Origin of the sequence: Desulfobacter sp. (assembly GCA_028768545.1) — a bacterium.
Classification (GTDB): domain Bacteria; phylum Desulfobacterota; class Desulfobacteria; order Desulfobacterales; family Desulfobacteraceae; genus Desulfobacter.
On record CP054838.1, the window covers coordinates 1 to 57,671 of the forward strand.

The 57,671-nt window shown below is 47.0% G+C and carries 57 protein-coding genes and 5 pseudogenes (1 of these 62 running past the window's edge); 21 read left to right on the forward strand and 41 right to left on the reverse strand.

The window, feature by feature from the left end; genetic code table 11:
- Window positions 1–63: 63 nt before the first annotated feature.
- Window positions 64–1,275 (forward strand): IS256 family transposase, encoded by a 1,212-nt coding sequence (locus HUN05_00005; GenBank protein ID WDP83754.1) that lies wholly within the window; start codon window positions 64–66, stop codon window positions 1,273–1,275.
- Between the two features lie 9 nt (window positions 1,276–1,284).
- On the forward strand, window positions 1,285–1,821 hold the full coding sequence (locus HUN05_00010) for an IS630 family transposase (GenBank protein ID WDP87841.1): 537 nt from the start codon (window positions 1,285–1,287) through the stop codon (window positions 1,819–1,821).
- A 233-nt stretch (window positions 1,822–2,054) separates the two neighbouring features.
- On the opposite strand, the gene HUN05_00015 is transcribed toward HUN05_00010, so the two are convergent.
- The 3 genes from HUN05_00015 to dbpA form a co-directional block, all read right to left on the reverse strand.
- A complete protein-coding gene (locus HUN05_00015) occupies window positions 2,055–3,143 on the reverse strand; it encodes a strictosidine synthase family protein (GenBank protein ID WDP83755.1) in 1,089 nt (362 codons plus the stop codon).
- Window positions 3,144–3,208: 65 nt separating this feature from the next.
- Complete coding sequence (rsgA, locus tag HUN05_00020) at window positions 3,209–4,153, reverse strand: ribosome small subunit-dependent GTPase A (GenBank protein WDP87842.1); 945 nt, start codon at window positions 4,151–4,153, stop codon at window positions 3,209–3,211.
- The gene (dbpA, locus tag HUN05_00025) at window positions 4,146–5,519 is read right to left on the reverse strand and encodes an ATP-dependent RNA helicase DbpA (protein ID WDP83756.1); all 1,374 of its coding nucleotides are present in this window, start codon (window positions 5,517–5,519) and stop codon (window positions 4,146–4,148) included. The genes rsgA and dbpA overlap by 8 nt, the downstream gene beginning before the upstream one ends.
- 197 nt (window positions 5,520–5,716) lie before the next feature.
- On the opposite strand from dbpA, the gene HUN05_00030 reads away from it, so the two are divergent.
- A complete protein-coding gene (locus HUN05_00030) occupies window positions 5,717–6,163 on the forward strand; it encodes a DUF1499 domain-containing protein (GenBank protein ID WDP83757.1) in 447 nt (148 codons plus the stop codon).
- 13 nt (window positions 6,164–6,176) lie between these two features.
- On the opposite strand, the gene HUN05_00035 is transcribed toward HUN05_00030, so the two are convergent.
- Together HUN05_00035 and HUN05_00040 are read right to left on the reverse strand one after the other, a co-directional pair.
- On the reverse strand, window positions 6,177–6,635 hold the full coding sequence (locus HUN05_00035) for a response regulator transcription factor (protein WDP87843.1): 459 nt from the start codon (window positions 6,633–6,635) through the stop codon (window positions 6,177–6,179).
- A pseudogene (locus HUN05_00040) lies at window positions 6,579–7,076 on the reverse strand (hypothetical protein). Before HUN05_00040 ends, HUN05_00035 begins: the two are co-directional and overlap by 57 nt.
- A 561-nt stretch (window positions 7,077–7,637) precedes the next feature.
- Here HUN05_00040 and HUN05_00045 point away from each other — a divergent pair.
- The 3 genes from HUN05_00045 to HUN05_00055 all read left to right on the forward strand — a co-directional run bounded on the left by HUN05_00045 (window position 7,638) and on the right by HUN05_00055 (window position 9,942).
- Window positions 7,638–8,270 (forward strand): DUF3786 domain-containing protein, encoded by a 633-nt coding sequence (locus HUN05_00045; protein ID WDP83758.1) that lies wholly within the window; start codon window positions 7,638–7,640, stop codon window positions 8,268–8,270.
- A gap of 4 nt (window positions 8,271–8,274) precedes the next feature.
- Window positions 8,275–9,078 (forward strand): DUF3786 domain-containing protein, encoded by an 804-nt coding sequence (locus HUN05_00050; protein WDP83759.1) that lies wholly within the window; start codon window positions 8,275–8,277, stop codon window positions 9,076–9,078.
- 201 nt (window positions 9,079–9,279) lie between these two features.
- Window positions 9,280–9,942, forward strand: coding sequence for a 4Fe-4S dicluster domain-containing protein (locus HUN05_00055; protein WDP83760.1), 663 nt, complete (start codon window positions 9,280–9,282; stop codon window positions 9,940–9,942).
- Window positions 9,943–10,073: 131 nt separating this feature from the next.
- On the opposite strand, the pseudogene HUN05_00060 reads toward HUN05_00055, so the two are convergent.
- Window positions 10,074–11,200 (reverse strand): annotated as a pseudogene (locus tag HUN05_00060) (Ldh family oxidoreductase).
- A gap of 460 nt (window positions 11,201–11,660) precedes the next feature.
- Between HUN05_00060 and HUN05_00065 the strand changes: the two are divergent.
- From HUN05_00065 to HUN05_00090, 6 genes and pseudogenes are all read left to right on the forward strand, one after another.
- Entirely contained in the window at window positions 11,661–13,538 is a 1,878-nt protein-coding gene (locus HUN05_00065; protein WDP83761.1) for a cache domain-containing protein, read from the forward strand.
- 42 nt (window positions 13,539–13,580) lie between these two features.
- Window positions 13,581–14,843: a response regulator gene (locus HUN05_00070; GenBank protein ID WDP83762.1), complete on the forward strand. Its 1,263-nt coding sequence runs from the start codon at window positions 13,581–13,583 to the stop codon at window positions 14,841–14,843.
- Between the two features lie 151 nt (window positions 14,844–14,994).
- Window positions 14,995–16,164, forward strand: coding sequence for an IS4 family transposase (locus HUN05_00075; GenBank protein ID WDP87844.1), 1,170 nt, complete (start codon window positions 14,995–14,997; stop codon window positions 16,162–16,164).
- Window positions 16,165–16,178: 14 nt separating this feature from the next.
- Window positions 16,179–17,591 (forward strand): annotated as a pseudogene (locus HUN05_00080) (sigma-54-dependent Fis family transcriptional regulator).
- A gap of 207 nt (window positions 17,592–17,798) precedes the next feature.
- Complete coding sequence (locus HUN05_00085) at window positions 17,799–18,245, forward strand: hypothetical protein (protein ID WDP83763.1); 447 nt, start codon at window positions 17,799–17,801, stop codon at window positions 18,243–18,245.
- A 22-nt stretch (window positions 18,246–18,267) separates the two neighbouring features.
- Window positions 18,268–20,271: a Cache 3/Cache 2 fusion domain-containing protein gene (locus tag HUN05_00090; protein ID WDP83764.1), complete on the forward strand. Its 2,004-nt coding sequence runs from the start codon at window positions 18,268–18,270 to the stop codon at window positions 20,269–20,271.
- Window positions 20,272–20,513: 242 nt separating this feature from the next.
- Here the strand turns inward: HUN05_00090 and HUN05_00095 are convergent, their stop codons facing one another.
- From HUN05_00095 to glpK, 10 genes and pseudogenes are all read right to left on the reverse strand, one after another.
- On the reverse strand, window positions 20,514–22,262 hold the full coding sequence (locus HUN05_00095; GenBank protein ID WDP83765.1) for a carbohydrate ABC transporter substrate-binding protein: 1,749 nt from the start codon (window positions 22,260–22,262) through the stop codon (window positions 20,514–20,516).
- Between the two features lie 114 nt (window positions 22,263–22,376).
- Complete coding sequence (locus tag HUN05_00100) at window positions 22,377–22,655, reverse strand: DUF2160 domain-containing protein (protein WDP83766.1); 279 nt, start codon at window positions 22,653–22,655, stop codon at window positions 22,377–22,379.
- 9 nt (window positions 22,656–22,664) lie between these two features.
- Window positions 22,665–23,462 carry a carbohydrate ABC transporter permease gene (locus HUN05_00105; GenBank protein WDP83767.1) on the reverse strand — a complete coding sequence of 266 codons (798 nt, stop codon included), beginning with the start codon at window positions 23,460–23,462 and terminating at the stop codon, window positions 22,665–22,667.
- Entirely contained in the window at window positions 23,459–24,331 is an 873-nt protein-coding gene (locus HUN05_00110; GenBank protein ID WDP83768.1) for a sugar ABC transporter permease, read from the reverse strand. Before HUN05_00110 ends, HUN05_00105 begins: the two co-directional genes overlap by 4 nt.
- Before the next feature lie 10 nt (window positions 24,332–24,341).
- Window positions 24,342–25,154, reverse strand: coding sequence for an ABC transporter ATP-binding protein (locus HUN05_00115; GenBank protein WDP83769.1), 813 nt, complete (start codon window positions 25,152–25,154; stop codon window positions 24,342–24,344).
- The gene (locus tag HUN05_00120) at window positions 25,111–25,635 is read right to left on the reverse strand and encodes an IS630 family transposase (protein WDP83770.1); all 525 of its coding nucleotides are present in this window, start codon (window positions 25,633–25,635) and stop codon (window positions 25,111–25,113) included. Before HUN05_00120 ends, HUN05_00115 begins: the two co-directional genes overlap by 44 nt.
- Entirely contained in the window at window positions 25,632–25,943 is a 312-nt protein-coding gene (locus HUN05_00125) for a hypothetical protein (GenBank protein WDP83771.1), read from the reverse strand. Before HUN05_00125 ends, HUN05_00120 begins: the two co-directional genes overlap by 4 nt.
- A gap of 57 nt (window positions 25,944–26,000) precedes the next feature.
- Window positions 26,001–26,330 (reverse strand): annotated as a pseudogene (locus HUN05_00130) (ABC transporter ATP-binding protein).
- Between the two features lie 66 nt (window positions 26,331–26,396).
- A complete protein-coding gene (locus HUN05_00135; protein ID WDP83772.1) occupies window positions 26,397–27,440 on the reverse strand; it encodes an ABC transporter ATP-binding protein in 1,044 nt (347 codons plus the stop codon).
- A 52-nt stretch (window positions 27,441–27,492) separates the two neighbouring features.
- Window positions 27,493–29,009: pseudogene (glpK, locus tag HUN05_00140) on the reverse strand (glycerol kinase GlpK).
- A gap of 489 nt (window positions 29,010–29,498) precedes the next feature.
- On the opposite strand from glpK, the gene HUN05_00145 reads away from it, so the two are divergent.
- The 6 genes from HUN05_00145 to HUN05_00170 all read left to right on the forward strand — a co-directional run bounded on the left by HUN05_00145 (window position 29,499) and on the right by HUN05_00170 (window position 33,718).
- Window positions 29,499–29,966, forward strand: coding sequence for a type III secretion system chaperone (locus HUN05_00145; GenBank protein ID WDP83773.1), 468 nt, complete (start codon window positions 29,499–29,501; stop codon window positions 29,964–29,966).
- A 60-nt stretch (window positions 29,967–30,026) separates the two neighbouring features.
- Window positions 30,027–30,647 carry a hypothetical protein gene (locus HUN05_00150; protein ID WDP83774.1) on the forward strand — a complete coding sequence of 207 codons (621 nt, stop codon included), beginning with the start codon at window positions 30,027–30,029 and terminating at the stop codon, window positions 30,645–30,647.
- Between the two features lie 26 nt (window positions 30,648–30,673).
- Window positions 30,674–31,555 (forward strand): hypothetical protein, encoded by an 882-nt coding sequence (locus HUN05_00155; protein WDP83775.1) that lies wholly within the window; start codon window positions 30,674–30,676, stop codon window positions 31,553–31,555.
- Window positions 31,556–31,643: 88 nt separating this feature from the next.
- Entirely contained in the window at window positions 31,644–31,823 is a 180-nt protein-coding gene (locus tag HUN05_00160; protein WDP83776.1) for a hypothetical protein, read from the forward strand.
- A 352-nt stretch (window positions 31,824–32,175) separates the two neighbouring features.
- Window positions 32,176–32,847 (forward strand): hemolysin III family protein, encoded by a 672-nt coding sequence (locus HUN05_00165; protein WDP83777.1) that lies wholly within the window; start codon window positions 32,176–32,178, stop codon window positions 32,845–32,847.
- The gene (locus HUN05_00170; protein ID WDP83778.1) at window positions 32,840–33,718 is read left to right on the forward strand and encodes an alpha/beta fold hydrolase; all 879 of its coding nucleotides are present in this window, start codon (window positions 32,840–32,842) and stop codon (window positions 33,716–33,718) included. The genes HUN05_00165 and HUN05_00170 overlap by 8 nt, the downstream gene beginning before the upstream one ends.
- A 100-nt stretch (window positions 33,719–33,818) precedes the next feature.
- Here HUN05_00170 and HUN05_00175 read toward each other — a convergent pair whose 3' ends face one another.
- Window positions 33,819–34,544, reverse strand: coding sequence for a transporter substrate-binding domain-containing protein (locus HUN05_00175; protein WDP83779.1), 726 nt, complete (start codon window positions 34,542–34,544; stop codon window positions 33,819–33,821).
- A gap of 400 nt (window positions 34,545–34,944) precedes the next feature.
- Between HUN05_00175 and queD the strand changes: the two genes are divergently transcribed.
- Window positions 34,945–35,325: a 6-carboxytetrahydropterin synthase QueD gene (gene queD / locus HUN05_00180; protein WDP83780.1), complete on the forward strand. Its 381-nt coding sequence runs from the start codon at window positions 34,945–34,947 to the stop codon at window positions 35,323–35,325.
- A 309-nt stretch (window positions 35,326–35,634) separates the two neighbouring features.
- Here the strand turns inward: queD and HUN05_00185 are convergent, their stop codons facing one another.
- From HUN05_00185 to HUN05_00195, 3 genes are all read right to left on the reverse strand, one after another.
- The gene (locus HUN05_00185) at window positions 35,635–36,468 is read right to left on the reverse strand and encodes an MBL fold metallo-hydrolase (protein WDP83781.1); all 834 of its coding nucleotides are present in this window, start codon (window positions 36,466–36,468) and stop codon (window positions 35,635–35,637) included.
- A 269-nt stretch (window positions 36,469–36,737) separates the two neighbouring features.
- Entirely contained in the window at window positions 36,738–37,622 is an 885-nt protein-coding gene (locus HUN05_00190; GenBank protein WDP83782.1) for an SGNH/GDSL hydrolase family protein, read from the reverse strand.
- Window positions 37,623–37,676: 54 nt separating this feature from the next.
- Window positions 37,677–38,681: a bile acid:sodium symporter family protein gene (locus tag HUN05_00195; protein ID WDP83783.1), complete on the reverse strand. Its 1,005-nt coding sequence runs from the start codon at window positions 38,679–38,681 to the stop codon at window positions 37,677–37,679.
- Between the two features lie 56 nt (window positions 38,682–38,737).
- Here HUN05_00195 and HUN05_00200 point away from each other — a divergent pair, with 56 nt between their 5' ends.
- Window positions 38,738–39,949, forward strand: coding sequence for an IS256 family transposase (locus HUN05_00200; protein ID WDP83784.1), 1,212 nt, complete (start codon window positions 38,738–38,740; stop codon window positions 39,947–39,949).
- 56 nt (window positions 39,950–40,005) lie between these two features.
- Here HUN05_00200 and HUN05_00205 read toward each other — a convergent pair whose 3' ends face one another.
- The 21 genes from HUN05_00205 to HUN05_00305 form a co-directional block, all read right to left on the reverse strand.
- The gene (locus HUN05_00205; GenBank protein WDP83785.1) at window positions 40,006–40,434 is read right to left on the reverse strand and encodes a hypothetical protein; all 429 of its coding nucleotides are present in this window, start codon (window positions 40,432–40,434) and stop codon (window positions 40,006–40,008) included.
- A gap of 383 nt (window positions 40,435–40,817) precedes the next feature.
- Window positions 40,818–41,270, reverse strand: coding sequence for a DUF302 domain-containing protein (locus HUN05_00210; protein ID WDP83786.1), 453 nt, complete (start codon window positions 41,268–41,270; stop codon window positions 40,818–40,820).
- Between the two features lie 59 nt (window positions 41,271–41,329).
- On the reverse strand, window positions 41,330–43,654 hold the full coding sequence (locus HUN05_00215) for a U32 family peptidase (GenBank protein ID WDP87845.1): 2,325 nt from the start codon (window positions 43,652–43,654) through the stop codon (window positions 41,330–41,332).
- Between the two features lie 181 nt (window positions 43,655–43,835).
- Window positions 43,836–44,528: a hypothetical protein gene (locus tag HUN05_00220; GenBank protein ID WDP83787.1), complete on the reverse strand. Its 693-nt coding sequence runs from the start codon at window positions 44,526–44,528 to the stop codon at window positions 43,836–43,838.
- Complete coding sequence (locus HUN05_00225; protein ID WDP83749.1) at window positions 44,521–45,066, reverse strand: hypothetical protein; 546 nt, start codon at window positions 45,064–45,066, stop codon at window positions 44,521–44,523. The genes HUN05_00220 and HUN05_00225 overlap by 8 nt, the downstream gene beginning before the upstream one ends.
- Window positions 45,020–45,265 carry a DUF2132 domain-containing protein gene (locus HUN05_00230; GenBank protein ID WDP83788.1) on the reverse strand — a complete coding sequence of 82 codons (246 nt, stop codon included), beginning with the start codon at window positions 45,263–45,265 and terminating at the stop codon, window positions 45,020–45,022. Before HUN05_00230 ends, HUN05_00225 begins: the two co-directional genes overlap by 47 nt.
- Before the next feature lie 13 nt (window positions 45,266–45,278).
- Complete coding sequence (locus HUN05_00235) at window positions 45,279–45,908, reverse strand: flavodoxin family protein (protein ID WDP87846.1); 630 nt, start codon at window positions 45,906–45,908, stop codon at window positions 45,279–45,281.
- Window positions 45,909–45,958: 50 nt separating this feature from the next.
- Window positions 45,959–47,188, reverse strand: coding sequence for a phosphoserine phosphatase SerB (serB, locus tag HUN05_00240; protein WDP83789.1), 1,230 nt, complete (start codon window positions 47,186–47,188; stop codon window positions 45,959–45,961).
- A 96-nt stretch (window positions 47,189–47,284) separates the two neighbouring features.
- Window positions 47,285–48,148, reverse strand: coding sequence for a DUF89 family protein (locus HUN05_00245; GenBank protein ID WDP83790.1), 864 nt, complete (start codon window positions 48,146–48,148; stop codon window positions 47,285–47,287).
- A complete protein-coding gene (locus HUN05_00250) occupies window positions 48,145–49,443 on the reverse strand; it encodes a CCA tRNA nucleotidyltransferase (GenBank protein ID WDP87847.1) in 1,299 nt (432 codons plus the stop codon). The genes HUN05_00245 and HUN05_00250 overlap by 4 nt, the downstream gene beginning before the upstream one ends.
- Window positions 49,444–49,472: 29 nt before the next feature.
- Window positions 49,473–50,090: a UbiX family flavin prenyltransferase gene (locus tag HUN05_00255; protein ID WDP83791.1), complete on the reverse strand. Its 618-nt coding sequence runs from the start codon at window positions 50,088–50,090 to the stop codon at window positions 49,473–49,475.
- A complete protein-coding gene (locus HUN05_00260; protein ID WDP87848.1) occupies window positions 50,087–50,914 on the reverse strand; it encodes a UbiA family prenyltransferase in 828 nt (275 codons plus the stop codon). Before HUN05_00260 ends, HUN05_00255 begins: the two co-directional genes overlap by 4 nt.
- Window positions 50,915–50,999: 85 nt before the next feature.
- Entirely contained in the window at window positions 51,000–52,013 is a 1,014-nt protein-coding gene (gene amrS, locus HUN05_00265) for an AmmeMemoRadiSam system radical SAM enzyme (GenBank protein WDP83792.1), read from the reverse strand.
- On the reverse strand, window positions 52,010–52,783 hold the full coding sequence (locus tag HUN05_00270) for a class I SAM-dependent methyltransferase (protein WDP83793.1): 774 nt from the start codon (window positions 52,781–52,783) through the stop codon (window positions 52,010–52,012). Before HUN05_00270 ends, amrS begins: the two co-directional genes overlap by 4 nt.
- Window positions 52,784–52,785: 2 nt before the next feature.
- Complete coding sequence (locus HUN05_00275) at window positions 52,786–53,550, reverse strand: AAA family ATPase (GenBank protein WDP83794.1); 765 nt, start codon at window positions 53,548–53,550, stop codon at window positions 52,786–52,788.
- Window positions 53,551–53,687: 137 nt separating this feature from the next.
- Window positions 53,688–54,245: a response regulator gene (locus HUN05_00280; protein ID WDP83795.1), complete on the reverse strand. Its 558-nt coding sequence runs from the start codon at window positions 54,243–54,245 to the stop codon at window positions 53,688–53,690.
- A 50-nt stretch (window positions 54,246–54,295) separates the two neighbouring features.
- Window positions 54,296–54,769 (reverse strand): PilZ domain-containing protein, encoded by a 474-nt coding sequence (locus HUN05_00285; GenBank protein WDP83796.1) that lies wholly within the window; start codon window positions 54,767–54,769, stop codon window positions 54,296–54,298.
- 33 nt (window positions 54,770–54,802) lie between these two features.
- On the reverse strand, window positions 54,803–55,033 hold the full coding sequence (locus tag HUN05_00290; protein WDP87849.1) for a hypothetical protein: 231 nt from the start codon (window positions 55,031–55,033) through the stop codon (window positions 54,803–54,805).
- Complete coding sequence (locus HUN05_00295) at window positions 55,014–56,174, reverse strand: hypothetical protein (GenBank protein ID WDP83797.1); 1,161 nt, start codon at window positions 56,172–56,174, stop codon at window positions 55,014–55,016. The genes HUN05_00290 and HUN05_00295 overlap by 20 nt, the downstream gene beginning before the upstream one ends.
- A gap of 56 nt (window positions 56,175–56,230) precedes the next feature.
- Window positions 56,231–56,413, reverse strand: a complete 183-nt coding sequence (locus HUN05_00300) for a hypothetical protein (GenBank protein WDP83798.1) — start codon at window positions 56,411–56,413, stop codon at window positions 56,231–56,233.
- A 73-nt stretch (window positions 56,414–56,486) separates the two neighbouring features.
- Window positions 56,487–57,368, reverse strand: a complete 882-nt coding sequence (locus HUN05_00305; GenBank protein WDP83799.1) for a GAF domain-containing protein — start codon at window positions 57,366–57,368, stop codon at window positions 56,487–56,489.
- 182 nt (window positions 57,369–57,550) lie between these two features.
- Between HUN05_00305 and HUN05_00310 the strand changes: the two genes are divergently transcribed.
- Window positions 57,551–57,671 carry the start of a helix-turn-helix transcriptional regulator gene (locus tag HUN05_00310; protein WDP83800.1) on the forward strand. Its footprint extends 677 nt past the window's final position, so the window shows 121 of its 798 coding nt (coding positions 1–121); it begins with the start codon at window positions 57,551–57,553; its stop codon lies beyond the right edge, outside the window.

Below are 57,671 nucleotides of genomic sequence, written 5' to 3' on the forward strand. Positions count from 1 at the left end.
CGTTCAAAATTCTGTGTCAGTTGAATGAAAGCTGATATACTCAGCTAAATAAGGAGAACTGACATGACCGAAGAAAACACCGAATTTGATTTTCAAAAAGCCCTTAAAGGCATCCAGGAAGGTAAACCCTTCACAGGTAAGGGCGGCGTCCTTACATCATTAATCAAAAATCTTGCTGAAGCTGCTCTTGAAGGAGAGTTGGAGTCCCATCTCGGGCAGGAAGTTTCTGCCAACCGCCGTAATGGAAAAAGCAAAAAGACCATTAAATCCCTGGATGATAAATTTGAGCTAAAAACCCCGCGTGACAGGGCCGGAACCTTCTCTCCACAGATCGTCAAAAAACATCAGACAACGCTCAGCGATGAAATTGAAAGAAAGATAATAGCCCTTTACGGCCTGGGCATGAGTTATAATGATATGGCTTCCCATTTACAGGAAATCTATGGACTTGAGATTTCAAATGCCACTCTGAGCACCATTACCGATAAAATCATCCATACCGTCAAAGAATGGCAGGCCAGGCCGTTGGAAAATGTGTACCCAATCGTATGGCTTGATGCCATACATTATAAAGTACGAGAAAACGGAAAGGTCGGCAGCAAGGCCGTTTACACAATTCTTGGGGTGAATATCGAGGGCCGCAAAGAGGTTCTTGGGCTGTACATATCCGAGAATGAGGGTGCGAACTTCTGGCTGCAGGTGTTAACAGACCTTTCAAACCGAGGGGTAAAAGATATCCTGATTGCCTGTGTTGATGGTCTAAAAGGTTTTCCCGAGGCCATTGAGACCATATTCCCGGACACAGAAGTTCAACTCTGCGTAGTCCACCAGATCCGAAATTCATTGAAATACGTTGGTTCCAAAAATAAAAAAGAATTTATGGCAGATCTAAAACGTGTTTATAAAGCGGTCAATAAGGATCTGGCCGAAGAAGAACTGGATATCTTGGAAAATAAATGGAATGACAAATACCCGATTGTGATAAAATCCTGGCGGAACAACTGGGAACGCCTCAGTCATTTCTTTAAATATCCAGAAGAGATTCGACGGATAATATACACCACAAATACCATTGAGGCTGTGCATCGACAGTTTCGAAAACTGACCAAAACAAAGGGATCATTCCCGAACCAGGACAGCCTGTTAAAGCTGCTTTACATGGGGATCCAGAACGCCAGTAAAAAATGGACAATGCCGATTCAAAATTGGTCACTGACAATTTCCCAGTTGGCAATTTTCTTTGAAGGCCGGCTGGATAAAGAGCTGGGAATTTGATAGGGATTTATTTACAGATGGAAAAGATGGTTCCAGGAACTCCACTCCAGCAAAAGAAAGGCATATCTTCGTCTTCGTGAACGTTATGTACGTCGTTGCAAAACGTTTGTTTATGTTGATGAAAGCGGCTTTTCGCCTTATACAACCCGTCGCTATGGATATGCTCTCAAAGGGCAGCGTGTTCATGGTTTGATTGCAGGAACAAAGCACCCTCGAACGTCTTTGATTGCTGCCCGCATCGAATATAGTTTTGAAGAACCATTTTTGTTTCAGGGAACATGCAATGCGGATATCTTTAATGCTTGGATCGAACACCAGTTGAGTCCACATCTGAACGATAATCATGTCGTTGTGATGGATAACGCATCCTTCCACAAGGGCGAAGAAACCAAATATTTGATAGAAAGAACTGGTGCAGCTCTTTTGTTTTTGCCCCCGTATTCACCGGATCTCAATCCGATTGAACACGATTTTGCGGCCCTAAAAACCATCCGTGAATACAATGAAAACGAAACGATTGATGAAATTATCAGGATGTATAAATAATTATCGGCATTGCTATACATTGGTGATGATTGCCATGATGTTCTCAATTGTTAAAGGGTTTGGCAAAGATTTAAAAAACAAATAATTTTTATTTAAAAAGACAATTAAAACGGGTGTGAGACCGGAAAAACCCATTCCGGTTTCACACCCGCTTTTTTATTTTCCCCGCCCCCTTTGATGACTTCACCCCCTGGGTAAAAAAATACGATTGATTAGTCTGTCAGCCATTATGTCTAATCAATTCTAATCAATTTTGATTCAACCTTGTCAGCCAATCTGTATTTTCCGATTCGATCGTTGTGCAGACTGCCCAGGTAAAGATACCCCTGATGTTCCCGGGCAGACGTGATCTCTTTGAGGTGTTCGCCTGTGGGATCGTGCAGGCATTGGGTGATCTTCCCCTGTTCATCCAATGCCAGAACCAGCCCATAGGGTGTGGGCTTGGGCCACAGGGCTTTGGGCAATTTGGATATAAGGGCTTTTAAAAAAGGAAAGGGATGAGTCTGGTCCACAATTTTATTGCGAACCGTAAAAAGGGCCAGCCAGAATCTTCCCTTATGATTACTGGAAATATTGTCTGGAAATCCCGGCAGATTATCAATAAATATTTCATGGGTACCGGATTTGGGTCCTTTTAACCAATAACGAACAATCCTGTAGCGGTAGGTCTCATTAATCAGAACAAAATCTTCCTGCTCGGACAGGGCCACGCCATTGGCAAAATAAAGGGATTTTAACAAAACCTTTACCCGGCCTGTGGCAGGATCGTAGCTGAGGAACCTGCCGTGGGGTTTTGATTCTAAAAGATCATAAAGATACTCATCCGGTCCAAATTTGGCACTTGCATCCGTAAAATAGATGATCCCGTCACTGCCAATGTCCAAGGCATCGGTAAACTTAAAATCCAGGTCGTCTGCCGATCTTGCCAGAACCGTAATTTTTCCCTGGGGATTAATGGAGAGCAGTCCCTGATAGCCATCGCAGACAATCAGGTTGTCATTTAGATCAAATTTCATACCCAAAGGACGACCTTTGGTATCTGCAAAGGGTTTAAGCCGGCCATCGGGCAGAAGGCAGATAATTTTCCCATCCTGGGTTCCCCCGTAGACACGGCCTTGTCTATCCACGGCCACCTCTTCAGGCCCGTTAATCTCTCCCAAAGCCAAAAGCTGGGCCGTTTGCAAAAGCCCGGCTGACGCCTGCAAACGGGTAAAGTCCCGGGGCTCGGGCGGGAAATACGCTGCCGGATCAATTGGAGCGGGTTGAAGAAAAAAAATAATAATTGCCAAAATGACAAGCGTGGCGGCAAATGCCTTTTTCATGGCTCAAACCTCCTTTGTAAAATCGGGATGGCCTTTTTTCACCTGCTGCCCTTCAATACCATGGCCTATCTTCGGGTTTTGAACCGGGCATCCCCGGCCTCAAGCTGGTCAAGGATACCAATATAGGTCTCATAGCGTTCCCGGGTGATTATTTTGCTCTCAACCCGTTCGAGCACGGCGCAGCCAGGTTCGCTGCGGTGGCGGCAGTCCCCGAAACGGCAGCGGCTTTCCATGGCCTCTTCAAACCCCGGAAAATACCCTGCAAGGTCCTGGGTTGAGATATCCACCAGTCCGAATTCGTTAAACCCAGGGGTGTCCACAAGTTCTCCCCCGCCCGGCAGTGAATGAAGGGTCGAGACCGTGGTGGAGTTGCACCCTCTTTTGCCGGCCTCATAGAGTTGGCCGACCTTGAGATCCAGAGTCGGGCAGATGGCATTGAGCAGGCTGCTTTTGCCCACCCCGGTAATACCCACAAAAAAACTGCGAAACCCCTGTCCCAAAAACAAGGTCAAGGCGTCAAGCCCCTCTCCTGTCTCTGCGCTGACAACAAAAATATCCACAATCCCTGAATAAACAGCCCTAATTTCAGCAACAAAGGATTCAGCCGCTTCAAGATCCTTCTTGTTGATCACCAGCACTGGTAAAAGGTCGGCCTCTCTTGCAGCCACAATGGCCTGGTCAATATATCCGGGGGTCGGCAACGGCAGGGGGGAGACCACCACACCGAGAACGTCCAGGTTGGCCCCGATGGTCCGGACACTGCCCCTGGAATCCCTTCGGCAAAGTGTTGTTTTACGCGGCAGCCGGGTAAGACGCTGGCTATGGACCACCACCGAGTCTCCCACAACATGGCCCTCACGCCGTTTCACCTTGATTTTTTGCCTTTCCCCCGATGCAAACAAGACATCCACGGCAACCCCATGATGGGCAACGATCAGGCCTTTTTGACCCGGAACAGAACCCGGTGGATTTTTTTTCTTAATATTCAACCGTAAATCTCCATTACTCATGTCTGTGGACAATAAAATGCCTTCCTTTGATCTTATTTTTGGAAAGCGATTTTTCAGCCGTATCGGCCATGGTGCGTTCAATGGCAACGTAGGAATAATAATCAAAACAATTGATCTTGCCCACGCTGCCCCCGTCGATTCCCCCATCCTTGGTCAGCGCCCCCAGGATATCTCCAGGCCGAAGCTTGACCTTGCGCCCGCCGTTGATGGAAAAGGTCACCATGGGAATGGCACTCTCCTGATCTGAAGGTTCAAGCATTTGAATATCAGAAACCTCAAAATCAGTACCCATCAGACGGTTGATCTCTTCGAGCCTGAAACGCTCCTGGGGTGCCATCAGGGAAAAAGCCATGCCCTCTTTCCCGGCCCGGCCGGTCCGGCCGATGCGATGGATATACACCTCGGGTTCAAAGGGAAGATCAAAATTAATGACCGCACTAAGCTCCGAAATATCAAGTCCCCTGGCAGCCACGTCCGTGGCCACTAAAATAGGGGTACTGCCATTGGAAAAACGAACCAGTATTTCGGTTCGATCCTTTTGTTCAAGGTCTCCGTGAATGGCCAGAGAGCAAAATCCTTTTGCCTTAAGAAAGGTTGAAAGAGACTTGCACTGCAGTTTGGTATTACAGAAAACCAGTGCCGAAGCCGGCTGATATGCCTCTAAAATCTGGGCTGTAGCCGCGGGCTTCCACTCAGGGCCGGACTCATAAAAATATTGGCGAATAACGTTGTCTTCATGCTCAGTATCCACCTTCACCTGAAGGGCGGTTTTCTGAAACCGTGTACTTAAATCAAGGATCGGCTCTGGAAAAGTCGCTGAAAAAAGGAGGGTCTGACGAGTTTGGGGAACATAGGCCATGATCGCTTCAATGCTGTCGCTAAAGCCGATATCCAGCATTCGATCGGCCTCATCCAGAACAAGGGTTTTGACATGATCAAGATTCATTGTCCCGCGCTTTAAATGCTGTTCAATGCGCCCGGGAGTCCCCACCACAATATGTCCCTGATGCTCCAAAGAGATTTGCTGGGGCAAAAAAGGCACTCCGCCGCAGATGGTTACAATTTTAATATTATGTTTGAACCGGGCGATTCGCCTCAGCTCGCAGCTCACCTGCTCTGCCAATTCCCGGGTGGGACACATCACCAGGGCCTGCACCCTGAAATGCTTGACATTCAGCTTGTGCAGCAGGCCGATGCCAAAGGCTGCGGTCTTCCCGCTCCCTGTCTTGGCCTGGGCCAGCAGGTCCTGCCCTTTTAGCAGATGGGGCAAGCTGTGTTTCTGGACCGGAGTCATCTCCTGATATCCCAGGGTCTTAAGATTTTCGATCATTGGTTTGGTTAATGGTAATACGGTAAAAGCAGTCATGAACCCCTTTTTTTATTGAATACAGGCCCTGCAAGGCCTTTTTGTGTTTTTGTATCACACCCGGCAATCTTGGGTTTAAACTTACAAATATAAAAATGAATCATAGATATACCATATTCAAAGCTTGATTGTTATGTTTTACACGACTATGGTTTACACTGGTATCAAAAAACCCAGACTCAATAAAAGGATAAACAATGAAAAAACTTGGGGTTTCAATCATCAGTTGTTTCATATTTTTTTCCTGTGCAGGGCAACGCCCGGAGAATTTAGGCATCCACCACAACCAGCTGGCCGGCTGCCCGGGCAAACCCAATTGTGTTTCCAGCCAGGCCCCGGATAAAGACCATTTTGTGGCACCCATGACCTATCAGAATGAAAAGGCGGCGGCGATGGCACGGTTAAAATCAGTCATCAACTCTTTTCAACGAACACAGATTGTTGGGGAAACTAAAAATTATCTTCATGTTGAATGCCGGTCGGCAGTCATGGGGTTTGTCGATGATCTGGAATTTTATTTTCCAAAAGAAAAAAAGATTCACCTGCGCTCGGCCGCACGATTGGGATATTTTGATTTTGGGGTGAACCGCAAACGGGCCGAAAAAATTAGGACCCTTTTTAGGGAAAAGACAACCGCCCCATAATATTCAATAAAAATCATACAAAATGATTCTGGGTGGCCCAGACAGAGGCCTGGGTCCGGCTGTTCACCGCCAGTTTATTAAAAATATGGTTGATATGGCTTTTTACCGTATGGGGACTGATATTCAGGGATTGGGCAATTTCCACATTGGTGGTGCCGCAGGCAAGGAGTTGAAGCACCTGGATTTCCCTTTGGCTTAAAGGTGAGGGCAATTGCGTGTTGGCCTCATCTTGCAGCCCCTCTTTTATGGCGGATAAATGCGCTAACTTTTTTTCCAGGTTTTCAATATATTGATTGGCTGAATTTAAATCAGACATATTCTGAGTGTTATCGATATCCAAAGCAATGGTGGAAAGCAGTTTGCCCTCATTATCATGGATGGGGAAAACGGCTTTTTCCTGGACCGGCAGGTTGATATACGGACAGCGTCCAGGCGTGGTCCGCTGTCTGCTGAGCATGGCGGCAAAGGCCATGCAGGTGCCAAAGCCGCACTCATTGCAATTGGTCTGGGGCAGCAGCTTCAATATCTGGGTGAGGGATGTCTGGCTGAAAAATTTATACCGGGGAGAGATCATTTCCTTTTGATGGTAGACCTGGTTTAAAAACCCCATCAAACCAATGATCAAGGCCCGTGCATCCTCACTGTCATCCACCGGGGAAACAAGGCCTTTATCAGGACGAAGCACACAAAGCACATGGTCAAAATTAAACCGGATATGGGGTGGATTTTCAAATAATTGTGCTTTTTTTGCCACGACATTGATATAGGGAAATAAAAATGTAACATCCCTGGAAAACTCAAATTCCGCCATCATATACGCCTTGAGCTTAAATGCGGTCCGGGTTCTGGGCCCCCTGCCCATGGCGCATACCCGCAAGCTGTGAAACCCTATATTTGAATTCTGTGACCCCATGAACGCCTGTCCAATTATTATTTTTTATCACCATAGGGTAGATGATTTCGGATGTCAACAGATCTGCTCTGCCCCTGATCCACCATACAGCACCACCTTTTTCGTTGCCTGCGTTTGCTCCTCCCTGGGGAGTATGACTTATACACCTCACTTGTCGCTCGCTTAGCGCCACAATATGGTAGCTTGCTGGTGGCCAGGAAAGCACGGAATATCCCCATATTTAAGCAAATATGAAATTAGGCGGCGGATTTGGGTCTGCCTGATCTGCCATCAGGTTACCACGGGTTTATTGAATCGTTTGCTCCCTGCAAGTATGGTTTTTCCACCCCGGTTGCCAGGTTTGGTCCCCCAACAGGGCCGCCGGCCGAAAAAAAGCCCCCCCATTTAAACCAATATAAGATCCGTCAATGGGGTAAACTGGCCAGATCAAAGTTGAGCCGTACCATAAATTTCATATTTTTTTTTAAAAATCACCCAAATGGGGGATGTTTTCATACACAAGTTAAGGTTAATTCAATACACTAGCAGGGTAAATGGACAACAAGATAAAGGAAATCGCATATGAGTGAACATTCAAAAATATTTGAAACCCACTACCAGAACTATTGCAGACAAATTCAAGCCATTGATCTGGATGCCATAAAAAAACGGCTGAACATTCAAGTAAAAAACAATATTGCCCATGTTCGGCTTTTCGATCAAACCTATCAGGTCTCGGGCCGGGGCATTTTTGATGAGGCCAATAAAAAGGCAGACTATGTCACCTGCGTTATTTTATCCAAATATCTTTTGAACTGCCCGGATCAATCCTATTTGGATGCTGATTGGTGCACATTTCGTGATTTTAAAAAAGAATCTCATTTCACCAATGCCAACTTTTTCAATTCAGATACCACCCGGAAAATCATCGACTTTTTTTCCGGCCGGTTAATTGAGCTTAAAACAGCGGCCGAACACATACAGGGGGTTAACGAGCAAACAGACCTGGCCTATGACCTGTCTTTTTCATTTACCGCCCTGCCCCGATTATCCCTGCTGCTGCTGGTAAACGAGGCAGATGACGATTTTCCTGCCGACTGCAAGGTCTTGTTCCAGCGGCAGGGGGAATATTATCTGGATCCGGAATCTCTGGCCATGACCAGCGGACTTTTGGCCCAAAAACTAATCCGTGCGGACGAAACCAAAGGAGATTAAACCAATGGCTGAATTTAAAAACACCATGGATGTCTTTAAAATATTGAAAAAAACCAATTGCCGAAAATGCAACAAACCCACCTGCCTGGCTTTTGCTGCGGCGGTTTTCCAGGGGCAGATCGCCTTGAGCGAATGCCCGTTCATTAATAAAGAGTTACTTGAAAAATATGGGTCTCAAAAATTAGAATATGAATCTGCGCCTGAGCAGGACTATATCAAGGTGATGGGCCAGCTGAAAGACCGGATAAAAAAAATCGATCTTGAATCAAGAGCTGAACCTCTGGGCGCAAAATTTTCAAAAGGCAGACTCACCTTGAAAATTTTCGGCAAAGACTTTGGCATTGATGAAAAAGGGGAAATCTCAACAGATATTCATGTCAACCAATGGATCGCCCCGCCCGTATACAACTATATCCTCAACAGCAAAGGCCTCCCTTTGACAGGATCATGGGTGCCTTTCAGGGAACTTAAAACATCCAAAGACTGGGCCCGTTTTTTTGAGTATCAATGTGTGGGGGCATTTAAACAAGTGGCAGATACCAACCCCTCTTTTTTCAAAGACATCATAGAATTGTTCAACGGCAAACCTGTTCAGAATCATTATGATGCGGATATTTCTTTGATGATTCGTCCGTTGCCGCTGCTACCCATGCTGATTTGTTACAACCGTGCCGAGGATGGGCTGGAATCGGATCTGAACCTGTTTTTTGACGATAGCGCAGATAAAAATCTGCCCATAGAAAACATTTATTCCCTGTCCACGGGCCTTGTCAATATGTTTAAACGCCTGGCCCAGACCCATGGCTGAATCCCTTGGGCCAGGGCCGTTTTGAATAATTGTCTTTTGGCTTGATTTCTTTGCACAGGCAAATTTTAACCCTTGAAGTAATATAGATATTTCTCTGGTTGAAATTTGCCAGGTTCAGACCGATAGAATGCCCGTTGAACTCAAACCATGAGTGATCAGATCTCTCTTTAATATTCATCATTTAAGCTTGGGAGTCTATATATGGATTCATATCTAACAAAATATGCCGTTCGCTACGATCAATGGCTGGGCAAAGATAAAATGAAATATTCCTCCAAGGTCATTCCCATTCATCAATCCCTTGAAGCCAGGCAATGGGTGATGCCGACACAACAGGCCATTTCCATAATTGCCCGGGCCGATTCTTTTGCCTTAACCCCATGCGCATGCCGGACACATTATCAATGTGATAAACCCAAAGAGGTCTGTTTTCTGCTCAACGATTTTGCACAAAAGGCGGTTGAACAAAAGGCGGCCCGGAAAATTGATTTCAATGAGGCCGAACAGGTGCTGCACACTGCGGCCGAAGCCGGGCTTGTTCACCTAAGCTTATACCGGCCCGACCAAAAAGTATTTGCATTGTGCAATTGCTGCTCCTGCTGCTGCCATGATCTCCAATTGCTAATCAAACACCATAGGACCGAATTGGTGATGCATTCCGACTTTATTGCCGCCACCAATGAGACCCTGTGCACAGGCTGTGGCTTTTGTACGGAAAACTGCCCGTTCAAGGCCCGCGACCTGACAGACCAGGGCCGGATTGCCTTTAATCCCCAACTCTGTTATGGGTGCGGGGTGTGCATTCCCATATGCCCTGAAAATGCCATTGAGATGAAAGAGCGTCACAAATTGCCAACCCTGTAACCCGAATATTTCACGAATACAATGGTCTTTTTTTCCGTTGTATCTTATCCATGGCCCGGCAACCCGGAAAAGGGCGGATTTTCCTTGATCCTAAATCCCTAGCCGTGCCAATTGCCCCGGGCAGGGCAGTATCATTGATCAAAATCAAAGCAATAGTTTAAATTGAAACGGTGGTTGAGTTCTGTCATCTGTGCCTGAAGGCTCTTTGGGACGGGACAGCCATGGACCTTTCGATACTGCCAGGCCAGCCATTCTTTTTCCCCTGCCGTATAAATACGATCCTGGCCGGGTGCTTTTTTTGAGGCCCGCAGATCCCGCATGATCTGTCCGGCAGTCGCTTTGAATTTGTCCAGCCCAGTGAACTCTTCAATATCAACGGCCATAAAAAAATGGCCCAGAGGAATGGGTGTTTTATTGCCGTCAGCATCCTTTCCGCTGAGCTGTTTTAAAAATTTCCCCCTTGAAGTGCAGCACAAAGGACCTCAACAATGGTGGCATATCCATAGCCTTTATACCCGGCGGTCTTTTCGCCCAATCCCCCAAGGGGGCTAAAAGCCGCCTTTCCAAGGGTAAGATCCTCTAAAATCCTGACAGTGTCGGTACGGGTGTTGCCCTCCTGCCCGATCACCCATCCTGAAGGGATTTGTTTTTCAGCCCTGCCGTAAACCTCAATTTTACCCCGCTGGGAAACCGATGTGGCACAGTCCAGAATAAAAGGAAAATCCTCGTCCGTTGGAAATCCAACGGTCAAAGGATTGGTGCCCAGCATGTTTTCCACCCCAAAGGTCGGAGCGATGGAAGGCCTGGCATTGGTGCCGGTGATACCGATCATCCCCTTTTTGGCCGCCATTCTCGCATAATAGCCGGCAATACCGTAGTGGGTTGAATTTCTTACGGCAACCATGCCCATGCCGTGTACACGGGCCTTGTCCATGGCCATTTGCATCCCATTTTTGGCAATCACATGTCCCATGCCGTTGTTCCCGTCTAAAACAGCAGTGGTTTTCCTGTCCCTGACAATGGAAATCTGGGTCAGAGGATTCAAGGTGCCTGAATCAATTCTGTCAATGTATATGGGTTTTAAACGCCCGATGCCATGGGAATCAATCCCGTATTTGTCAGAGGTGATCAATACATCGCTGACAATATCTGCATCCTTTTCAGGCACCCCGCTTGCCATGAGAACATTTTTCATAAACTTGTAAACAAGGTCAAAGTCCATCCATTTACAGTCTGTATACGCATCTTCATAGGCCATTGTCTTTTCCTTTGATGATTAATGATTAGCCGATAATACCCATCCCCTTTTTTTAAGATTGAGGAACAAAAAATTAAACAGCAAAAGCCGTACCACGGGCTAAAGTCAAGTACAGGACAGCCCCTGAAAAAGGGAAAAGACCGTGGGGCGAGGATCGGGAGCAGGCAGGCTTTTTCCAGGAAAATCATTGGAAAAAATATAGGTGTCTGAAACTTTTACACAATGGAAAAAAGCCTTTCTCACCTTGCCGTAACGGCCTCGATCCTGGAAGGGCTTTGGATGAAAACCGTTAAAACCATACCGGTTGATGGTCCTGTCGACTAAAAGAACAATTTCGCTGAACCCCATAGGCAATTTTAATCAAATGATTTTTTACCAAGGTCACTTTTGTACGTTGACTCGGTGAAATAAGATGATAGACTAATTTAATTCCAAATTTATTGAGTTTGAAGGAGAGGTTTTGGCCGAACTTCGCGTTAAAAAAAATGACTTAATTGACGGTTTTCCCCCAAAAAAAACCTTGGTCAGTTCCCTTAAGATTCTGCTGCCGCTATATACCACCTACATTATTTTTGTACTCAGTCTCTTTTTAGTCTTCATTCCCCAACAAAAAAAACAATTGCTGGATCAGAAAAAAGAAGCCATCCATAATCTAACCGACAGTGTAATCAGTTTATTGTACGAATTTGAGTTGAAAATAAAGCAGGGGGAAATCACGCCGGAGACAGCACGCGCAGAAGCAAAACATCAGATCCGCACCCTGAGATACGGGCCGGAAGGCAAGGATTATTTCTGGATCAATGATATGCATCCCTTTATGGTTATGCATCCTTATCGATCGGATATAGAGGGAAGCGACCTGAGAGTTTTCAAAGACGCCGCAGGGAAATACCCCTTTGTTGCAATGGTTGAAACGGTGATGAAAAAACAAGGCGGTTTTGTGGGATATCATTGGCAATGGAAGGATATTCCCCAGAAAAAAGTGCCGAAAATTTCCTATGTTGAAAAATTTTCACCCTGGGGCTGGGTTCTTGGAACCGGTTTCTATGTAGACGATATTCATCGGGAGATAAAATTGATTCGCCAAAAGATTCTAACCATTTTCGGCGGCATCCTGGTATTTATCATCCTTTTATCCCTATATATTACCAAACAGGTGATTCAAATTGAGCAGAAAAAAAATCTGGCGGAAAAAGCACGAAACCTGGACGAATTGAGATTAAAGAAGCTGTTTGAATTAAACCAGATGACCCATGCATCAATGAATGCCCTGACAGAATTTGCCCTGGAAGAAGCGATCTCTTTGACCCAAAGCGAAATTGGATACCTGGCATTTTTAAGTGAGGATGAATCACAGCTGAGGATGCACACCTGGTCAAGACAGGCCATGAGACAATGCGAAATTGAGGATAAAATACTGGTATACAAGGTTGCAGATACCGGCCTGTGTGCTGAAGCGGCCCGGTCCAGAAAACCATTAATCATCAATGACTACCCCAATTTTTCCTCATCGGCAAAACAAGGATATCCCCAAGGCCATGTCAAAATTTTACGGGTAATGAATGTTCCCATTTTTGACGGGGATAAAATGGTTGCCCTGGCAGGCGTTGGAAACAAAAAAGAGGACTATAATGATTCAGATGTCCGTCAATTGGGATTGATGATGGACGGTGTCTGGAAAATTCTTCAAAGAAAAAAGGCGGTGGTTGATTTGCGGAAAAGCGAGGAGCGCTATCGTCTGCTGGCAGAGAATGCAACCGATGCGATCTGGATTCTTCAGCTTGCCGATTTTAGATTTTCCTATGTCAGTCCGGCCATGGAAGGCCTGTCAGGATACGCCCCGGCGGAATTCATTGGTTTGGAGATGGAGGAGCATCTGACTCAAAAATCCCGGGAACAACTCTCTGCAGTCATTTCCCAAGAACTGGACCGGGACGGTGCGGATGCAAAACGATTCAATGTGCTTGAATTGGAAATGATTCAAAAATCTGGCTCAACCATATGGATTGAAGTCAATGCCCGCTTTTTAAAAAATGACAAAGGTATTCCAGAAAAAATATTGGGAATCACAAGGGATATTACCCAGCGCAAATCCCTGGAAAAAAAATTAGTTGAAAGCAATGCGGACCTGCGAATCGCCCAGAAAATAGCCGGCATTGGCAATTGGTCGTCTGATCCACAAACAGGTGTTCGTGTCTGGTCAGAGGAGCTTTACCAGATTTTTGAAAGAGATCCCGAGAAGGGGCCTTATCCTTTTGCGGACCTTCAAAAAATATATGTGGGAAAATGGTGGGAACAATTCGATTCTGCGATTCACAAGGCATACTCCCAAGGCTGACCCTACGACATTGAGTTGAATCTCATCCTGCCTTCTGGCAAAATGAAATGGGTGAATGCCATCTGCGAACCAGAACCTGTGCCCGGTCCCAAAGGCCACTTTCTTCGGGGAACCATTCAGGACGTTACCGAGCGAAAAAAAATGGAACAGCGGATACAGCAGACCCAGAAAATGGAAGCCCTTGGCACCCTTGCCGGAGGCATAGCCCATGATTTTAATAATATTCTTTCCTCTATTTTCGGGTTTACGGAACTTGCAAAACTCAACTCAAACGGGGACCAGAAGATCCTAAACAATTTGAAACAAGTTCTGGATGCGGGCTTGCGAGCCAGGGAACTGGTAAAGCATATATTGACATTCAGCCGCAAATCAGATGCCCAAAAGGATGTGATCCGGGTTGTCTCTCTGGTCAAAGAATGTCTCAAATTTTTAAAAGCCTCAATCTCCCCGGACATTGATATTAAAATGCATTTTCCCGGAACAGATCATATGGTCATGGCTGATCCAACCCAGTTGCACCAGGTGTTTATGAACCTTTTTACCAATTCAGCCTATGCCATGAAAGATCACGGCGGAATACTTGATGTGAAACTGAAATCCATTGATCTTGGTGCCGATGATACCTTCCTCTTAAAACAATTGCCCCGGGGCAAATATGTTCATATCACCGTTTCAAACACCGGGTGCGGTATTCCTAAAAATGTTATCGAAAAAGTGTTTGACCCCTTTTTCACAACAAAACATAAGGGAGAAGGCACTGGAATGGGGCTGTCCCTGGTGTATGGGATCGTTCAGGAGATGAATGGCCATATTTCCATCCACAGCGAACCTGGAATGGGGGCAAGCGTTGAAATGCTGATTCCAGAGCAGACCAGCAAAACCGGAGAGGATGAAAACCGGAAAGCAGAACCACTTATAACCGAGAGGAGCAGGATACTCATCGTGGATGATGAACCCTCTATTATTGAATGGACCTCCCAGATGCTGGGCACACTCGGGTATGACATTGTCGGTATGAACAATGGCCTGGATGCCGTTGACGCCTTTAAGCGGGATCCCATGGGGTTTGATCTTGTTTTAACCGATCTGAGAATGCCCGGGATGGATGGTCTTGAACTGTCCGCCCTTTTAAAGGCAGAAAGACCCGACATCCCCATTGTTCTGTGTACAGGGTTTAGCGAAGGGGTAACTTCTGAGACAATACAGGCCTGCGGCATTTCTGATTTGATCATGAAACCCATGATTACAAGCGAGTTATCACGTATCATAAAAGCGGCATTAAAACTAGGACAAAAACAGGAATAGGGTATGGTTAAAGTATTAATTATCAGTAGTGTCCGGTTAGGTTGTTGCATATAAAAAGCATCTAAAATCATTGAAAAAACAGTCGGTTTTGTGTTGACAAATGTGCGTAAAAATTTTTGTGCGCCTTGAAAATTTAACTCAAGGAGCTCAAATGACGCACATCTCAGTCCCTAAAAAACAACTACGGTCCCTGAACTTTGACAATTTCAGGTGCCCTCTGATAAAGTCACTTTCAAAAGCACCGGAATTACAATCTCGAGGAGACCGCCCTTTAAAAATGACATTCGAAGACCAGATAAATGCTTTGGTTTATTTCCATCTTCAGGAGCACAAGTCTGCCCGACATTTAATTCAGGATCTCAAGGAGAATGTTTTTGCTAAAGAAAATATTGCGCCAGACGGTGGTATCAGCCGTAGTAGTTTCTGTGAAGCCATCAATCACAGGGGACTCGAACAACTGCAATTTATCTTTGAGGATCTTTATAAACAGGCTCTTGAGTGTCATCCGGGTGAACACGCCGAGTTAGGAGAGTTGGTTTCCATTGACGGTAGTCTCATAAATGCAGTCCTTTCAATGCACTGGGCGAACTACAGAAAAGGAAGTAAAAAAGCCAAAGTACATTGCGGATTTGACATTAATCACGGAATCCCAAACAAAATCTTTTTGACTGAAGGCAACGGCGCTGAACGCACTTTTGTTCCCAAAATACTTTCCAAGGGGCAAACAGGTGTTATGGATCGTGGATATCAATCCCATAAAGAATTTGACCTGCTTCAGGAGCAAGGCAAACATTTTGTCTGCCGTATAAAAACCAGGACAACAAGAACAATTATTGATAACCACGAGACCCCTTCCGACAGCTACATTTTTTATGATGCACTGGTTAAACTTGGTACTCCGAATCAAAACCAGACGAAAAGGCCTGTTCGGGTTGTTGGCTATAAAATTGCTGGCGTCAAATACTATGTGGCAACTGACAGGCATGATTTAACAGCGGAACAAATAGCAACAATTTATAAACTCCGGTGGACCATTGAGGATTTTTTCAAATGGTGGAAAGAACATCTGAAGGTATATCATCTCATTGCCCGCAGTGAATACGGCCTTATGGTTCAGATTCTTGGCGGCCTTATCACTTACCTGTTACTGGCAATCCATTGCCAAAAACAGTTTAATGAAAAGGTCACGATCAAAAGAGTTCGGCAGCTGCGAACCGCCATTCTAAATGACCTGTTTGGCTGCGAGGAGCAGAGCTCTCATAGTTCAAACAGGGACAATATTGTCAAAGATCAAAAAATTATTGAGCAAGCAAAAACCTAACCGGACATCACTGATTAATTATTGATGATGATTCAAAAATATGTCTGTTTTTCAGCACGCTGCTCGAACAGATGGGGTATGAATTTGAGATCGCCCATACCGTCAAAGAGGGACTCACTCTTTTTGGAAACCAGGATTTTGATCTGGTCCTTCTTGATTTGGAACTTCCCGATGGAAACGGGTTGGATCTGCTGCCTGAATTTACCGGGGCGCATCAGGCACCAGAGGTGATCATCATCACCGGGACCGGAGACTCCAGAGGCGCAGAACTGGCATTTAAATACGGGGCATGGGATTATGTCCAAAAGCCTTTTCTCCTTGATGAAGTCTCTTTGCCCATTGCAAGAGCCCTTCAATATCGCAAGGAAAAATTGGCCGCCCCTTGTTTGGTTCCACTGATCCGGCCTGATATCCTTGGGGAATCAGGTGCGATCAGAAATTGCCTGGAAGAGGTGGGCAAGGCCGCGGCAACGGATGCCAGTGTATTGATTACAGGAGAAACCGGAACAGGCAAGGAATTATTTTCAAAAGCCATACACGAAAACAGTAAAAGAGCGGACCATCCGTTTATTGCTGTTGATTGCGGTGCTTTGCCGGAAACATTGCTGGAAAGTACCCTGTTCGGACATGAAAAAGGGGCATTCACAGGTGCTGAAAAAAAACAGGATGGGCTTCTGGTTCAGGCCAATGGCGGCACATTGATGCTGGATGAAGTCGGAGATCTTCCCCTGGCCGCTCAAAAATCTTTTCTGCGAACCCTCCAAGAAAGATCTGTCCGTCCCCTGGGCGGGAATAAGGAGATTCCTGTTGATATTCGTCTGGTGGCAGCAACAAACCTGGATTTGGATAAAATGGTCCAAGAAAATCTTTTCAGGCAGGATCTTTTGTATCGAATCCGTGCCATGGAAATCAAACTGCCCCCTCTCAGGGAGAGGCAAACAGATATTGAAGAAATCACCGTTAAAAAACTCCATGAATTTGCAAACCGATACAAGATTTCAACCAAAGCCATTTCGCCTGAATTTCTCAAAATCTTATCCAAACACAAATGGCCTGGAAATATCCGTGAATTGATCAATGTGCTGGAATATGTACTGGCATCGGCCGGCAATGATCCAACACTTTTCCCCAAACATTTACCCCCAGAATACCGGATGTCCGAGCTAAAGTTTGAGCCGGTTTTGCCAACAAACTTAAAACTCTCCGCCCCCATGGGGATTGAAAACGGACTGCCCGCCCTGAACGATTACCGGGCCATGTTTGAAAAAAATTATCTAAAAGAGTTGATCAACCGCTCAAGAGGGGACCGGAAAGCGGCCTGCCGAATTTCCGGCACATCCCAGTCCCGCTTGTATGGGCTTTTAAAAAAATACGGCCTTCCCGGTTTTGGCCCTTCCTATATTTTTCGCCCCTGCTTTTTTCTATAAACGTTCCTGATTCCCATAAACAGGAACAGCTTGATTCCTGTTTATGGGAATATCCATCTATCCCTTAATCTAAAATCTCTTGATCACGCCCATAACCCATCGGTATTATAGCAAAATTCAAATAAAATACCCATTGGCATGCATTCTGCTTTAACCCAACACTAAAGGCGATCTATATTTAATATAAAAGGGGTGAATCAGGAGAAAATGAAACTCATCATATATACTAAGGATAAAGATTCTTTGGGAAAAAAACTTGGAAAAATGATTCACCAGCAACTTCCAGAAGTTCAAATTGAGACTATAGATTCTGCCGGTCATTTATCCCAGATCCTTTGCAGGCCGTTAAACAGGATATCGGTAATCATTTTTTTTACGGCCTGTAAAAAAGATATCCATGACCTGCTGGGCTTAAAACCTTTATTTGACAACACCAGGCGAATTTTGGTTCTGCCCGATGAGGCAAAGGGGATGATGGCCTTTGGGCTTCAATTAAATCCCAGCTTTATCAGTTCCCAGGACAGCGACTTTTTAGATATTATATCTGTTTTAAAAAAAATATATCAGAACACAAGGGAGGCATTCTCATGGCAGGCGGGTTTTAAAATAGAGCAGAACAGGGGACAACTTAAATTTAAAGACGAAAAAAAATAACCTTAAATCAAGGAAAGAAAAAATGAAAAAAAGATCACTAAAATTCAAACTCATTGTCGGGGGAGTTCTGGCTGCCATCGTCCCTTTAATGATTGTCGGGCTTTTTGCAATCAGCAAATCATCAACAGCACTTGGTTTTCTTGCAAAGGGACAGGCCCAGATGGTGGCTAAAAACATGGCCACCATGGTGGACATGGTCATGGCCCAGGAAATCAAATTTGCAAAGGGGCTGGCTGTTGATCCACGAATAAAGGAAGCCGCCTCCCAAGTGGCCCGGGTCGGGGTGGACAATGCCATGATGGAATTAAAGGATTTGGACAATTTTTTGGGAGATGCCTTTAATGAAGTAGGAGAAAATTATAATCTTTTCTTTGTCACGGATGCGCGGGGAACCTTCATATCCGACAACAAGGGCGGCGCCAATCGAACAACAAAATTATCTATCAAAGACAGGGATTATTTTTCTTTGGTTCAAACAAGCGGAACCGTTGTCATTGGATCACCCGTCATATCCAAGACCACAGGGCTCCCCATTACCGTAGTGGCCGTACCCCTGAAAACAGATTCCGGACAGTTTGCGGGTATGTTTGGAATAACCCTTAAACTCGATACCCTGTCAAAGCAGATTTCCCAGGCAAAATTGGGCAGCACCGGTTACTGCTTTATGGCCAACAAAAAAGGGCTGATCATTGCCCATCCAAACCAGGACCATATCCTAAAACTGGACCTTAAGAAACGCAACGGTATGGAATTGATTGTGGATGATATGCTGGCTCAAAAATCCGGAATGGACCACTATACCTTTAAAGGTATCCCTAAAATCGCGGGCTTTGCACCGGTTCCTGCCACCGGCTGGAGCATCTGCGTGACCCAGAATGAGGCTGAATTTATGGCGCCGGTGGTTGAGATCCGAAATATTGTTCTGATGGCCGGCATTATTTTTCTGGTTCTCACGGTTTTGGCTGTGCTCTGGTTTGTCGGCCGTATCATGGCCCAGTTGGGAAGTGATCCGTCCAAACTTGCCAGAATCGCTGACCGCATTGCCCGGGGCGACCTTAGTGTTGAATTTGATACCCATGGTAAAAAAATCACGGGAGTCTACGGTAATATGAAAAAAATGACAGAAAATCTGACCCGTATGTTCACGGATATTACCTGGGGAGTCCAGCCCCTGACATCTTCTTCCACAGAGCTTTCAGCCATTTCACAGCAGATGGCCTCAGGGTCTGAGCAATCCTCTCAAAAGGCAAATAATGTGGCATCGGCAGCCGAAGAGATGGCCACCAGCATGAACAGTGTTGCCGCAGCCACTGAACAGACCACTGCCAGTCTTCAGGTGATTGTTGCGGCTGCAGAAGAGATGTCAGCGACCATAAATGAAATTGCGAAAAACACCTCAAAGGGAAGCCAGACAACATCAACTGCAGTTGAAAAGGCAGAACATATTTCCAGAAAGGTCGATGACCTGGGCAAGGCCGCTTTGGAAATTTCCAAGGTCACGGAAACCATTTCAGATATTTCCGAACAGACAAACCTGCTGGCACTCAACGCCACCATAGAAGCGGCAAGAGCCGGCGAGGCAGGCAAAGGCTTTGCCGTTGTTGCCGGGGAAATCAAGGCCCTGGCCCAGCAGACGGCAGAAGCCACCGATGAAATCGGCTCCAGGATCGGCGACGTACAGACAAGCACCCAGGAGTCTGTATCTGCCATTGGATCCATTGTGGATATCATCAATGAAATCGATGCCATTGTGACCTCTGTGGCAACGGCCATAGAAGAACAATCAGCCACCACCCAGGAAATTTCAACCAATGTCAGCCAGGCCGCTGCCGGGGTTCAGGAAGTCAATGAAAATGTAAACCAGACATCTGCGGTGGCAGGAGAGGTGACCGAGGATATCCACCAGGTCAGCCAAGCCGCTGATGAGATAAATGCGGGAAGCATTCAGGTGAATACCAGTGCCGTGGAATTGTCCAAGCTGGCTGAAAATCTCAACGAAATGGTCAGCAGGTTTAAGCTCAAGTAAGGGCCAGACCCTAAAGCCGACCTGGTATTTCACCAGGTCGGCTTTAGGGTCTGGGGTTAAGGCTCCCGGTCAGAATAAAACCTCCCATATGTCTTCATCTTCGTCGTTGGGTGGCTGGGCACATATGTCTAATATGCTCCCAGCCACCCGCCTTGAATACAATAAAAAATCTTAAGCCATATTTTGGAAAATTTTAATTCGACCGTGAGCCTAAGCTGGCGGTCTTTAAAACCCCCACGCCATTATTTCACCCGGCCTTCTTTCCAGGCCTGGAGAAGCTTGTCATAATCAAGGGTTTCCCCCTGGGGTTTTTCATTGGCCAGTTTGGCCTTGGGAGAGCCTGGTTTGTTCAGCCAATAGGATTCATCCCTTTTTTTGTTCAAAAGGGGTCCCTTGTCTCCCTGGACACCGGATCTTGCGATCCGCATCATGATTTTATCCTGCTCTTTTGCCAGATTGTCCATGGCGGTTGACACGGTGACTTCTCCGGCAACAGCCTCACCAATATTCTGCCACCAGAGCTGGGCAAGTTTGGGGTAATCCGGTACATTGGTTCCCGTGGGTGTCCAGGCCACCCGTGCGGGGCTTCTGTAAAATTCAACCAGGCCGCCGAGCTTGGGTGCCCGCTCGGTAAAAGACTTGTCCTGGATGTCCGAATCCCTGAATGGGGTCAGGCCCACATGGGTTTTTTTCAGGGAGGTGGTTTTGCAGACGCAGAACTGGGCAAAGAGCCAGGCCGCTTTTCTCCGGTCAATGGGCGTGCTCTTGAGCAGGGTCCACGAACCGCAGTCCTGGTATCCCAGCTTCATGCCCTCTTCCCAATAGGGTCCGTGGGGTGAGGGGGCCATCCGCCATTTGGGGGTGCCGTCCGCATTGACCACGGGAAGTCCCTCTTTAACAATGGAAGAGACAAAGGAATTATACCAGAAGATCTGCTGGGCCACATTGCCCGTGGCAAGATAGGGAATAGACTGGTAAAAATCCATGCCAAGGGCGCCGGGAGGGGCATATTTTCTGAGCCACTCCATATATTTTTTCAGGGGGTATTTGGCTGCAGGACCGTTGGTGGCACCGCCCCGGCTGACTGAAGCGCCCACGGGCCGGTTGTTTTCATCCACACGGATTCCCCATTCATCCACGGGCTTTCCATTGGGAATGCCCTTGTCTCCTGCGCCTGCCATGGAGAGCCAGGCATCGGTGAACCGCCATCCCAGATCCGGGGCTTTTTTCCCATAATCCATGTGCCCGTAAATGGCCCGGCCGTCTATTTCGCCCACATGCTCGCTGAAAAATTCGGCAATGTCTTCATAGGCAGACCAGTTCACAGGAACTCCAAGTTCATACCCGTAGATTTCTTTGAATTGTTTTTTAAAATCCGCCCGATTAAACCAGTCGTAACGAAACCAGTAGAGGTTTGCGAACTGCTGATCCGGAAGCTGATAGAACTTGCCGTCAGGCCCTGTTGTAAAAGATTTTCCCATGAAATCGTCAATATCCAGAGTGGGAAGGGTGACATCTTTTCCCTGGCCTGTCATCCAGTCGGTGAGGTTGACCACATGGCCGTACCGGGAATGGGTGCCGATGAGGTCTGAGTCATTGACATAGGCGTCAAAAACATTCTTGCCCGACTGCATCTGGATCTGGAGTTTTTCAATGACATCCCCCTCCTGGATCAGGTCATGGATGACCTTGATGCCGGTGATCTCGTAGAAGGCTTTTGCCAACACCTTTGATTCATACTCATGGGTGGGGATGGTTTCGGAGACCACCTTGATCTCCATGCCCTTACAAGGTGCAGCTGCCTTGATAAACCATGCCATCTCATTTTGCTGTTCTTTTTTTGACAAGGTGGAGGGTTGAAATTCCGTATCGATCCAGCATTTTGCAGCGTTCATATCTGCAAATGCATAACCTGAACAGAAGGTGAACAAAATCGTAGAAACAACCAACCAAAGCCATTGGCCCGGTATTTTCCCTAACCTTTTTTTCATGTGTGATCTCCTTCTTATGGCCTTAAATAAGGGGATTTTTGCCCATGGGTATCAAGGCCGTGGATACCCACAGCACCCCGTAATATTTTTATATGAAATGCCGGCCTGTTAAATTTATCCCCAGCGCATGAGAATGACCATCCAGCCGAGGGAGACGGCAAATGCGATCCACAGGGTGAGGCTGGAAAGCCCCAGCCAGGCCAAATGAATGTATGCACTGCTTAAAAGACCGATAAAAAGCCGATCTCCCCGGGTGGTTGCAATGGGCAGAAACCCGCGTCTTTTCACACAAGGAGAGATAATCTGCCAAATGGTCATTGCCAAAAGTATCAGGGCAATGGTGATAAAAAAAATTGCCGTGGGCAGGGTCCATGCCATCCATTCAAATCTCATAGCATCCTCCTATACTCTTCCCATGGCAAATCCCTTTGCCATATGATTTCGAACAAACCAGATCACCAAAGCACCCGGAACAATGGTCAATATACCGGCAGCAGACAACAGCCCCCAGTCAAGGCCTGAAGCACTCACCGTCCTTGTCATGATGGCGGCAATGGGCTTGGCAGAAGTGGTGGTCAGCGTTCTTGCAAACAAAAGCTCCACCCAGGAAAACATGAAACAAAAAAAGGCGGTCACCCCCACGCCCGAGCGGATCAAAGGAATGAAAATCCGGGTAAAAAACCGGACAAAAGAATACCCGTCAATATAGGCGGTTTCATCGACTTCCTTGGGCACACCGGACATGAAGCCTTCAAGTATCCATACGGCAAGGGGCACGTTGAACAGGCAGTGGGCCAGGGCCACGGCAATGTGGGTGTCGATAAGTCCCACGGTGGAGTAGAGCTGGAAAAAGGGGAGCAAAAATACGGCTGCCGGTGCCATGCGGTTGGTGAGCAGCCAGAAAAACATCTGGCCGTCACCCAAAAATCTGTACCGGGAAAAGGCATAGGCTGCCGGCAGAGCCACGGCAAGGGAGATGCCCGTGTTCATGGTCACGTATAAAATGGAGTTGATATACCCTGAATACCAGGAGGCATCGGAAAAAATTTTCATATAATTTTCAAAGGTCAGATGCCTGGGATAGAGGGAAAAAACGCTTAAAATATCGGCATTGGTCCGCAAAGACATGTTGAGCATCCAATAAATGGGCAGCATGAGCAAAATAAAATAAAGGATCAGACACAGGGTTCTTTTTTTCATTGGACCTCTCCTTTCCCCACATTTTGAAGGGCCTGGTAAAACAGCCAGCAAAAGAGCAGGATGATTAAAAAATAAATCAGGGAGAATGCCGCAGCAGGTCCCAGATCAAACTGACCCACAGCCACCTTGACCAGATAGATGGACAAAAAGGTGGTGGTGTTGCCGGGCCCTCCGCCGGTGAGCACAAAGGGTTCGGCATAGATGAGAAAACTGTCCATGAACCGCAGCAACAGGGCAATGGTCAATACCCCTCTCATCTTGGGCAGCTGGATATATTTAAACACGGCCCAGCCCGAGGCCCCGTCAATGCGGGCGGCCTGGAAATAGGCATCGGGAATAGCCCGCAGCCCGGCATAGGCCAGCAAGGCCACCAGAGGTGTCCAATGCCAGACCTCCATGAGCATGAGGGTAACCCAGGCATCCGAGGGGCTGGCCGTGTGGTCAAATGCAATGCCCAGGCTGTTGATGCCGGCGCCGAACAATCCAATATCCGGACGGGTGAATATCATCCATATGGTGCCGATGACATTCCAGGGAATGAGCAGGGGCAGAGCCAGCAAAACCAGGCTGAACGAAGCCCCCCACCCTTTCTTGGGCATCATCAGGGCGATGATCACCCCCAGGGGCATTTCAATGATCAAAACCAGTCCTGAAAAAATAAACTGGCGCATGAGGGCCTCGTGGAGGCGTTTATCCCCCATCACCTCTTTAAACCATTCCATTCCCACAAATACCCGCTGGCCCGGGCCGAAAATATCCTGAATGGAATAGTTTACAACAGTCATCAACGGAATGATGGCGCTGAAGGCTACAATGATAAACACGGGCAGTACCAGAAACCATGCCTTATTGTCTTCCCATTTATCCATAGTCTCTCCTTTAGGTTAAAAGCCGGTCATTGCAGAATAAGCGAATCCAGTCGGTGGGGAATTTTAGCCAGACCCTCTCCCGGGGGATGGGGCGGCCTTCTGGAATTCTTGCCCGGACGAGATGTTCCCCGATACCAACGGTCAGGATTTTAAAACTGCCCTGGTCTTCCATTTGTTTCACCCGGGCCGCAACCCCATGGTCTAGGGAGCTGTCATGAACCTCAAGGTGGAGCGGACGGATGCCCAGCTTGATGGACCCTTGGGCCTTTGCTCCCAGTGCCGAAAGTTTTTCTCCCAGAAAGATATCGGCATTTCCCGCACGGGCAGAGCCGTTTTCCAGGGTCACCGGAAGAAAATTCATGCCCGGACTGCCGATGAAATACCCCACAAAGCTGTGGACGGGATTTTCAAACAGCTCCTGGGGAGTGCCGATCTGAACGATTTCTCCCTCGTACATCACCATGACCTGGTCCGCAAAGGTCAAGGCTTCCACCTGGTCGTGGGTGACATAGACAAAGGTCAATTTCAGCTGTTCGTGTATCTCTTTGAGTTTACACCTCAACTGCCACTTGAGATTGGGATCAATCACGGTCAGGGGTTCATCAAAAAGGATGGCATTCACATCTTTTCGCACAAGGCCCCGGCCCAGGGAAATTTTCTGTTTGGCATCGGCAGCAAGGCCTGCAGCCCTTTTTTTGAGAAAGGGGGTCAAATCCAGGATATCTGCCACTTCCAATACCCTGGCCCGTACATCGGTTTCATTATAGCAATGCCGATAATTATTTATACATCCTGATAATTTCATCAATCGTTTCGTTTTCATTGTATTCACGGATGGTTTTTAGGGCCGCAAAATCGTGTTCAATCGGATTGAGATCCGGTGAATACGGGGGCAAAAACAAAAGAGCTGCACCAGTTCTTTCTATCAAATATTTGGTTTCTTCGCCCTTGTGGAAGGATGCGTTATCCATCACAACGACATGATTATCGTTCAGATGTGGACTCAACTGGTGTTCGATCCAAGCATTAAAGATATCCGCATTGCATGTTCCCTGAAACAAAAATGGTTCTTCAAAACTATATTCGATGCGGGCAGCAATCAAAGACGTTCGAGGGTGCTTTGTTCCTGCAATCAAACCATGAACACGCTGCCCTTTGAGAGCATATCCATAGCGACGGGTTGTATAAGGCGAAAAGCCGCTTTCATCAACATAAACAAACGTTTTGCAACGACGTACATAACGTTCACGAAGACGAAGATATGCCTTTCTTTTGCTGTCGCTTCGCTCCCTGTATCCCGTCATCTTTTTTTTCGAGTGATTCCGAGTTGTTTCATATTATACCAGATACAGGCACGGGATACTCCGAAATGCTGCGCCCTTTCCGATTGTGTCATGTCATCATTTGTCTCCACATGGAGGCGCAAAGCTTCCAGATCCAAACTTCGTGGTCCTTTTGGACCGGGTTTCTTGTATGACAAACCATCTTCGGCAGACGTCCAGTTGTGAACACTTCCACGGGATACATTAAACTGACTGGCAGCTTCCGTCTTGCTTCCTCCATTTTCTACAAAATCTATAACGCGTTTGCGTAAATCTGATGAATATCTCATGGGGAAAATATAAGTTGTATAAATCCTTGTTCAAGTAATTGTTTGCTCTGCTATAAACCCCCGGTTGCGCAGAGGAAAGGCCAGGTTATTAAAGACCGACATGGTGTCATAAAGGACAGGGAACTGAAACACCTGGGCAATATTGCGTTTTTCAGGGGCAAGCCCGGTAACATCCTTGCCATCAAACAAGACCCGCCCCCGGGTGGGGGTGATCAATCCTGAGATCACATTGAGAAGGGTGGTTTTACCGCAGCCCGAAGGCCCGAGCAGGGCATAGGCCCCCCCATCCTCCCATACATTGTGAATCCGCTTGAGTGCATAGTCTAACGGTGCTTTAGAAACACGCCCATAGGAGTGGGTAATTTCTTTTAGATCAATTTTAGCCATGGGATTTCCTTTTTATCCTTATCTTCCATGGACCAGAGGATCCGGCGCCAGCACCAGATCTCCAGCTTAGGAAAAAACAAAAAAATTAGCCGGGTTCATAAATACCAATGTATTTGATCCGATTTTCAAGGAAACAATGCCCACCTCCTGGACCACCAGGCGTTCGCCTGAGCAGTCCACATGGATAAAGGTTTCAGATCCGTTGATTTCGGCAAGCTTCACCCGTGCGGTCAATTGGAGGTCGCCTGGGTCCTGGGCCTTTAAAAACAGGTTGTTGGACCTTATCCCCAGGATATAAGACCCCGGGGTCAATTGCTTGAGATGTCCGGAAAGACTCAGAACATCCCCGGAGTTTAAAATAAGGATCTCCCCCTCCACCCGGCAGGCAAGATAATTGATGGGAGGATCTGAAAACACTTCGGCCACCTTAAGGGTCGAAGGCTCTCTGTACACCTGGGTGGTCGGTCCTGTCTGGAGAATTTTTCCCTGGTCCATGACAACGATATTTCCGCCGAGTTTCAAGGCTTCACAGGGTTCGGTGGTGGTATAGACCACCATGGCATTCCGGTGTTTGAATATCTCCTGAAGTTCGGTCTGCAGCTCTTCTCTTAATTTATAGTCCAGGTTGACCAGGGGTTCATCCATGAGCAGAAGCTGGGTATCTTTGACCAGGGCCCTGGCAATGGCGGTGCGCTGCTGCTGACCGCCGGACAATTCTGCGGGCAGCCGGTCGAGCATGGGGGTCAAATGAAGGATCTCAGCCACCTCAGTCACCCGCTTTTGTATTTCAGCTCTGTCCATTTTTGCCACCTTGAGCGGAGAGGCGATATTGTCAAATACCGTAAACGAGGGATAGTTGATAAACTGCTGGTAGACCATGGCAATACTGCGCTTTCTCACCGGGACCCCGGTGATATCCCTATGGTCCATGACAAGCGATCCCCGGGTGGGACGGTCCAGTCCTGCCATGATGCGCAAAAGAGAGGTTTTACCGGCCAGGGTGCGGCCGAGTACAACGGTTTTGGACCCGGATTCAATGTCCAGATTGATATTGGACAAATGGATCTCTTTATCCAGGCTCTTGTAAACGTGTTCAAGGGATAATCCCATTATCTGCCTCCCGGAAAATAAAATTCGGATACAACCCGAATCATTGTAAAAATTACCTGGGGTCAACCCAGTTTAACGTCCGTTCAACCGCCTTTTCCCATCCTGCACACATCTTGCTGCGCCACGGTTCGTCCTGACACAGATGCCAGGTGGAATGAGCAAACCACTTGGATTTAAGCTCGCGGGTGCCTGACCAGAAGCCCACGGCCAGGCCTGCAGCGTAGGCCGCTCCCCTGGAGGTGGCCTCAGCCACCCGGGGCCGAATCACCGGGACATTTAAAATATCGGCCTGGAACTGCATGAGAAGGTTGTTTTGAATCATCCCGCCGTCCACCTTGAGACGGGTTAACGAAACCCCGGAGTCAAGATCCATGGCATTTACAATATCCCTGGCCTGGAAGGCTGTTGCCTCGAGCACCGCCCTGGCAATATGGGATTTATTGGCATATTGGGTGAGCCCTGCAATAATACCCCGGGCATCCGAGCGCCAATGAGGGGCAAAAAGCCCTGAAAAGGCCGGAACGCAATATACCCCCCCGTTGTCCTCCACACGACCGGCCAGCCCCTCTATCTGCGACGCATCCGAGATAAGTCCGAGATTGTCCCTGACCCACTGAACAAGGGAGCCGGCATGGGCAATGGATCCTTCCAGGGCATAGACGGGATCCTGGGTGCCCAGCTGATACCCCAGGGTGGTAATCAGGCCGTGGATTGAGGCCATGGGCTTGTTACCCGTGTTCAAAAGCAAAAAACAGCCGGTGCCGTACGTATTTTGGCCTCCCCAGGCTCAAAACAGGCCTGACCGAACAAGGCGGCCTGCTGGTCTCCCAGGGCCCCGCACACAGGGACTTCTGCATTCATGGGCCCCCGGACCGAGGTGGTGCCCCAGATGTTGGGGTCTGAACAGGGCTTGATCCGGGGCAGTCCTGAATCAGGGATATCAAGGATGGAAAGAATATTCTCGTCCCAGTCCAAACAATGGATGTCCATGAGCAGGGTGCGGCTGGCATTGGTGACATCGGTGACATGGGCCCCGTGGTCAGGGCCGCCGGTGAGATTCCAGATCACCCAGGTCTCCATGGTGCCGAACAGGGCGTTCCCTGCCAAAGCCGCTTTTTTGGCCTGGGGAACATGATCAAGTATCCATTGAATTTTCGGACCTGAAAAATAGGTGGCCACCGGAAGGCCCGTGGTCTGCCTGAACCGGTCCTGACCGCCGTCGAGGATGAGTTTTTTACAGATCTCATCGGTCCTTGCACACTGCCATACCACGGCATTGTAAAAGGGCAGCCCTGTGTTTTTATCCCAGACCACAACGGTTTCCCTCTTGTTGGTGATACCCAAAGCCTTGATCTGACTGCCGAGAATTTTCGTTTTTTCAAGGCCCTTGCGGATCACGGTCCGGGTGTTCTCCCATATTTCCATGGGATCATGCTCCACCCATCCGGGTTGTGCAAAAATCTGTCGGTGTTCTTTCTGGTCAAACCCCAGAATGATTCCCTCGTGATCGTAAATAATAAACCGGGTGCTTGTGGTTCCCTGGTCAACCGCACCGATGTATTCTGTCATGAAACGCCTCCTCGTCATCCTCATCCCGGATAAAAACGCCGTACCAAACCATGAAAAACCACCCAGGCCAGGTGTATCATCACCTGTTTTAAAGGGGCCTTGTCAGTGGTCTTCCCTTTTTTTTGACAAAAATGCATATTTCAAGCCAGGATCAAGAGGCTTGATTTTATGGCGTGAATCACAAGGGGAACGGGAAAAAAGAAAATTTACATTCTGTCAGGTTTTTTTACAGTTGACCCGGACAAAAAAACCGCATATTTCACGAATCGATTTTGGTTTAGCTGCAAGACGCCAGGGCGTGACGCCCTGTTCACTTTACTGCGAACGATCTGCAACGCCACAGATGAGGCAGAATCGGTTCGCCCAAAGGGCTTGAATTTTTAAAAAATCTAGGGAAAAAACTATTTACATTCAGGGTGTACTTTGGCTGGACTCTATTATATTCCTAGGGGCTTGAGATGAAACATTAAAATTCTACGGAGGGCTCAAATGGATATTGCTAAACACGCTGACGACCTATTGGATCATCTGGGTTCTGTCTTAAACCTTACCAACTTAAAATTTGATGATAATAATCAGTGTTTTTTTACCTTGGAGAAAAAAATGGTTTTCATGCTTTATCTGGATGATGAAGAGATGAATTCAATCATCATAAACCTGCCAATGGGAATGCTTCCGGAAAATGAAAACCGTGAACGCCTGATGTATGAAATGCTATGCGGAAATTACTGCTGGGGTATTACAGATGGTGCAACCATTGGCGTGGACGAAGAAACGGCTGTCATCAGCTTGAGCTATTTGGTACAGCTTCCCCTGCAGGCCCAAGGACAGATGGTTGATATTGTAGCCAAACTGGTTGCCGTTGCCCAGTATTGGATGAAAAAGATTGAAACCATATCCCAAGAGGCAGGGGTGATCAAGTCCCCCCAGACCACAGCCAATTTTATTCGGGTTTAAAAAAACACCCTTTTTAATCCAGACAATTGATAACTATTTTGAAATAAAAAGGAAATACAAATGGCACCTGACGTAGGAGATATCAGCAGTTCTCCGATTATTATCCCCCCCCAGCCCCAGGTTTCCGATACGACGTCACCCACACAGGTCCGCCCCGGCACGGTTCAGGGTCAGACAATTCCGCGCAGTCCCAGAGATGTTCAAAGTGTGGGCGGTCAACAATTAACGGAACCCCCAACCCTGAGCGCCATGGACGCGGATGACGAAATTACGGTTGCCCGGGATATCATGGCGGATCTGGCCGAGGGGCCGGATGAAGCAGAGGCCCCCAAAGCAGGCTTGCTCAAGCGCTTTTTCCAGGCCGCCGGCCGGATCATCAAATCCATTTTTACCCGGCCGAATTCCGAGCCGCGGTTTCATGATCTTCCGGAAAATATCAAACTCCAGCACCCCAGCGGGCGCGAAATCACCCTCTCGTCCAAGGCCCTGCCGCCGATTCCGCTTGGAACCAGCCTTGAAGATTTCACCGCAGGGATTCAGGATAAAATCAACCGCGACGGTGAATTGGTAAATACAATTTTAGATGGCGATATCGACGATCGCCAATGCGGTCCCAAAGAGATGACAGATATCATGTGGTTTATGCACACCGCAACCGAGACCAAGGTTGGTGAGACCTGAGACCAGGGGGCAATCCCAAAGACGGGGTGGAAGAGCCCGGGCCAAACCGGCCGGGCAATGCCCATGACGGCGAGGCCTTTCGGGGCCATATCAAAACAACCATAAGATCAATCTTTAAAAGGATTACAGGCTCAAACACGGCACCGGGCACCCACAAGGAACGTATCCCCGGCGCATTGAAAAAAGGGTATAAGGACCTGATTAAATCAACGCCTAAATCCTTGACCGCAGGGGGGCAGAACCTGCGTGAGCTTTTGTCCCAGAACAAACCCACCTCAAGTTCCGGGGGCATGCGGATTATGAGCCAGAATCTGGATCAAGCCATTGGTTTACTCCAAGGCTCACAAGCCCCCGGCAGCCAGGAGACGCTTACCGCGCTCAAAGCCTTTAAATCCGCGAACCTTCACGGTACGGGTGAACAGGACCATATGAACCTGCGCTTCGGCAGCGAAGTCATCTTCAGCCAGCAAGAGCTGAAAACAGGGTTTAACAATACAATGAAAACCACGGTGGGTGAGCTTGCCCAGCAAATCACCAGCGATGTCGACCATGGGGTGTTAATGGGCAGTCTACAGCAGGAACTCATCGATGGGGCAAAAAGCGATGACAGCACCATGCAAATAAACGAACACGGTGTTGCTGAATCCTTTCACCTGGATTTTGTTCAGCGTGGGGATCCCCTCTCCATTGATGGACATTCCATTCCATGGGAAGCAGATCCCGAGATCACTGGAACCGAAGATACAGGGACCCGCCGTCTTTCGGCAATGAAGGACTTGTTTGGTGATAATACCCAGGCCATGGCCTTGATGAGCAAGATTACCAATCAGATGTCCCATGCTTCTGTGCAGTTGGCTTTGACAGGCTTTGACAAGGGGGGGGCCCTGGGATATGGCCAGCGGGATTAATATCATTCCCGTGCATTCCAGTACACCCAATTCAGAAACACGCAGCTATTCAATTTTCAAAGATGAGGGGGGAAACTTCCATTTACAGATGAGTTTAAGCTCTAAGCTCGAGGGAATTATGCATCCTGACAAGGGCATGATTAGATTGGACCCTGAAACCTGTTCACGTTCATACAGTTTTGAAGCAATGATTCCCTCAGATACCACGGGACGGCCCGAGGATATCCAGGTTCTTTCAATGAACTATCAACTCAAGGCCTCTGAATAATTTTTTGCACGCTTTTGTCATCAACGCCTGTACCTGCAAAGGGTACAGACGTTGATCTGTTCAAAATCATTTGCCTGATTAAATGCTATTCCCATGGACAGCCAAAGGTTTCAGCTATACAATCAAAGGTTTCAGCATGGACTCAAGCCTGATCTTTAATGCATTTTTTGCCCATGGAACATGGGGACAAAAAAATCCGTGCAAAAAAAATCGATGTAAAACAAATGTAATCCATTCCATTCTCCGGTATTCAAATCTTGAGTTGAAATGCTATAAGGCCTGAACATAATAAAGGAACCCAACCTGATCGGGGTATAAAATCAATTGGTTCGTCCAAAGGGAAAAACGGATTTTGAATACAAAAAAAGCAGGCATCAGACATCAGGAAGCATTTAATTGTTATTCACACCTGGCAGGGGGGATTGCCGCCCTTGTGGGCACCATTTACCTGGCAAAACTGGCAAGCAGTTCAGCATCGACCTTAATTACCGCGCTTATTTACGGTTTTTCCATTGTATTTCTCTTTTCTGCCTCCACCCTCTACCACCGATTTAAAAAAAAAGAGAATGAACTTTCCTTGTGGCGGAGAATGGACCGCCTGGCCATTTTTTTCATGATTGCCGGAACCTGTACCCCCATCTGCTATTTTTGCATGGAAGGAAATTGGCGCTGGGCCATGATTGCCATCCAATGGGGGTTGGTGGGATTTGGGGTCATTTCCCAATTATTTTTCCCCAGTGCCCCAAGAACCCTGTATGTCCTGATATACATTATCATGGGCTGGGCCACCCTTTTGCCCATTCATCAGGTGCTGGCAAACATGTCCCAGGTTGAAGAGATCCTGTTGTTCACCGGCGGGGCTGCCTTTACCCTGGGCGGCCTGATTTATGCGATTAAAAGACCCCGAATGGTTCCCGGGGTATTTAGTTTTCACGAATTGTTTCATGTCATGATTCTCATCGGCGGTGTGCTTCATTATGCCATGATCTACCGGGTTTATTTTGACATTGCAGCCAATGCCTGAGACCTCTAAAATCAGTTTATCAGGAAAAGAACTGTTTCAAAGAGAACTCAAAAAATTTGAGACTGCCTACCAATCTTATTTTTTAGAGGGTGAAACAAAGCCCAGGCATATTGGCGAGCCCTTTTTGCTGCACAATCGGTCATCCACCAGAGGGATTCTTCTGGTTCACGGATTAATGGCCGCCCCTGAAGAGGTCCGTGAATGGGCCCAGTTTTTATACGCAAAAGGATATACCGTATATGCCCCCAGGCTTGCCGGCCAAGGGACTTCGGCCGTTGACCTTAGCACCAGGCATTATACCGAATGGATCGAATCTGTGGATACGGGCAAGGCCATCCTCAAACCCCTTTGCAGCAAAATGGTGATCGGCGGATTTTCAACCGGGGCAGGCCTCGCCCTTGAACAGGCCATACATCACCCCAATGATTTTGATGGCGTAATCTCAATCAGCGCCCCGCTTAAATTCAAAGGCCGATCTGCCGATTTCGTGGAAATCCTCCATGCCTGGAACAATCTGGTCTGCGGTTTTGGAATGAATTGCCTGGCCAGGCCATATGCTCAAAATCACCCGGATAATCCCCATATCAATTACCATCGCTGCCCTGTACAGGGTATTGTTCAGGTCAAAGCCCTGATGAAAAAGGTCTATCCCGGCCTTTGTTCCATTAAAATCCCTGCCCTGATTATCCAGGGAACGGCCGACCCCAAAGTGGACCCTAAAAGCGGGAAAAAAATATTCCAGGGTCTGAGCCGGTCTGATGCATATTATCGAGGAATAGATTTTCACCAGCATGGGATAATCCGGGGACAAATTGCCCAAAAGGTGTTTGACGAAGTTGACACTTTTCTCAAGGTCATTTACCCGGCATAAACCAATAGTTTACCCCATTTGTTAGCCCCTGTAAATCCCTTTTGTTTTGAGTTTCTTTCGAAACATCCATGCCAAAAAATAAAAAGGCCTGGCCAATCTTTTATTGAGACCTTGCCATAATTTTATCAAACGAGTGATCATGTTTCATCTCCCGGATGGCTTTGGACACTAAACTTTCCAGCCGCCTTCCCCGGGCGTTGTCATGAAAGGCAAAAAAAATATCTTCCTTTGAAACAGGTTGGAACTTATCGTATTGAACCCGGGAGGCTTTATTGGTATTTAAAAACGCGTTTAATCCGGATTTTTCCTCAACCACAAAGGCATCGATTCGCCTGGCCAATAATTTTCTGACATTGCTCTCATCCCTGTTGGCCAGAGAAAATCGGATTTTTGTATTATTTAACAATGCGTTTGAATAGGTATACCCCCGGGTCAACCCGATGGTCTTGCCTTCCAGACTTTTAATATCATTTAACAGGGGCCCGTTTTTTCGGGTAAAGGCAAAGTCTTTTCGCACATAAAAACTCTCCCTGGATTTTAAATATTTCTGATCCGGGGTGAAAATAGAATTGATTGCGGGAAATAATACCTCTGTTTTTTTGTTTGCAAAGGATAGGGTGGCCCTTTTAGGCGGCGCCAGATAAATTTCGATATCCAGGTTGGCCCTTTGCCCAATGGCTTTGACAAGTTCGATAAACACGCCCGTGTTTTCATCAATCACCATCAAAGGAATCGGAAAAGAGCCAAAAACCACCCGTTCTTCTAGGTAAGCCGACACGCTTACACCCAGACTGAATACCGCGGACAAAACTAATATCTTCAACATCTTCATGCATTTTCCCTAATAAAATTAGGAAAGCGATATTAGGGCAGAAGACTTTGCTTGTCAACACCAGAATGGCAGGGGGGGGTAACATGCCCCTTTTTTAGCAGGTCCGTATAAGGTCCTTTAACAGGCCAAATGAATTATGTTGTGTTCAAAGGTGTCGATCTTTTTTGAAGGCAAAAAAGGGTCATGATTATTTTGATTCAGCCATGGGTTTATGATAGGGTTCTTCTATGGATTTTTACAATCATCCTTTTGAGTTGATTTCTGTGCTGAAGAAAAATTTAATTTGTGAAAATGCACGATAGTGTCCAAATTTAATGGCCTGAACTCAAATTTTCGATTGTGGGTTCTGCCCACCCAGGCCTTAACCTGTTTTCTTTTCATCCGGGAGTAGATTATGACAGGCGTATATGAAATCTATGTCAAAGACCATTTTGCCGCCTCCCATGCCCTCAAGGGATATGGCGGCATTTGTTCTAAAATCCACGGCCACAACTGGACAGTGGAAGCTTGGATCCAATGCACCAGACTCAATAAACTGGGAATTGGCATCAATTTCAAAGATGTAAAACATGTAATCCGGGATGTTTTGGATAAGCTGGATCACACCACCTTAAACGAAATAATGGAATTCGGCAGCATCAACCCCACGGCTGAAAATCTGGCCAAATTTGTCTATGGAGAATTATCCAGGCGGTTGAATACCGAGCATATCAAGGTAAACAAAATCATGGTGTTTGAAAGCCCTGAATGCGGGGCAGCCTACCAGGAAAGATGAGTATTGACAACGCCAGCGGCCCGGTTCAGCCCTTTTCTTTGGTAAACAAGGGTCTGAAAATTTAAGATTGCGGCTTAAAATTGAGAGATTGATAATTCAGGGTGTCATGAAACTGACCACAAAAGCCGGAAGATTTGAGTTACTCTTGTTCCGGCTTTGCGGTCATCTTATTTTTTTCTCAAAAGGTTAAGCTGCGAACACCATCCGGGTTCCGGACATATTGAGCAAAAATTGATCCGGCATCTCCCGGGCAATCCGGACGGATGCATTCCTGCCCGTGCAATGGGTGGGAACAACATAGGTTGGATTCTACTCCTTGAGTGCCATGGCTGTGGGTTCGATAATGGGGGCAAACTCCTGGCCGGTCAAATGGAATCCGCCCATGACGGCAAAAAGCGCGTCCACGCCGGTCTGCTCTTTTGCATACTCAATGGTGTTAATGATCCCGGCATGGGCACATCCGAAAAGGATAACAAGTCCTTTTCCCCTGACATGGGCCACAAGGGAGGTGTCATCGTCAATGGCGTCCCATTTTTCTTCTCCACCCTCCTGGTAGTGAAAGGCGGCAGATCCTTTTTCAAATTCGGTTTTTCTGGGAATACCGCCCAAAAACCAGAGGGCCTCATCAAGCATGGGATAGGGGGCTTTTGATTCAATTAAGTCTACTCCGGCCGCTTTTATCTCCTCTTTTTCCAGTTTGGGCATCCCAATTTTAAACTCTTCTGTGATTTTGATAACACAGTCTTTCCTGAATGCTGCCGGGTGGGCCACAAGTTTCATGCCCTTTTGACCGATTCCCTCAACCATGGCTTTAAAGCCGCCGGTATGATCACTGTGCCCATGGGAAAGGGCCATCATTTCAATAGTTGAAAGATCAACATTGAGCGCCTTTGAATTCTCAAAGGCCCCGGTTTGGGAAAACCCAAAATCAAACAGAACGGTTCTGACCGTATCACCGCAGATAATGGAAACAAGGGCTGAAAACCCGTGTTCTGCAAGGATACTATTTGCAAAATCCATCCCCTTTAGGGGCATGGCACGCTGCACCACATCATTGCCGTCCTGGGAGGCCAGATCGACATAATTGTCCTGAAGGGTAAGAATTTCAACTTTATCAACTTCTTTGAGTATGATCTTTGCCATTGCGCTCCCTCCTTAATCTTTTTGTATCGGCTCCAAAAAAACACCCTTGGGCCGATAAATTTTAGAATCATATGCCGGCGGATATCCGCCTTCTCCCTTACCGTCATTATTACAGTCCAGGTATTCTCCAAAAACAGATTTGATGGTGCCTCTCAGATGGACTTTGTGGGGGGTTGTAGCCATGGGTACAAACAAAGGAAGCCCAAGATTAAAATCAAACACACCAAGGTTTTTCTAAAATCCCGGACCATGGAAACCTCCTTGAATATTTATTCGAGAGCCCCTGTCGTCTTTGCAGATAAATCATTGTACCCCCCCAGAAACCCCTCTATTAATCCGGCAACGGTCAAAGCGCCCCTGCCGTTGAGATGAAGGTTATCCGTCAAAAAAACAAAATCATTGTTTTCTGCGATCTCATCCCAGGTTCGGCCCAGGATATAATGGCTGAAGATCGCTTTGTACATCAGCTTGTACTCCCCTGCCACATAGGAAGATTTCATTTGAGGGTCACGGGTTTGCAAAACAGCATTCATCTTTTCGTTTAAAGGAAGATACACCAGATTATGCTGGGCAGCCAGGTCTTTGATAATTTTGGAATATTCTCTCGTTCTTGCAAAGCCCGGGTGTCTCCTGTCTTCGGTAATGGGCGGCAAAGAGAGCAGCCCTATTTGGGCCCTGGTTTTTGTCCTCAGGATATCAATGATGGCAATCAGATTCTTCTCATACCATTTAGGATCAGGAATCCTGGGCAGGTTCTGTTCTCTGACATATCTGGCCGCATTTTTTTCATTCAAGGTGGCTGACACATCATTGGTGCCGATCAGGATGGTAATGAAATCAGGGCTGCATTTGACCACCTCATCAATCCTTTGGAGTACATTATAGGCCAGCTCGCTGTTGATGCCTGCATTCACAAAAAAAACATCCTGACCTTGAAACCTGGCCTGGAGTTCATCCACATAGTTGTGGCTCACCCTGCCGTGGGTAATGCTGTCACCGATACAGACCACCACCTTTTCAGCCTTTTTCCCTGATGCCAGAAATGCTTTGGGAGTATTGTCGGGAAGTTGGGTGGCAGACTGGTATCCATATCCGAGAATCACAACCACCACCCCAACAATACATACCGTGCAGATCAATATTTTTTTAATCATAATATCCTCCGATTCATACCATTTGCCTGATTTTCCAGGGGAGTGCCCCTCTCTTTAGTTTATGGGAAATAATTTGGGATAGACCTTGATGGCAATGATCCCGGCAATATACATGGACAACCCGAACATCCCGGACACCCAGAACATTGAGGAATGAAAATCCCCCATGGCATCCTGAATCAACAGGGCAATGGTCATGGCCAAAGAGGCATTTCTCAGGCCGGTTTCAAGGGAAATCGCCCGGACCTGAACATGGGCAACCTTGAAAAGGACCGGTACAATAGCGCCGACCACCATACCTGAAGCGCTCAGCATAAGCACCATGGTATAAAACAAAAGACCATGCCGCCGGGTATCTGCAAACCCTTCAAGGTTGCTGAAAATACCGGCAACGATAAGGAACAAGAGTGCAATAATACCCAGGATGCTGAATACAGGGGTGATTTTCTTTGCAAGGCCTTCATTGAACTTTCGAAATATCATGCCAATGGCAAGGGGAAGGATGACCAGTACGGTAATGGTCACGGCAATGATCTTTGTGGGAACGTTTACATCGGGTATATTGGCGCAATAGGCATTTAAGAGCAGCGGGACAAAAAATATGGATAAAACCGTGAACAGGGAGGTCAGCGAAACAGACAGGGCAACATCCCCTTTGGCATAATGGGTCATCAAATTGGAGGTTACCCCTCCGGGCGTGGCCGTGATCAGGATCATTCCCACATAGATATAGGGATAGGCAGAATGAAACCCCATCAAATAGCCAAGTGCCACGGCAATCAGCGGCATGATCCCGAACTGGAGCACCACCCCGATAATAATTCCCCTGGGTTTGGAAATAAGGATTAAAAAATCCTTGCCCGTCAGGGTCAGTCCCATACCCACCATGACAAAAAAAAGCATGAGTATGATCATCAGTTTAAAAATTTTATCAAACAAAGGCTGTTCCGGCGGGGTGACAAACTGGGCAAACTTATATTTCTTATTGTTGACGATAGAGTCCAGAACTTTAATATTAAAGTTGAGCTTGCTGTCAATAAGCGTCTCGAGGGCGTTCAAAATTCTGTGTCAGTTGAATGAAAGCTGATATACTCAGCTAAATAAGGAGAACTGACATGACCGAAGAAAACACCGAATTTGATTTTCAAAAAGCCCTTAAAGGCATCCAGGAAGGTAAACCCTTCACAGGTAAGGGCGGCGTCCTTACATCATTAATCAAAAATCTTGCTGAAGCTGCTCTTGAAGGAGAGTTGGAGTCCCATCTCGGGCAGGAAGTTTCTGCCAACCGCCGTAATGGAAAAAGCAAAAAGACCATTAAATCCCTGGATGGTAAATTTGAGCTAAAAACCCCGCGTGACAGGGCCGGAACCTTCTCTCCACAGATCGTCAAAAAACATCAGACAACGCTCAGCGATGAAATTGAAAGAAAGATAATAGCCCTTTACGGCCTGGGCATGAGTTATAATGATATGGCTTCCCATTTACAGGAAATCTATGGACTTGAGATTTCAAATGCCACTCTGAGCACCATTACCGATAAAATCATCCATACCGTCAAAGAATGGCAGGCCAGGCCGTTGGAAAATGTGTACCCAATCGTATGGCTTGATGCCATACATTATAAAGTACGAGAAAACGGAAAGGTCGGCAGCAAAGCCGTTTACACAATTCTTGGGGTGAATATCGAGGGCCGCAAAGAGGTTCTTGGGCTGTACATATCCGAGAATGAGGGTGCGAACTTCTGGCTGCAGGTGTTAACAGACCTTTCAAACCGAGGGGTAAAAGATATCCTGATTGCCTGTGTTGATGGTCTAAAAGGTTTTCCCGAGGCCATTGAGACCATATTCCCGGACACAGAAGTTCAACTCTGCGTAGTCCACCAGATCCGAAATTCATTGAAATACGTTGGTTCCAAAAATAAAAAGGAATTTATGGCAGATCTAAAACGTGTTTATAAAGCGGTCAATAAGGATCTGGCCGAAGAAGAACTGGATATCTTGGAAAATAAATGGAATGACAAATACCCGATTGTGATAAAATCCTGGCGGAACAACTGGGAACGCCTCAGTCATTTCTTTAAATATCCAGAAGAGATTCGACGGATAATATACACCACAAATACCATTGAGGCTGTGCATCGACAGTTTCGAAAACTGACCAAAACAAAGGGATCATTCCCGAACCAGGACAGCCTGTTAAAACTGCTTTACATGGGGATCCAGAACGCCAGTAAAAAATGGACAATGCCGATTCAAAATTGGTCACTGACAATTTCCCAGTTGGCAATTTTCTTTGAAGGCCGGCTGGATAAAGAGCTGGGAATTTGATAGGGATTTATTTACAGATGGAAAAGATGGTTCCAGGAACTCCGCTCCAGCAAAAGTCAACTCCTCCGACGTGGCTGATTGAAGGCCCATTCTCGGACCTGACTTTTACTTCCGCTGGCGCTGAGGCAGATCCGGGAACCGAAACCGTGACACAGAATTCTGAACATTCCCAGCGTCTCCAGTTCCTGGTATGCAAGATCCGCCCTGTCCGGGATGGTCAGGATGATGATCTGTCCCTGGGTGCTCCTGACAAAAAAAAGCCGGGTCTCATCTGGGCTGCCCTCTTTTGTTGAGGTTAAAAACCTTAAGTGCCCTTTGAACTGAACCGGGTTTGCCCTATCCCAGTTAAGGGTTCGTGGAGCGGTGTTTAATTTTTCAATCATAGGATTTTCCCCGTTGCGGGCAAGAGCGGAAAGGTCTTTGTAAAATGCCTCTCCTGTTGCGATATCCGCCATGGCCGCGGGAGAAAATAAAAGAATAACCATGAAAAATAATGTAACCAAACCCAGGAACGCCGAATTCAAACCATGTGCTGTTTTAGTACATGGTCCAGTCAAAAGCCACCTCCGAATCTGCTGAAAAAAACCGTGAATTCAATCCCTGTTCACCAGGGCACGCATACAATATCAGAACTTCTGAAAAAACGGCGCCGCAAAACCAGTTAATATCTTTCTAATCCAGATATTTTCCTATGAACTCCCCATTTATCATCAATGATGATAAATGAGTACAATACCACCATACTCGTTGAGCCATGATATAATCAAGTCTTTATCAAGCTTCTTTTTATTGAGGGACTCTATTTTTTTCTTTGTTATGATCTTGTGCCCATTGAAAAACATGTCCTGTTAATCTGAATTCTTATACCCTATTCTTTGTCTGCTGCTGATTTTGTTATATTGGCAAGAGCCTTCTCTATTTTAGAAATCGCTTTTTCACAACCAGACATTTTGTGTCTTTTTTGCAAATATCTTGGGTCATTATAAGATATCCAGACCTTATTATTTTCGTCTTTCCAGATGAGTGCTTTTTGCGGTAAATCTATGGCGATACTCTGCTGACATTTCATGAGCGGACTGCCGGCCTTTGGATTTCCGAATATTTTTAATTGGGTTTCACCTAATTGAATACCAATGTTGCCGGCACTCTCAGAATGGTTAATTCTGTTAAAAATAGTCATCCCTTTTTCATTTAAAACCCTTTCCATTCGATCTGCTGTATTTTCAACGCTAAATTTACTTTCTACATTCAGCATCCCGTCTCCCGCATATACGGCTGATGTGACCAAAAAAATTGTGAATATCACGCTTGATATTTTCATTTCATCCTCCTTTTAAGGTATAGCCCTCATCTCTGCGGCCTGTCCGCAGAATATTTTTCTTAGATGCCTTTTTTATATTGGCCGTTGGTCGAGGGATGAATCATTTGTTTGAGTATATTTTCTGAATCGGAGACTCCACTTAGAAAATTTTCAAAAAGCGCAATTATACAGGATTTATCCATCCCTATTTTAGTCTGGGTTTTAATATCCCTTAAATCAACAAAAAAACTGGAGAAAACATTTGGAAAATCAGTGAGGATATCTGTATTCAGAAAATTCTCATTATTATAGATGCAATGATGGTTGTTCTTTGTTTTCTGAATAAAAAAAGGAACCTTGTTTAAATTTGTAATGGATGAAGATCTATTACATCTTGGAATACAGTCTTCTTCAATATAATCTTTTTCGCATCCAATCACCCGGTGAAGCAGACATTGCCTGCTGGTCATCAATAAAATAGGATGATAAAGACTATAATACAATTTAAAATTTGCCGGCTTAATAATACTTTTGATCTGTTTTCGGCTAATCTCATTTGAAATAAATGAACCGTAACAATTAAAATTTTCTTTTAAACATAAAAGGCTGAATGAATTGACAATATTTAAAAATGGACCTGCTATCCAGGGAATTGCCTTTTTACAGGCTTCATAAGCGATGCCGGTATTATTGGTTACAATCAGTTTTGGCTGCACACGTTCAAGAAATTTTACCCCAGCTATATAGTCTTTTCCGATTAGAACAGACGGAAACCAGGGGGTTAATTCTTTATTTTCTAAAAAAAAATCTATAAACCCGTCACCATCGTTAAGACTGTCAGGAAGTTGAAAAAAAATATTTGCAGCGCTTTTATTGAAAAGATGCAAATCCTTTTTAGAGGAAATTAATACAGAAAGACTGGGCTTAATTTTTATAGGCTTTTCTTTTTTTAAGAAGGGAGGGTCAATTGGGTCAAAAATTTGTTTTGAACCACTTAAGATAGATAAAATTTGTTTTTTAATCCCGGTAAGATCTTTAAAAGATACAAAAAGATCTTCCTGAAGATTATCTAAATCCATATGTTCAATGTAATATGCCGTGTCATTTACGGCCTTGAACCGGCTTAATAAAACACCCTGATTCAGGCGCCTGTCAGGGTTTTTATTTTTTTTGGGGCCAAAGGATTTGCCGCCCGAAAACATTGCTGCTGCATCTTTTTGATGGTTCGGGGTGTGCAGGATCCGGGGATCAATACCGGCATTTGACAAATTGGTTTTAGAACGTACAACAAATGAATCGTCACCACTTATTACAGTCACGTTTAAAGGGGTGCCAATTTTTCCTGAAACCCTTATTGTTAAAGGAATTTTTGCTGTAGTTAATCCTTTGATTTTGTTTTTGACAATGGTTGAGGTCTCAGCTTTTTCTTCATAATACCTGATTTTCTTTTCTGCCGTCTCCTTATCTGTTTTGGAAAATTGTTTGATTGAATTGTCCCGGGGGCTATCAATAAACATATTTTTATGAATATCCCCCCTTAAATACGCATTTGAAAAATCCCGGTTAAAGACCTTATAAAGATCACGATTGTCCGGGTTGATTCTCTTTTGACCATAAAAATTCTGGACACGTTTTTTCCAGCAGTTGACCACTGAATACACATAGTCAAACCCCTTGATTCTGCCTTCTATTTTTAAGGAATCAACCCCGGCCTCAGATAATTTTTCCAGATCAAAAAAAGCTGAGTTATCTTTAAGATTAAGGGGAAAATCCTTACCCTCAGGGGTGGTAAGATACCTGTCGCGGCAGGGCTGGCTGCATCTGCCGCGATTCCCTGAGTTCCCCCCATGAACAGAACTCATATAACACAGGCCTGAAAAACCAATGCAATAAGACCCATGGACAAATACCTCAGTACTGATATCTTTTTTTTGCCCGGTCAAAGCCAGATCTTTTATCTCAGAAATACTCAGCTCCCTTGCCAGGTTAACCCGATTGGCCGAAAGCCTGCTCAAAAATTTTATCTGTCCTGGATTATGTGTGTTGAGCTGTGTGGAGGCATGGATTTTCAGGCCATCAAAATATTTGGATAATAGGTAGAACAATCCGAAATCCTGAACAACAACCCCGTCAATACTTGTATTGATCAATTTATTGAGCAGCCTTACAAGGGCCGGGATTTCATTTCCCGTGATCAATATATTAAGGGTTAAAAAAACTTTGCAATTGTTTTTATGGGCAAGGTGAATCACCCCGGTTAAATCGTCAAAATTTATATTGGCGGCCCGGTTTCTGGCGTTAAATTTATTCAGGCCGCAGTATATGGCATCCGCACCTGCGGCTATTGCCGCTTTTATGGAATCAAGATCTCCGCCCGGGGCCAGCAGTTCGATTTTATTTTTCATATTTTTTATGGTGAGACTCACCCCCTAACCTTTTAAGCTCATCAATGCATCCGAATAAATTTAAAATTATTTTCCCCAAAGGCCAGCCAAACGGCCGTTGCCGTTTTAAAAGAAAGGCTCAAGACTTAAACCCGAATATTGATTTTGCTTTAGCTGAAAGACACAAGGCATGTGACCATGATTACCTGTGTGCGGCTTTGTGCCGGATCCTAATATCAACATAGTATCTCAACCACAAATCCCCTTCGGGTGAAGAAAAAAAACCACGTTTTTTTGAGCCAAGGCCATACCCTTTTTGGGCATTTTCATAAGCGCCGTCAAGGTCCCCGTGTTTATCGCGTACCTTTGATTCCAGAAAAAAGGCCAGGGGGGATTTTGGATCCGCCCGCCGGGCATTCCAAGAATCTGTTGCCGCTTTTTTATATTCGCCCACTTTCAAGTGAGACAACCCCTGCCGGGCATAATAATAGGCCTGGATCATTAATTTTATTTGGCCTGAATTTTCAAATCCTTTTTTAAAATCATGGAGGGCAACCGAAAATTTTTTTTGCCTGTAGTTCAGATCCCCTCTTTGCAGATAACACAGGCCGCAGAAAGGCTGAAGCACAATCGCCTGATCCAGGTAATCCATGGCTTTTTCAGGATGATTATGGCGGATGGCATATTCAAGTTTCAGCGCAGAGTTGATAATTTTTTCACCCTTTTTTGCAGCAACAATCGCCCGTCTTGCATGGCGCATGGCCTGGTCCATATCCTGGTGTTTATATGCCTGGTATGCCTGGCGAAGTTCCTTTTCAGCATCCCAAAAAAACACCCCCGCCCCCAGGGCTGCCAGGGCAAGGATAATGGTCACCCCCCGGACCCATTTAATCATTGCCGGCCTCCCAATAGCTGTTAATGCCGACAAGGAAGAAAAAAACCATGAAAAAAAGGTCAAACAAATTTAAAAAAATCCAGAAACCGCCACTCACCCCCAGTTGAAAATTTTTTGCAGCCGCTCCCCCTAAAAGGCTGATCCCCCATACGGTCTCACGTGTTCCATCCTGGATGATCCGGCCCAGCCACCCCAAGGGCTCAAACCAGGGCTGGGCAATGACGAATCCGATTGCCTGGGCAGCCATAAAACAAAAAAGCAAAATCACGACCTGAATCATTGGCCTAAAATTTTTCACAGATTTACAAGTGGGAACCGGGCATAAGATATGGGCCGCCCAGGGAATGAAAAGCCCCACAAGGGTTCCCTGGCCCAGCACAAAATACCCAAGCCAATACCGGCCATACCCTGCAGCGACACCAGCAATAAGTGCCAGCACAACACCAAAGCCCAGCTCAGAGAGTTTTATCCAGCCGGGGTTCCGGCCTGAGCTATCTGGCATTATCCCATGGCGATTTTTGGTTAAACGTTGAAACATACAGGCTTTCCACCTTATCTCTGGCCCATTGTGTTTTGCGTAAAAACCTCAGAGAGGACTTGACGGACGGGTCACTTTTAAAACAATTGATATTGATCCTCTGGGCCAGCCCTTCCCAGCTGTAATGCTCCTGTAATTGAATCACCGCTTTTTCCAGGGTGATTCCATGCAAGGGGTTATTTTTCTGTTTATTGCCCATGGTCTACCCTTTTTTATTGACTGATTGATTTGGCAAGGCGTTTACCTATATTTGACGCCCTTTCCAAGGTTGCGGTATCTTTTTTTACCCTTGCTTTTTCAAAGACCTTAAAAACCGATAGTTCTTCAATCACTTCATACCCGAGCGCTTCCAGGGGTAATTTCATCGCTTCAATGGTAAATCCCATATCTTTTTTGTTCTCCTGCTCACAAACAGCAACAACAACGGCCTTGCGGTTTTGATTTTCAAATTGACTGGACCAGGCTCGCGGGTGAGTCTTTTGAAAATTATAAAAGCAATATAAACGATCGATGAACGCCTTCATCCATGAGGTAATATTATAGTTGTGGGTGGGGGAAACAAGAACCAGGCCCTGTGAAGAAATTATACCATTATAAATTAAGGACATCCCATCGGTCAGCCCGGTACAGATCTTATCTTTCCTGCATTTTTCGCAACCGATACACCCTTGAAACTGCACATCTCTTAACTGCACTGAACGGCATTGAGTCTTCTCTTCTGCGGCAGCATGGATGATTGTGTTCAGCAGAATATCAGAATTTCCTTTTTGCCTGGGGCTGCCGCCAACGCCTAAAATTTTATTGGAAGGAGTCATGGTCTTTGGTTTAACAATCTCACCCATTGTATTTATGGACATTTTAGTCTTGTCCTTCTTGTTTATCGGTACTCATTTCAGGTCATGGGCTCGGACTGGCTGATCTCCCGCTCATGGATGCCGATCAAATACAAAAGCCCGTCAAGACCCATGGTGGAAATGGCATTGCTGGCCTTTTCCCGGACCAGGGGCTTGGCATTAAAGGCAACGCCCAGGCCTGCAATTGAGATCATGGGCAGATCATTGGCCCCGTCCCCCACGGCAATGGTCTGATGGATGGACAGATTTTCCCGTTGGGCAATTTCCCGGAGCAGGCTGGCCTTTTTTTCTCCGTCCACAATTTCCCCGTGAACCTCGCCTGTGACCTCCCCGTTTTTAATCTCAAGCTCGTTGGCATACACATAGTCAAATCCGAGCCGCTCTTTGAGGTAATTGCCCACAAAGGTGAATCCCCCGGACAAAATCCCCAGTTTATACCCCAGGCCCTTGAGGGTCCGGATGACCAGGTCCGCCCCTTCGGTCAAAGGAAGGGTCTGGGCAAGGCCTTGAATCTGTTCTTCTTTTAAACCGCCCAGCAGGGCCACCCGCCGCCGGAAACTTTCCGCAAAATCCATCTCACCCCGCATGGCCGCCTCTGTGATTTTATCCACCTCATCTCCCACCCCTGCCAGTTTGGCCAGTTCAACAATGACCTCCGCCTGGATCAGGGTGGAATCCATGTCAAAGACCACAAGTTTCCTGTTTTTCCGGTAGATATCGTCCACGTGAAAAGAGATATCAACCCCCTGGGTCTGGGAAATCTCCATGAACCTTCCCCTCATGTCCTTGATATCTGTTGGCCTGCCTGAAACAGAAAACTGGATAGAGGCTTTGGGATTGGTCAGGGCATCTTTCACAGATCGGCGGCCTGAAAGCCTTGTAATAGAATCAATGTTAAGATCGTTGGCGGCAATCACCGAAGTCACGGCTGAAATCTGGCTTGCAGTAATGGCCCGGCCCAGAATGGTGATAATCCGCCGCTCCTTGCCCTGGGCATGGACCCAGGTTTCGTAATTGTCCAGGTCCACAGGCTTGATTTCTACTTTCAGCCCCAGGTTATGACCTTCAAACAGCATATCCTTGAAAATCAGGGAAAAGTCCTGGGCACAGGGAATCTCCGCAAGAATTCCCAAGGAAATATGTTCATGAATAACCGCCTGCCCGATGTCGAGGATGGTGACACGATACTGGGCCAGAATCCCTGTGAATTTTGCATCCAGACCTTTTCTGTCCATGCCGCTTATATTGATAAGAACAATATCTCCCATGAGCTGCCCTTTTTCTTGGTGTTAAAATTTGCCTTTATAGCCTCAGCTTTTTTATTAGTAAAGGATTTTCCCCTGAAAACCCGGGACATCCAAACATCATATCCCCCCTTGCTTGACCACTAAATCTCCGATGTTGCAGCCGGCATACCGGGCCACCACCGAACATTTGGCCTTGAACAAAAACCAGGTTCGAGGATCCCCATGGTCCAGGGTTTCAAAATTACCCTGGCCCTTGGCAATGATGAGATCTGCCTTGTGAAAAACGGATTTAAAGGCATTGGAACAATAATCCACAAGGGTGCCGGGGATGTTGGTACCCGAATCCACCACCTTGACCATGGAGGTCAGGCCTGCGGCACGGGCATCTTCCATCACAGCATCATTGATCACAGGTTTGCCCCGGACCGCATAAATCACCTTTGAAAGATCCATCTCTTCCAGCAATAGCCGGTCAAAAACAATCTCGCCGGCATTATCCGCCAGCCACAGAATATTTTCAGCCTTGTCCACGGCCCGGTAAAAGGTTTCAATACTGCCATGGACAGACGTTTTCAGCGAATGGGAAATCGTATCTGTCACCAGTTTTTTGCCCACATGGGCGCTTACCCCGAAATCAATGATATTACCGGCAATGGCCAGCCGGACCCCGGTATCAAAACGGGCCCTTCTGTTCCCGGCACTGGCCTTAAGGGCCAAAAGCTCAGGGTATAGGTCCAAAGCCATGTCATTGCAGGTTTTCTTTAAGGGGCCGTAGGGATCGTCTACGCCTGTAACCCGGGCCACAGTCTCTTGAACAAACCGGGCAATCAGAGGCGGCGGGGTTTTAGGATCCGCAACCGCCAATTCTGCCAAAACGTTCCGGATAATTTCCCCCACAAGGGTCTGATCTTCAGTGGCAAGGCAGGCGGCATTCAACCCGGCGCTGACAAGACAAGGATAACACTGATTGTCCATTTTCATGGCAGCAATCCCCTGATCAATCTTTCAAGTGCCTCTCGGGTGTTAAGACTTGGATCTGCCACCACCTGGTCAAAAAGTTTTTTTTTAACCTTTCCCACCCCAGGCCCCGGCCCCATGCTTAGAATGTTCTGAATATCCCTGCCGGAAATCTCAAGATCATTGATGTTCAAGGCGGCCTGATTTGAAATTTCATCCAAGATTTTTTTAAGGCGGATACGAATCTGGGAAAAGGTGTAAGGGGACTTGGCCAGATTCCCCTTTTTATCGGCAATTCTCATCCTGAGAAAATCCTTGTGGGAAAGATTCAGATCGGCAAGCATGACCAGAAGCCTGCGCACCGCTTTGGGGGTGGTCTTTTCGTTCAAAGGAGGCATATGTCCTTTGACCAGGGAAAGGATATATTCGGCCTCCCGGCCGGAAAACCGAAGACGGGCAAGATCATTTTCCAGAGCATCACAGCATTGTTCGTGACCCGCAAAGGTCAGCTGTCCCTGTTTTATCCTTGCGGCATCATACTTGCCCACATCATGGAGATACCCTGCCAGCCGGAGCAAGGGCCGGGAAAAAGGCAGGGCATCCCCCACCAGAAGACAGTGTTCAAAAACGGTCTCCCCGTGAAAAGGCCCCCCGTCAAGGGTGTGGCACCGGTCCAGGCTGGGAAGTATCAGCCCCAAAAGGCCGGTGTCGTGGAGAAGGGTCAAGAACAAAGAGGGAAAATCCAAAGCCATGGCCTTGATCAGTTCAAGCCGGATTCTCTCTTTGGAGACCTGGTCAGCGATCAATTGCCTGTGGGTTTTAATGGCGGCAAAGGAAGCCGGCTCAATCCGGCTGCAAAATTTGGCGGCAAACCGACAGGCCCTGACCATTCTCAAAGGATCTTCTTTAATCCGCTGGACAGAATCCCGGGTAAACCGGATGATGCCATCCTTGATATCCTCTTTCCCCTTAAAAGGGTCAATCAGGGTTCCTGAAAAAGGGTCCAAAGCCATGGCGTTGATGGTAAAATCCCGCATCCCAAGATCAGAGATGGGGAAATCAGCCCCCGAACACTCGCTTCTGCACGAGGCCACCTCCACCCCGTTGACCAGGGTAATGGGAAAGGCCTGGCCCACCTGCTTTGTCTTTTGATCTTTGAACAGGATTTCCACATCTTCCGGATCTGACCGGGTCAAAATATCCACATCATCAAAATCCAAGCCCATGATCATGTCCCTGACGGCACCGCCCACAATGAATGCGGCTCTGCCGGAAGCGGATAACCGCTCGAGGATCAATCCAACCCCTGGCCAGTCCATCAGGACGGTAAAATCATTTTCCACGGGTGTCAACTGCCCCAGCGCCTTAGCAGGTCATGTTCTGCCCCAAGGTGATCCATGATTCTTGCCACCACAGTGTCAGCCAGGTCTTCCATGGTCTTGGGAAAGCTATAAAACGAAGGACAAGGCGGCAAAATAACAGCCCCTGCCCGGGCTGCTTTGGCCATGTTTTCAATATGAATAAGGTTGAGCGGGGTTTCCCTGGGCACCAGAACCAGGGGCCGTTTTTCCTTGAGGCTCACATCACAGGACCGGGTCATAAGGTTGTCAGCATAGCCGGAAGCCACGGCAGACAATGTTTTCATAGAACAGGGGGCCACGGCCATGCCCTGGTGAACAAAGGAGCCTGAGGCCGGTGCTGACCCTATTTCATCCTGGGTAAAAATCTCAATTTTTTCCAGGCTGGTTTTTGACATGCCCTGCCGGATAAGAAGGTCCCCAAAGGATTCATGGGCAAGCATGGCCATCTCATGGGCCAATACCTTAAGCCCCGCACAAGAAAGAATGACCAGTACCCGGCCAGAGGTCTCGGCCAGGGCCCTGACCAGACGAACACCGTAAATACTGCCCGAAGCCCCGGAAATCGCGACCACATATGTTTTGCCGATATTCAGATTTGAATTCATCTTAACAAGGTCTCCACCACCACCCCGATGAGCAGGGCCACCGAGACGATGGAATTCATATGAAAAAATGTTAAATTAATCCGGGTTAAATCTTCCGGACGGACCAATTGGTGCTCAATGATCAGAACCAGGCCGATCAGGCCTAAAAAAACCAAAAATACAGGGTGCATGCCAAAGGCAAAAAACATGGCCACAAAAAAAACCATGGTCATGGAATGCAGCAATCGTGCAACGTTCATGGCATTTTTTGCCCCAAGGGTTGCCGGCAGGGAAAACAAGCCCTGTTCCCGGTCAAAATCAATGTCCTGGCAGGCATAAAGAATGTCAAACCCGGCAATATAGGTCCAGAGGCTCATGGACAAAAATATAATGCCCGGGTCCAGGGTATTGGTAATGGCCACCCAGGCTCCGACAGGGGCAAGGCCGATGGCAAACCCCAGATAAACGTGGCAGTAGGGGGTGAACCGTTTGGTATAAGAATAAAACCCAAGAAAAAAAAGTACGGGAAACGAAAGGATAAAACAAAGTCCGGAGAGCATGGCCGAGGAAAATATAAAAATCAAACAGGATATCCCCACAAAGAATATGGCCTCTTTTGGGGATAATACCCCGCTAGGAATCTCCCGGACAGCGGTTCTGGGATTTTTTTCATCAATCCGGGCATCCACAATCCGGTTGAAGCCCATGGCACCGGACCTGGCACTGACCATGGCCGTAAGAATCCAGGCAAGATCCCAAAGGGAAAAGGGATGGGACTCCCAGGCCAGGATCACGGCGGACAGGGCAAAGGGCAGGGCAAAAATGGTATGGGAAAACTTGATCATCCTGCCGTAGTCCAGGGTCTTTTGGGTGAATTGTTTTTTTATAGCTTGGGGTTTCATCTGTTTTATTGCCTTAATTATTTTGGATTCAATAGATCCCGTAGACCGGGTGTCCGCATTCAGGACAGCATCCCTGGACAAGATAATTTTCGACCCCATACCCCTGGCGCCTGACCACCAGAGCATTGCAGGCCCGGCAAAAGGTGTTTTCCCTGGCGCCGGGAACATTGCCCGTGTATACGTGATAAAGTCCTGCTGAAACACCGATATCACAGGCCTGCTCAAGAATTTTTACCGGGGTGGCGGCCCTGTCCTGAAGCCTGTATGCCGGATGGAACCGGGACAGGTGCCAGGGGGTCTCAGGCCCGAGTTCCCGGGAAATAAACCCGGCCATTTTTTCCAGCTCGTTTGGATCATCATTCAGCCCCGGGATGATCAGGGTGGTCACCTCGACCATCATGCCCTTTTGTTTCATCAGTTTCAGGCTCTCTTTTACCGGCCCGAGCCTTGCCCTGCAATATTGCTTGTAAAAATCTTCATTAAAGGCCTTTAAATCCACGTTTGCCGCGTCCAGGACAGGGGCTGCAAGGTCAATAAGTTCAGGGCTCATAAAGCCGTTGGTGACAAAAATATTGTACAGCCCTTTTTCCTTGGCCAGGCGTGCTGTCCCAAGGGCCAGTTCAAAAAAAACCGTAGGTTCAGTATAGGTATAGGAAATACTTTCACACCCCCGGGCCATGGCCTGGGCCACAATATCCTCGGGTTCAATTTTTTTGCCCATGATCCAGGCCTCAGGTGTCAGCCCTTGGGGCATCTGGGCAATATCTGAATTCTGGCAAAATTGGCACCTGAAGTTGCACCCCATGGTGGCAATGGAAAAAGAGGTCGAGCCGGGTTTAAGGTGAAAAATAGGTTTTTTTTCTATGGGGTCGGAACCGGCTGAAACCAGCCGGTCATAGACCAGGGAAACCAAGAATCCGTTCTGATTTTCCCTGACCCTGCACCGGCCCTGTTTTCCCGGGGCGATCCTGCAATAATGGTTGCAGGCAAGGCATTTGACCATTTTCTCTTCTAAGGGTTCAAAAAGCTTGGCCGGCCTCATTCTTTGATTCTCATTCCCGTGGCAAGCCCTGTGGCAGGCTTGTAACTTTTTGGCTTCCGGATCTTCAAGGTCAGGGGCCGGGTCCTGAACTTGGGAACCGGCCGGATACGCATGCCGATAAAGGTGCCGTAATAGGACTTTTGCACCAGCTTTAAATTTTCCACCCGTGCGGCCCAGGTGCCCGAGACAAAGGGAAACTGAAGGGTGGTTCCCCATTTAACAGGCACCCGGCCCAAAATGGTTTTAAGCATCATTTTCAACTCTCCCACACTGAAAAACTGGGCATGTCCATAAATGCCGGGGAAAAAAAAGCTTTTAAACCGCCGGGCCATATTCAGGGGCGCATACCGGTTGAGCACCCCGATCACCACCCTGTCCTTGGCCACCCGGCAGGCCTCTTCAATGGCCTTGGCCGGCCGGTCCGTAAACTCCAGACTGGTAAACAGCAAGGCCGTATCAAATGCATTATCGTCAAAGGGAAGATCCTCAGCAGGTCCCCTGTGAAGATCGACCTGGCTGCCCAGCCGGGCAGCGGCCTTGTCCAGCATATATGGAGAATAATCAATGCCGGTCAGGCTCATGCCCTGGTCCAGAAAAGGCACCAGGCTGATGCCTGTGCCGCAGCCGATATCCACAAGGCGCTGGCCCGCTTTGGGGTTGACCAGATCACGGATTAATTTGATTTCAAGGTCAAGGCCGTGCCTGGATTTCGGCCGCTCAAACCCGGCATCATAGCCCTGGGCATCCTTGAAATCAAATACATATCCCATGATCAGCCCATGATCTCCTTGGCCTTTGCCATGAGCTGATCCACGGCCTTAACCGCTGGAGAGTCGTCAGGCAGGTCAATCAAAGAGCGCTGTTCCATATCAAACTCCAAAAGATTATTATCATCGGGAATGGTCGCCACAATCGGCACCCCGATTCTTTCCACCTCATCCAAAAACGCCTGGCTTAATTTTTCCGGGGCCCGGTTGACAATAATCCCCTTTTCTTTGACATCCAGTTTCAGATCCCCCAGCATGGAGTTGATCCGGCCCACAGCCCGCAGCCCTCTGAGGGCATAATCTGTCACCAGAAGCAAAATATCCACCTTGCCGCTGGTTCTCCGGCTCAAATGCTCCATGCCGGCTTCATTGTCCACCAGCAGATATTTATAGTTGCTCTCCAATTGCTCGGCAAACCGGTTCAGAATATTATTGACCATGCAATAGCAGCCCTGGCCTTCCTGGCGGCCCATGACCAGCAGGTCATAGGATTTTTCCTCAATCAGAACCTGGTTCATGAGCATTTCAAGGTAGAGCATCTTGTCCATGCCCGCAGGCACACCCTGGGGATCTTTCATAAAATTTTCCCTGATGTCTCCCACGGTATTTTCTATGTTAAGCCCCAGGGTCTCCCCCAGATTTGAGTTGGGATCTGCATCAATGGCAAGAAGAGGATCAGAATTTTTCTTGGCAAAATATCGGGTCACCAGCGCAGAAACGGTGGTTTTTCCCACACCGCCCTTGCCGGCCATTGCAATTACTTTACTCATAGTCGCTCCATTGGTTACGGTGAAAAACACCTTAAGTTAATCAAATTCAAACCAGGTTAAATTCAACGTCCTTAACATAACGCAATCCATGAAAAAAGCAATTGGGCATACCCAAAAACTTGAGAAACGGCCAGGCCTTAAGATTGGCTTTTTTTATACCATGAGGTCTCTTTGTAGAGTTTATGCATGCAATCAGGGCATATTCCGTGGGTAAAAAGCACCTGGGAGTGGGCTTCCAGATAGGCATCCACCTCTTTCCAGTATCCTTTTTCATCCCTGATTTTCTTACAGCTGGCACACATGGGCAAAAGCCCTCTAAGGGCGTTAAGATCAACATGGGTCCTGATCCGGGCCAGAAGTTCGGCAGAATTAAAAGGCTTGGTCACATAATCCACCCCGCCGGCCTCAAATCCTTTGACCACATCTTGGGTATCGGTTTTTGCGGTCAGAAAAATCACATGGATATGACAGGCACCCACATCTTGTTTCAATTGCCGGCACACCTCATATCCATCCATTTCAGGCATCATAATGTCCAAAAGAATCAAGTCAGGCGACTCTTTTTGAACAAAGTTGATGGCCTGGCTCCCGTTCTGGGCCATGGCCACCTCATACCCGTTGTCAGAGAGCAACCGACCTAAAAACTGTAGGTTTTTAGGTTTATCATCCACCGCAAGAACCAAATTTTTTTTCATTTACCTGACCTTAAAAATGATGAAAACCAACCTTAAAGACTCTAGCCTGACTAATAAAACCGAAGGGGGGTCTTTTTTTCTTCAGTTGATAATGACTGAACATAGCGCAGCAATTTTTCCCGTTCCGTCATTTTCATGTTCACAAACTCAACCCCCATGACATAGCCTGTTCCCATGGGCCTGTGCTTGATGCGAACCACTCTGGACAATACAGACAGATCAATAGAACGGATCAAAATCTTCAGCATGACAAAATTATCCAAAGGGAAATAATAACCGGTCTGGAACTGCATGCCGCTCACAGAGATATCCTTGACCCGGATGCGCATCTCTTCTGCGTCATCGGTTTCAGATACGCTCTTGGTCTGGTCAATGCCCTCTGCCTCCGGAAGCCCGTATTTTTCAACATACCAGGCCTGGTCCTCGTTGGATAAAAATAAAATTTCAAACTGAAGATCCACTGAAATCCGCTGGTGCTGACGACACTGGATATTGTAGCATTTCTCGTTGATAAAAATGTCCACAAGATCCGGGCCAAACTGACTGCCCTTGCCCTCTTATAAAATAGACAAGGCCTTTTTAACCGGCATTGCCTTTTTATAGGGTCGGTCATAGGCGGTCAGGGCATCATACACATCAACAATGGCCAGAATCCTTGCCGAAAGCGGCAGCCGATTCTCTTTTAGCCCGTAAGGATACCCTTTGCCGTCCACGCGTTCATGGTGGGCCGATGCCAAAAAAGGCACGGGCGCATTCCCATTTTCCCGGTTATACCGCTGGCACTGGATTGTGCATGTTTGCCATCTGCTTCAGGCAGTTCCAACGCCCTGCTTTATAAAATGATCGCAGCATAATCATTTTTTCTGCATTCTCCCGATACCAAAAGATGCATGGACCTTTAAGACGTAAATTCACGACTCTCCGAATCGAACTTTCAATAGCACCGCTGCCAATAGGTAAGTTCAACGCTTTTACAGTTGAGAAATTAAGCCTCAGTTCATTGCGCACAAAATAATCCCGTTCCGTCTTGATAGCCTTACTGTTTCTGCCTCTACAAAGCTTCTGGACGGCCTGTACCACCTCAATCGCCTTTCCCTTCAGCAGAAGACCTCGCTGCTTCGATACCCAGCGTTTGCGTTCCTTGGATGACCAGGTCTTCCTTAAGCCTGCTACTGTACCCAGATGCTCAACTGCATGGTAGAAATCGAGAAGTTCATACACACGCTCAGGAGCCAAACCCAATGCTTTTAGCAGTCCGGGGATTCGATTCCAAATCCAATGTGCCCCATCTGCAACAAACAGTATTTTGTCTGAGTTCTGAATATGAAGGGAGTTCAAATAACCCTTTAACAAGTGGAATACACCATCCGGTCCATTGAAACAGCCATCAATAAATGGTGAAAAGCTTTTTTCTTGTTTTCCATGGGCGTCCACTACATAAATGATCAAAAGCTTGGGTTCTCGCCATGCCCCACGAAATCGGGTTCTATCCTTTTGGGTTTTTGGTCCCCTTTTCTTCTCTCTGAGCCGAGTGCGGCCACCATCAGTGCTGATAACGACTCGCCGCCCTTCAAGTAAATCTCTATCATTTAATGGGATTCGGCCCGCTTGTTGTTCGGCTCGAGCCCGCTCTGCGTACCGATAGGTCAGTTTACGGATGACCTTTATACCCAACGTCATCCCACGGTCACAAAGCACTTGACGGACTTCTTCAAAAGAACTTAATAAGGCTGACCAAGAACTCACCATAGAAGCCAAAGCAGGCGAGCAGCGATCATGGATTCCAAGAAGGATTAAGCCAGCGTATGCACCTTTATATCTTTTTCCTTTTCGGCGGTCACAGGACCTTCGATAGTATCGAACATGAATATCAACCGAACTATCTGTACAAAGCTGAATCCAAACGGTCTCAAGCCCTTCGCTTTTCATCCGTCCCGGCCAATTGGACATCAATTCTTTTTCTTGGTCGACCTGTTCAGAGGAATCTACTGAGGCCTGGATCTTTTTTTTAAAAAAAAGGCGCTTATCCGATTTGTATACTCAAGGATTTCCTGCTCCATCTGTTCTAATTCGTTAGCGTTACGAACCAAGCGATTTGGATCTTCTTCCAGTTCTTTGAGGCATGCAAGGACTTCATCAACAGTATTACAATCTTCAGCTTTCTTCATTAGCACAATCCATTTATGTTCATTTCAGCGTAACAGAGGATATCATTCTTTTTGCTCTAAAAGACAGGCCTTTTTAAAACCGGGAAAATAGGAATGCGCCCAAAGGCACATTCTTCAAATCCCTTGAAAAGTGGACCTGTTCTAAAATCTCGCTGGTATAGGCCGCATGCTCCTGGACCTTTTTATACTCTTCGGGGGTAAGACGGTCCGCCTTTAAAAGCACATCATCCCTGACCCCGATCTTACCGATATCATGGAGCCAGGAGGCCACTTCCATTTCATTTAAGGCATCGTCGTCAAGTCCGCAGGCATGGGCCAGCCGTGACGAGTACAGGGCCACCCGCTGTGAATGCCCGGCTGTGACCGGGTCCCGGGCATCAATGGTTTTTGACAAGCTCGAAACCAGACTTTTAAACAAAAGTTCATTTTCTTCATGAAGCATTGTATTTTCAATGGCCACGGCCGCATTATTGGAAAATACCCCCAGCAGTTTTTCATCATATTCGGTAAACACCCCGTGCTTTTTGTTCAAGACCTGGGTCATCCCGATGACATCCCCCTCCCGGGTAATCAGGGGCATGCACAAAATACTTTTGGTGCGGTAATCGGTTTCCTTGTCCACATCCGGGTTGAACCGGCTGTCCTTGTAAGCATCTTCGATATTGATGGGTTTGCGGGTCTGGGCGACACTGCCGGCAATGCCCTTGTCCAAAGGGAAGCGGATCTCGTTGACCCCGGACTGCTGAATAAATCTGGAATAAAATTCATTATTTCCATAATCGCAGAGAAAGATAGAACTCACATCAGCGTTCAACACCCTTGTGGCACCCTCCATGATAATTTTCAACAACAGGTCAAGGTTTTTTTCCACTGCCATGCGATTGGTAATTTCTAAAATTTCATGAAGGTCATGAACCTGTTTTTCTACGTCCGGCGCCCCCGACAATGTAGTCATTTCAATTTCCCCGCCATTGAAAATTAATATAAACCCGCCCCGGTCATAATACCAGGACAGATTCTATTCGGATTTTACCATCATAGATACCACCCCGGGATTGAAAAATCAATTTTGATTATAGGGAGTTGGATCTGAACTTTGGAGTTGATCCCATGGGGTAAATCCGGTATATCCCTGGCATGAAAAAAAACAGGGCCACCCGCATCCTTCGCAATCAAAGTATTCCTTTTATGGAGGTCAAGGCAGGGGCAGAAAGAACCTATTCAGTGCGCAGGCATTCCCATGACACCCTCTCCTTTG

Bases quoted from the DNA above. Each gene is read 5' to 3' on its own strand.
- HUN05_00005 (WDP83754.1), top strand. From the start codon at position 64: ATGACCGAAGAAAACACCGAATTTGATTTTCAAAAAGCCCTTAAAGGC.
- HUN05_00175 (WDP83779.1), bottom strand. From the start codon at position 34,544: ATGTTGAAGATATTAGTTTTGTCCGCGGTATTCAGTCTGGGTGTAAGC.
- HUN05_00200 (WDP83784.1), top strand. From the start codon at position 38,738: ATGACCGAAGAAAACACCGAATTTGATTTTCAAAAAGCCCTTAAAGGC.
- HUN05_00235 (WDP87846.1), bottom strand. From the start codon at position 45,908: ATGGGTGAGATTGTTAAACCAAAGACCATGACTCCTTCCAATAAAATT.
- HUN05_00230 (WDP83788.1), bottom strand. From the start codon at position 45,265: ATGGGCAATAAACAGAAAAATAACCCCTTGCATGGAATCACCCTGGAA.
- HUN05_00110 (WDP83768.1), bottom strand. From the start codon at position 24,331: ATGGATAAATGGGAAGACAATAAGGCATGGTTTCTGGTACTGCCCGTG.
- HUN05_00095 (WDP83765.1), bottom strand. From the start codon at position 22,262: ATGAAAAAAAGGTTAGGGAAAATACCGGGCCAATGGCTTTGGTTGGTT.
- HUN05_00210 (WDP83786.1), bottom strand. From the start codon at position 41,270: ATGAAAATATCAAGCGTGATATTCACAATTTTTTTGGTCACATCAGCC.
- HUN05_00245 (WDP83790.1), bottom strand. From the start codon at position 48,148: ATGAAAATGGACAATCAGTGTTATCCTTGTCTTGTCAGCGCCGGGTTG.
- HUN05_00190 (WDP83782.1), bottom strand. From the start codon at position 37,622: ATGATTAAAAAAATATTGATCTGCACGGTATGTATTGTTGGGGTGGTG.
- HUN05_00030 (WDP83757.1), top strand. From the start codon at position 5,717: ATGAAAAAACTTGGGGTTTCAATCATCAGTTGTTTCATATTTTTTTCC.
- amrS (WDP83792.1), bottom strand. From the start codon at position 52,013: ATGAGGCCGGCCAAGCTTTTTGAACCCTTAGAAGAGAAAATGGTCAAA.
- HUN05_00090 (WDP83764.1), top strand. From the start codon at position 18,268: ATGAAAAAAAGATCACTAAAATTCAAACTCATTGTCGGGGGAGTTCTG.
- HUN05_00170 (WDP83778.1), top strand. From the start codon at position 32,840: ATGCCTGAGACCTCTAAAATCAGTTTATCAGGAAAAGAACTGTTTCAA.
- HUN05_00105 (WDP83767.1), bottom strand. From the start codon at position 23,462: ATGAAAAAAAGAACCCTGTGTCTGATCCTTTATTTTATTTTGCTCATG.
- HUN05_00160 (WDP83776.1), top strand. From the start codon at position 31,644: ATGAGTTTAAGCTCTAAGCTCGAGGGAATTATGCATCCTGACAAGGGC.
- rsgA (WDP87842.1), bottom strand. From the start codon at position 4,153: ATGAGTAATGGAGATTTACGGTTGAATATTAAGAAAAAAAATCCACCG.
- serB (WDP83789.1), bottom strand. From the start codon at position 47,188: ATGGGAGATATTGTTCTTATCAATATAAGCGGCATGGACAGAAAAGGT.
- HUN05_00255 (WDP83791.1), bottom strand. From the start codon at position 50,090: ATGAATTCAAATCTGAATATCGGCAAAACATATGTGGTCGCGATTTCC.
- HUN05_00125 (WDP83771.1), bottom strand. From the start codon at position 25,943: ATGAGATATTCATCAGATTTACGCAAACGCGTTATAGATTTTGTAGAA.
- HUN05_00035 (WDP87843.1), bottom strand. From the start codon at position 6,635: ATGGCCTTTGCCGCCATGCTCAGCAGACAGCGGACCACGCCTGGACGC.
- HUN05_00145 (WDP83773.1), top strand. From the start codon at position 29,499: ATGGATATTGCTAAACACGCTGACGACCTATTGGATCATCTGGGTTCT.
- HUN05_00305 (WDP83799.1), bottom strand. From the start codon at position 57,368: ATGACTACATTGTCGGGGGCGCCGGACGTAGAAAAACAGGTTCATGAC.
- HUN05_00220 (WDP83787.1), bottom strand. From the start codon at position 44,528: ATGATTAAATGGGTCCGGGGGGTGACCATTATCCTTGCCCTGGCAGCC.
- HUN05_00050 (WDP83759.1), top strand. From the start codon at position 8,275: ATGGCTGAATTTAAAAACACCATGGATGTCTTTAAAATATTGAAAAAA.
- HUN05_00075 (WDP87844.1), top strand. From the start codon at position 14,995: ATGACGCACATCTCAGTCCCTAAAAAACAACTACGGTCCCTGAACTTT.
- HUN05_00185 (WDP83781.1), bottom strand. From the start codon at position 36,468: ATGGCAAAGATCATACTCAAAGAAGTTGATAAAGTTGAAATTCTTACC.
- HUN05_00280 (WDP83795.1), bottom strand. From the start codon at position 54,245: ATGAAAAAAAATTTGGTTCTTGCGGTGGATGATAAACCTAAAAACCTA.
- HUN05_00045 (WDP83758.1), top strand. From the start codon at position 7,638: ATGAGTGAACATTCAAAAATATTTGAAACCCACTACCAGAACTATTGC.
- HUN05_00225 (WDP83749.1), bottom strand. From the start codon at position 45,066: ATGTTTCAACGTTTAACCAAAAATCGCCATGGGATAATGCCAGATAGC.
- HUN05_00295 (WDP83797.1), bottom strand. From the start codon at position 56,174: ATGAAAAGCGAAGGGCTTGAGACCGTTTGGATTCAGCTTTGTACAGAT.
- HUN05_00260 (WDP87848.1), bottom strand. From the start codon at position 50,914: ATGATCAAGTTTTCCCATACCATTTTTGCCCTGCCCTTTGCCCTGTCC.
- HUN05_00015 (WDP83755.1), bottom strand. From the start codon at position 3,143: ATGAAAAAGGCATTTGCCGCCACGCTTGTCATTTTGGCAATTATTATT.
- dbpA (WDP83756.1), bottom strand. From the start codon at position 5,519: ATGACTGCTTTTACCGTATTACCATTAACCAAACCAATGATCGAAAAT.
- HUN05_00205 (WDP83785.1), bottom strand. From the start codon at position 40,434: ATGGTTATTCTTTTATTTTCTCCCGCGGCCATGGCGGATATCGCAACA.
- HUN05_00115 (WDP83769.1), bottom strand. From the start codon at position 25,154: ATGAAAACGAAACGATTGATGAAATTATCAGGATGTATAAATAATTAT.
- HUN05_00150 (WDP83774.1), top strand. From the start codon at position 30,027: ATGGCACCTGACGTAGGAGATATCAGCAGTTCTCCGATTATTATCCCC.
- HUN05_00250 (WDP87847.1), bottom strand. From the start codon at position 49,443: ATGGACTGGCCAGGGGTTGGATTGATCCTCGAGCGGTTATCCGCTTCC.
- queD (WDP83780.1), top strand. From the start codon at position 34,945: ATGACAGGCGTATATGAAATCTATGTCAAAGACCATTTTGCCGCCTCC.
- HUN05_00270 (WDP83793.1), bottom strand. From the start codon at position 52,783: ATGGGATATGTATTTGATTTCAAGGATGCCCAGGGCTATGATGCCGGG.
- HUN05_00100 (WDP83766.1), bottom strand. From the start codon at position 22,655: ATGAGATTTGAATGGATGGCATGGACCCTGCCCACGGCAATTTTTTTT.
- HUN05_00135 (WDP83772.1), bottom strand. From the start codon at position 27,440: ATGGGATTATCCCTTGAACACGTTTACAAGAGCCTGGATAAAGAGATC.
- HUN05_00085 (WDP83763.1), top strand. From the start codon at position 17,799: ATGAAACTCATCATATATACTAAGGATAAAGATTCTTTGGGAAAAAAA.
- HUN05_00215 (WDP87845.1), bottom strand. From the start codon at position 43,654: ATGAAAAATAAAATCGAACTGCTGGCCCCGGGCGGAGATCTTGATTCC.
- HUN05_00120 (WDP83770.1), bottom strand. From the start codon at position 25,635: ATGACGGGATACAGGGAGCGAAGCGACAGCAAAAGAAAGGCATATCTT.
- HUN05_00275 (WDP83794.1), bottom strand. From the start codon at position 53,550: ATGAGTAAAGTAATTGCAATGGCCGGCAAGGGCGGTGTGGGAAAAACC.
- HUN05_00300 (WDP83798.1), bottom strand. From the start codon at position 56,413: ATGAAGAAAGCTGAAGATTGTAATACTGTTGATGAAGTCCTTGCATGC.
- HUN05_00070 (WDP83762.1), top strand. From the start codon at position 13,581: ATGAAATGGGTGAATGCCATCTGCGAACCAGAACCTGTGCCCGGTCCC.
- HUN05_00055 (WDP83760.1), top strand. From the start codon at position 9,280: ATGGATTCATATCTAACAAAATATGCCGTTCGCTACGATCAATGGCTG.